Source organism: Clostridioides sp. ZZV14-6154 (assembly GCF_020657785.1).
Lineage (GTDB): Bacteria > Bacillota > Clostridia > Peptostreptococcales > Peptostreptococcaceae > Clostridioides.
The window spans coordinates 173,015-229,683 of record NZ_JAGWCY010000006.1 but is presented as its reverse complement, the minus strand read 5'-3'; the positions used below and the strand labels follow the sequence as shown (position 1 = coordinate 229,683).

The 56,669-nt window shown below is 27.5% G+C and carries 52 protein-coding genes; 42 read left to right on the top strand and 10 right to left on the bottom strand.

Annotated elements, in window-relative coordinates:
• The 3 genes from KGF45_RS14045 to KGF45_RS14035 form a co-directional block, all read left to right on the top strand.
• Positions 1–299, top strand: a 299-nt coding sequence (locus KGF45_RS14045) for a transposase (protein WP_227842767.1), incomplete at its 5' end; no start/stop codon positions are given.
• Positions 300–687: 388 nt separating this feature from the next.
• On the top strand, positions 688–3,810 hold the full coding sequence (locus tag KGF45_RS14040) for a bifunctional diguanylate cyclase/phosphodiesterase (RefSeq protein ID WP_227842766.1): 3,123 nt from the start codon (positions 688–690) through the stop codon (positions 3,808–3,810).
• A gap of 283 nt (positions 3,811–4,093) precedes the next feature.
• Entirely contained in the window at positions 4,094–5,380 is a 1,287-nt protein-coding gene (locus KGF45_RS14035) for a transcriptional regulator (protein WP_227830007.1), read from the top strand.
• Positions 5,381–5,665: 285 nt separating this feature from the next.
• Here the strand turns inward: KGF45_RS14035 and KGF45_RS14030 are convergent, their stop codons facing one another.
• Positions 5,666–6,772, bottom strand: a complete 1,107-nt coding sequence (locus KGF45_RS14030; RefSeq protein WP_227842765.1) for a M20/M25/M40 family metallo-hydrolase — start codon at positions 6,770–6,772, stop codon at positions 5,666–5,668.
• 35 nt (positions 6,773–6,807) lie between these two features.
• On the bottom strand, positions 6,808–8,349 hold the full coding sequence (locus KGF45_RS14025; RefSeq protein ID WP_227839684.1) for an AbgT family transporter: 1,542 nt from the start codon (positions 8,347–8,349) through the stop codon (positions 6,808–6,810).
• Positions 8,350–9,200: 851 nt separating this feature from the next.
• On the opposite strand from KGF45_RS14025, the gene KGF45_RS14020 reads away from it, so the two are divergent.
• Positions 9,201–10,262 (top strand): GGDEF domain-containing protein, encoded by a 1,062-nt coding sequence (locus KGF45_RS14020; protein WP_227842764.1) that lies wholly within the window; start codon positions 9,201–9,203, stop codon positions 10,260–10,262.
• Here KGF45_RS14020 and KGF45_RS14015 read toward each other — a convergent pair.
• From KGF45_RS14015 to KGF45_RS14000, 4 genes are all read right to left on the bottom strand, one after another.
• Positions 10,247–10,435, bottom strand: coding sequence for a hypothetical protein (locus KGF45_RS14015; protein ID WP_227830003.1), 189 nt, complete (start codon positions 10,433–10,435; stop codon positions 10,247–10,249). The genes KGF45_RS14020 and KGF45_RS14015 overlap by 16 nt on opposite strands.
• Before the next feature lie 198 nt (positions 10,436–10,633).
• Complete coding sequence (locus KGF45_RS14010) at positions 10,634–11,944, bottom strand: M20 family metallopeptidase (RefSeq protein WP_227830002.1); 1,311 nt, start codon at positions 11,942–11,944, stop codon at positions 10,634–10,636.
• Positions 11,945–11,956: 12 nt separating this feature from the next.
• The gene (locus tag KGF45_RS14005; RefSeq protein ID WP_227842763.1) at positions 11,957–12,427 is read right to left on the bottom strand and encodes a hypothetical protein; all 471 of its coding nucleotides are present in this window, start codon (positions 12,425–12,427) and stop codon (positions 11,957–11,959) included.
• 3 nt (positions 12,428–12,430) lie between these two features.
• Entirely contained in the window at positions 12,431–13,282 is an 852-nt protein-coding gene (locus KGF45_RS14000) for a DUF3100 domain-containing protein (RefSeq protein ID WP_227830000.1), read from the bottom strand.
• Between the two features lie 414 nt (positions 13,283–13,696).
• On the opposite strand from KGF45_RS14000, the gene KGF45_RS13995 reads away from it, so the two are divergent.
• The 23 genes from KGF45_RS13995 (at position 13,697) to KGF45_RS13885 (ending at position 35,837) form a co-directional block, all read left to right on the top strand.
• Positions 13,697–14,608, top strand: a complete 912-nt coding sequence (locus tag KGF45_RS13995) for a helix-turn-helix transcriptional regulator (RefSeq protein WP_227839688.1) — start codon at positions 13,697–13,699, stop codon at positions 14,606–14,608.
• A gap of 127 nt (positions 14,609–14,735) precedes the next feature.
• Positions 14,736–15,236 carry a GyrI-like domain-containing protein gene (locus KGF45_RS13990; RefSeq protein ID WP_227842762.1) on the top strand — a complete coding sequence of 167 codons (501 nt, stop codon included), beginning with the start codon at positions 14,736–14,738 and terminating at the stop codon, positions 15,234–15,236.
• Positions 15,237–15,818: 582 nt separating this feature from the next.
• Complete coding sequence (locus KGF45_RS13985) at positions 15,819–16,181, top strand: response regulator (protein WP_227829997.1); 363 nt, start codon at positions 15,819–15,821, stop codon at positions 16,179–16,181.
• Positions 16,182–16,305: 124 nt separating this feature from the next.
• Positions 16,306–16,863, top strand: a complete 558-nt coding sequence (locus tag KGF45_RS20500; RefSeq protein WP_227830010.1) for a chemotaxis protein CheC — start codon at positions 16,306–16,308, stop codon at positions 16,861–16,863.
• Positions 16,860–17,345 (top strand): chemotaxis protein CheD, encoded by a 486-nt coding sequence (locus KGF45_RS13975; RefSeq protein WP_227842761.1) that lies wholly within the window; start codon positions 16,860–16,862, stop codon positions 17,343–17,345. The genes KGF45_RS20500 and KGF45_RS13975 overlap by 4 nt, the downstream gene beginning before the upstream one ends.
• 41 nt (positions 17,346–17,386) lie before the next feature.
• Positions 17,387–17,905: a chemotaxis protein CheW gene (locus KGF45_RS13970; protein WP_227842760.1), complete on the top strand. Its 519-nt coding sequence runs from the start codon at positions 17,387–17,389 to the stop codon at positions 17,903–17,905.
• Between the two features lie 135 nt (positions 17,906–18,040).
• Positions 18,041–19,000: a diguanylate cyclase gene (locus KGF45_RS13965; protein WP_227829994.1), complete on the top strand. Its 960-nt coding sequence runs from the start codon at positions 18,041–18,043 to the stop codon at positions 18,998–19,000.
• Positions 19,001–19,041: 41 nt separating this feature from the next.
• The gene (locus tag KGF45_RS13960) at positions 19,042–20,745 is read left to right on the top strand and encodes a methyl-accepting chemotaxis protein (protein WP_227829993.1); all 1,704 of its coding nucleotides are present in this window, start codon (positions 19,042–19,044) and stop codon (positions 20,743–20,745) included.
• 61 nt (positions 20,746–20,806) lie between these two features.
• Positions 20,807–22,933 (top strand): chemotaxis protein CheA, encoded by a 2,127-nt coding sequence (locus tag KGF45_RS13955; RefSeq protein WP_227829992.1) that lies wholly within the window; start codon positions 20,807–20,809, stop codon positions 22,931–22,933.
• Between the two features lie 12 nt (positions 22,934–22,945).
• Positions 22,946–23,386 carry a chemotaxis protein CheW gene (locus KGF45_RS13950; protein WP_227829991.1) on the top strand — a complete coding sequence of 147 codons (441 nt, stop codon included), beginning with the start codon at positions 22,946–22,948 and terminating at the stop codon, positions 23,384–23,386.
• Positions 23,387–23,421: 35 nt separating this feature from the next.
• On the top strand, positions 23,422–24,225 hold the full coding sequence (locus KGF45_RS13945) for a CheR family methyltransferase (RefSeq protein ID WP_227829990.1): 804 nt from the start codon (positions 23,422–23,424) through the stop codon (positions 24,223–24,225).
• A 39-nt stretch (positions 24,226–24,264) separates the two neighbouring features.
• Complete coding sequence (locus KGF45_RS13940; RefSeq protein ID WP_227829989.1) at positions 24,265–24,846, top strand: CheB methylesterase domain-containing protein; 582 nt, start codon at positions 24,265–24,267, stop codon at positions 24,844–24,846.
• Positions 24,847–24,965: 119 nt separating this feature from the next.
• Complete coding sequence (locus tag KGF45_RS13935) at positions 24,966–25,829, top strand: DUF3298 and DUF4163 domain-containing protein (protein WP_227842759.1); 864 nt, start codon at positions 24,966–24,968, stop codon at positions 25,827–25,829.
• A gap of 107 nt (positions 25,830–25,936) precedes the next feature.
• A complete protein-coding gene (locus KGF45_RS13930; protein ID WP_227842758.1) occupies positions 25,937–26,926 on the top strand; it encodes an ornithine cyclodeaminase family protein in 990 nt (329 codons plus the stop codon).
• Between the two features lie 92 nt (positions 26,927–27,018).
• Entirely contained in the window at positions 27,019–27,630 is a 612-nt protein-coding gene (locus KGF45_RS13925; RefSeq protein WP_227829986.1) for a hypothetical protein, read from the top strand.
• A 286-nt stretch (positions 27,631–27,916) separates the two neighbouring features.
• The gene (locus KGF45_RS13920; RefSeq protein WP_227842757.1) at positions 27,917–28,696 is read left to right on the top strand and encodes a DUF975 family protein; all 780 of its coding nucleotides are present in this window, start codon (positions 27,917–27,919) and stop codon (positions 28,694–28,696) included.
• 204 nt (positions 28,697–28,900) lie between these two features.
• Positions 28,901–29,260: a BlaI/MecI/CopY family transcriptional regulator gene (locus tag KGF45_RS13915; RefSeq protein ID WP_227829984.1), complete on the top strand. Its 360-nt coding sequence runs from the start codon at positions 28,901–28,903 to the stop codon at positions 29,258–29,260.
• Between the two features lie 10 nt (positions 29,261–29,270).
• Entirely contained in the window at positions 29,271–30,593 is a 1,323-nt protein-coding gene (locus tag KGF45_RS13910) for a M56 family metallopeptidase (RefSeq protein ID WP_227829983.1), read from the top strand.
• A gap of 213 nt (positions 30,594–30,806) precedes the next feature.
• Complete coding sequence (locus tag KGF45_RS13905; RefSeq protein WP_227829982.1) at positions 30,807–31,223, top strand: hypothetical protein; 417 nt, start codon at positions 30,807–30,809, stop codon at positions 31,221–31,223.
• Positions 31,224–31,634: 411 nt separating this feature from the next.
• Positions 31,635–32,030, top strand: a complete 396-nt coding sequence (locus KGF45_RS13900; protein WP_227829981.1) for a hypothetical protein — start codon at positions 31,635–31,637, stop codon at positions 32,028–32,030.
• 425 nt (positions 32,031–32,455) lie between these two features.
• Positions 32,456–34,237: an indolepyruvate ferredoxin oxidoreductase subunit alpha gene (gene iorA, locus KGF45_RS13895; RefSeq protein WP_227842756.1), complete on the top strand. Its 1,782-nt coding sequence runs from the start codon at positions 32,456–32,458 to the stop codon at positions 34,235–34,237.
• Positions 34,237–34,812: an indolepyruvate oxidoreductase subunit beta gene (locus tag KGF45_RS13890; protein WP_227842755.1), complete on the top strand. Its 576-nt coding sequence runs from the start codon at positions 34,237–34,239 to the stop codon at positions 34,810–34,812. Before iorA ends, KGF45_RS13890 begins: the two co-directional genes overlap by 1 nt.
• A 368-nt stretch (positions 34,813–35,180) precedes the next feature.
• Positions 35,181–35,837, top strand: a complete 657-nt coding sequence (locus tag KGF45_RS13885; RefSeq protein WP_227829978.1) for a hypothetical protein — start codon at positions 35,181–35,183, stop codon at positions 35,835–35,837.
• 215 nt (positions 35,838–36,052) lie between these two features.
• On the opposite strand, the gene sleC is transcribed toward KGF45_RS13885, so the two are convergent.
• Entirely contained in the window at positions 36,053–37,324 is a 1,272-nt protein-coding gene (sleC, locus tag KGF45_RS13880) for a spore cortex-lytic germination protein SleC (protein ID WP_227829977.1), read from the bottom strand.
• 304 nt (positions 37,325–37,628) lie between these two features.
• Here sleC and KGF45_RS13875 point away from each other — a divergent pair, with 304 nt between their 5' ends.
• The 12 genes from KGF45_RS13875 (at position 37,629) to KGF45_RS20160 (ending at position 48,851) form a co-directional block, all read left to right on the top strand.
• Complete coding sequence (locus tag KGF45_RS13875; RefSeq protein ID WP_227829976.1) at positions 37,629–38,345, top strand: PrsW family intramembrane metalloprotease; 717 nt, start codon at positions 37,629–37,631, stop codon at positions 38,343–38,345.
• Between the two features lie 41 nt (positions 38,346–38,386).
• Positions 38,387–39,697: an RsmF rRNA methyltransferase first C-terminal domain-containing protein gene (locus KGF45_RS13870; RefSeq protein ID WP_227829975.1), complete on the top strand. Its 1,311-nt coding sequence runs from the start codon at positions 38,387–38,389 to the stop codon at positions 39,695–39,697.
• 100 nt (positions 39,698–39,797) lie between these two features.
• Positions 39,798–40,334, top strand: coding sequence for a signal peptidase I (gene lepB / locus KGF45_RS13865; RefSeq protein WP_227829974.1), 537 nt, complete (start codon positions 39,798–39,800; stop codon positions 40,332–40,334).
• Between the two features lie 213 nt (positions 40,335–40,547).
• Positions 40,548–41,084, top strand: a complete 537-nt coding sequence (gene lepB, locus KGF45_RS13860) for a signal peptidase I (RefSeq protein ID WP_227829973.1) — start codon at positions 40,548–40,550, stop codon at positions 41,082–41,084.
• Between the two features lie 9 nt (positions 41,085–41,093).
• The gene (locus KGF45_RS13855) at positions 41,094–41,849 is read left to right on the top strand and encodes a sugar phosphate isomerase/epimerase family protein (protein WP_227829972.1); all 756 of its coding nucleotides are present in this window, start codon (positions 41,094–41,096) and stop codon (positions 41,847–41,849) included.
• A gap of 73 nt (positions 41,850–41,922) precedes the next feature.
• Positions 41,923–43,590 carry a nucleoside kinase gene (locus tag KGF45_RS13850; protein WP_227842754.1) on the top strand — a complete coding sequence of 556 codons (1,668 nt, stop codon included), beginning with the start codon at positions 41,923–41,925 and terminating at the stop codon, positions 43,588–43,590.
• A 345-nt stretch (positions 43,591–43,935) separates the two neighbouring features.
• Positions 43,936–44,865, top strand: coding sequence for a glutaminase A (glsA, locus tag KGF45_RS13845; protein ID WP_227840910.1), 930 nt, complete (start codon positions 43,936–43,938; stop codon positions 44,863–44,865).
• Positions 44,866–44,962: 97 nt separating this feature from the next.
• The gene (locus KGF45_RS13840) at positions 44,963–45,526 is read left to right on the top strand and encodes an ArsR/SmtB family transcription factor (RefSeq protein WP_227433610.1); all 564 of its coding nucleotides are present in this window, start codon (positions 44,963–44,965) and stop codon (positions 45,524–45,526) included.
• Positions 45,527–45,825: 299 nt separating this feature from the next.
• A complete protein-coding gene (locus tag KGF45_RS13835; RefSeq protein ID WP_227842753.1) occupies positions 45,826–46,662 on the top strand; it encodes a deoxyribonuclease IV in 837 nt (278 codons plus the stop codon).
• A 300-nt stretch (positions 46,663–46,962) separates the two neighbouring features.
• Positions 46,963–47,958 carry an aldo/keto reductase gene (locus KGF45_RS13830; RefSeq protein WP_227842752.1) on the top strand — a complete coding sequence of 332 codons (996 nt, stop codon included), beginning with the start codon at positions 46,963–46,965 and terminating at the stop codon, positions 47,956–47,958.
• Positions 47,959–48,249: 291 nt separating this feature from the next.
• Positions 48,250–48,414 carry a transposase gene (locus KGF45_RS20165; protein WP_304521572.1) on the top strand — a complete coding sequence of 55 codons (165 nt, stop codon included), beginning with the start codon at positions 48,250–48,252 and terminating at the stop codon, positions 48,412–48,414.
• A gap of 113 nt (positions 48,415–48,527) precedes the next feature.
• Complete coding sequence (locus KGF45_RS20160) at positions 48,528–48,851, top strand: transposase (protein WP_255287876.1); 324 nt, start codon at positions 48,528–48,530, stop codon at positions 48,849–48,851.
• A 744-nt stretch (positions 48,852–49,595) separates the two neighbouring features.
• Here the strand turns inward: KGF45_RS20160 and KGF45_RS13820 are convergent.
• From KGF45_RS13820 to KGF45_RS13810, 3 genes are all read right to left on the bottom strand, one after another.
• Positions 49,596–49,763, bottom strand: coding sequence for a hypothetical protein (locus tag KGF45_RS13820; protein ID WP_227829967.1), 168 nt, complete (start codon positions 49,761–49,763; stop codon positions 49,596–49,598).
• Between the two features lie 570 nt (positions 49,764–50,333).
• On the bottom strand, positions 50,334–50,540 hold the full coding sequence (locus tag KGF45_RS13815; RefSeq protein ID WP_227829966.1) for a helix-turn-helix transcriptional regulator: 207 nt from the start codon (positions 50,538–50,540) through the stop codon (positions 50,334–50,336).
• A gap of 4 nt (positions 50,541–50,544) precedes the next feature.
• Positions 50,545–50,856, bottom strand: coding sequence for a DUF6442 family protein (locus KGF45_RS13810; RefSeq protein WP_227829965.1), 312 nt, complete (start codon positions 50,854–50,856; stop codon positions 50,545–50,547).
• Between the two features lie 619 nt (positions 50,857–51,475).
• Here KGF45_RS13810 and KGF45_RS13805 point away from each other — a divergent pair.
• The 3 genes from KGF45_RS13805 (at position 51,476) to KGF45_RS13795 (ending at position 56,580) form a co-directional block, all read left to right on the top strand.
• Positions 51,476–53,254 (top strand): ABC transporter ATP-binding protein, encoded by a 1,779-nt coding sequence (locus tag KGF45_RS13805; RefSeq protein ID WP_227842751.1) that lies wholly within the window; start codon positions 51,476–51,478, stop codon positions 53,252–53,254.
• Positions 53,232–56,306 (top strand): lantibiotic dehydratase, encoded by a 3,075-nt coding sequence (locus KGF45_RS13800; protein ID WP_227842750.1) that lies wholly within the window; start codon positions 53,232–53,234, stop codon positions 56,304–56,306. The genes KGF45_RS13805 and KGF45_RS13800 overlap by 23 nt, the downstream gene beginning before the upstream one ends.
• Positions 56,307–56,370: 64 nt before the next feature.
• A complete protein-coding gene (locus KGF45_RS13795; RefSeq protein WP_227830321.1) occupies positions 56,371–56,580 on the top strand; it encodes a hypothetical protein in 210 nt (69 codons plus the stop codon).
• Positions 56,581–56,669: the final 89 nt, after the last annotated feature.

Sequence of the window (56,669 nt, the reverse complement as noted above, 5' to 3'; positions counted from 1 at the left end):
ATAAATTAGCAGGTGCAATAAGTGAAGTTAGTTGGTATGAATTTAGAAGGTTACTTGAGTATAAAGCTACTTGGTATGGGAGATTAATTTCTGTAATAGGAAATACATATCCATCAAGTCAGTTATGTAGTGTATGTGCTCATAGAAATAAAGATGTAAAGAACTTATCCCTTAGAAAGTGGGTTTGTCAAAAGTGCAATACACAGCATGACAGAGATATAAATGCTAGTGTAAATATACTAAAAGAAGGATTAAGATTAGTGGGGATGGAACAGTCCTTAGAGCCTATGAATGCTTAGTACAAAAGTACTATCGAATAGGAATCTCCACCTTCAAACGTTATCGAAGGTAGTTAAGGTGGAGTAGTTCAATTATATATTGGATGAAGATATGAGCATAAAATATGATTCTTATAATATAAAACTTGCTTAGGACTAAGTTAAGGGACAAATAATAAGAATTATATGAAGATTAAAAAAATAGTATGTACAGCAAAAGATATTTATGATAATTTAAGTTTTAGAGAGCTTAGGTGAGTGATATAATGATGAGCTCTATTTGTCAAAAAAGATGATGCTATTGTATTCTTTTTTTTTATAAAAAAGTACAATAGCATCATCAAAGGTATAGCAAAACTTGACATAGTTTCAAGAATTTAAAAAATTGGATAAAAGGAGTTATACATAAATGAGTGTGAGAAATTTAGTAGATGAATTAGATGAAATTATATATGTTTCCTCCTTGGATACATATGAACTTTTATATATTAATAAAAATGGGAAAAGGGTGCTAGGACTTGATGATATTTCTCATAGAAAATGTTATGAAGCATTACAAGGGAGAGATTCTCCTTGTGAATTTTGTACTAACTCTTTTTTGAAAGATGATGAATATTACATATGGGAAAATACAAACACTGAAATAGATAGACATTTTATATTAAAAGATAAATTAATTAAGTGGGAAGGTAAAGCTGCACGACTGGAAATAGCTCTTGATATTACTGATAAGGAAAATATAAGTAAGTCGATAGAGGAAAAATTGGAAATAAAAGAATTACTAGTTGGGTGTATTAAACATCTTATAACAGAAACTAATTTTTCAAATGCTATAAATCTTGTATTAAGCAGTATTGGGAAATTTCATAAGGCTGATAGAGCATATATTTTTGAAGTGTCCACAGATGGTAAAAAGATAAATAATACATATGAATGGTGCAATCAAGGCGTTGAGGGACAAAAACAATTCCTTGAAGATATTGATATTGAAGCATTAAAAAATTGGTTTTCATTATTTTATGAAAAAGGTTTTATAATATTAGATAATATAGAAAATATAAAAGAAACACAACCAATTGAGTATGAAATTTTAAAACCTCAAAATATTGAAAGTTTAATAGCATCTTCATTAAAGCAAGATGACAAAATTATTGGATTTATTGGAGTTGATAATCCAAAGAGAGCTGTTAAAGATACATCTCTTTTGACTTCTCTATCTTATTTTTTATTGACTGAAATGAAAAAGAGAGAGGTAGAAAATAAATTGAATCATATGAGTTATTATGACTTTTTGACTGGGGTTTACAATAGAAATAAATATATTAAATACATAGATAATTTTTACAGCAATAAAGCTAAATCTATAGGTGTTGTGTTTATAGATATAAATGGATTAAAAGATATTAATGATAACTTCGGACATGCTAGTGGCGACTCTGCTATTGTGTCAACCTGTGTAATTATAAAAAAATACTTTCATTCCTATAATATTTATCGTATTGGTGGAGATGAGTTTGTTGTATTATGTGAGGAAATTTCAAAACAACTATTTGAAGAAAAGGTTACTTGGTTAAGTGAAGAGTTTAAAGATACTAAGGTATATAGTGTAGCAATAGGAAGTATTTGGAGTGAAGATAGTATAAATATACATAGCTTGGCTAAAATTGCTGATGAGAGAATGTATCAAGATAAGCAAAGATATTATGAAAAAAATAAACTAAAGAGCAATAAAGTAGAGGGGATAAACAATTTAACTGGTTCAGAAAAAAGAATTTTATCTACATATGAAAGTTTAGAGACGGAAGAACCTTTTGACAGTATAACAAGTGATGGATATTCTAAAACTTATGAAAAACTAGTTTATAATACATATGATATTATCTTAGATATTTGCTTAGAGAAAAATTTAATTACTCCAATCCATCAATCAGAAAACAATATTTTTAAAATTTCTGTAAAAGAGAATATACAAAAAACATTTTTATACATTAGAAATTATATAGTTCATCCTGATGATAGAGCTATATTTTACTCTAATCTTTATTCAAAGTTTCTTGATGATTCAAAAAATAACAAGCAAGAGGACTTAAAGTTGAGTTTTGAATGTAGATGTTTAGGAGAGGATAAAAGGTACTATTGGACATCCATGTGTATCCTAAATGTTATCAGTAAAAATAAATTTGGTGAAAATCAGACACATATTTTGCTTTCTATTAAAAATATAGACCATATTATGCAAATACGTAAAAGACAAAGAGATATATTGACAGGGCTATATAATTACGAAGACTTTTGTCAACAAGCAAACTTATTACTTAAAAAACATCCTGATAAACATTATGTTGCTATAATGATGGATATAGATAAGTTCAAGGTAATTAATGATATTTATGGTATTCAAGAGGGAGATAGAGCATTAATATATATTGCAGAACTGATTAAAAAAAATATTACTTCTAAGGGAATCTGTTGTCGTATGTATGCAGATGTGTTTTGCATTTTTTATGAGTGCTATCAGGATAAAGATGTAGATAAATTAATTTATAAAATTACAAAAAATTTAAGTACAAAGCAATTTGAGTATATGTTAATACCATGCTTTGGAATTTATAGGATTCTGGATAATAATATATCAGTTACAAATGCCTGTGAAATGGCAGGATATGCACATAAAAATGTAAAGAAGCAGAGCATAAATCATCATATGTTTTATGATGAAGCTATGAGAAATGATGCAATTGAAGAAAAACAGATGGAAAGAGAAATGGAATATGCATTGGAAAATGGACAGTTTCATGTATACTTACAACCTAAATATAATCTTGAAATAAATAAAATTATAGGAGCAGAGGCTTTAGTTAGATGGATACATCCAGAAAAAGGTATAATACCTCCAAATAAATTTATATCACTATTTGAGAAGAATGGATTTATCATTAAACTAGATATGTATATATGGGAGCAAGTATGTTCTTTGATAAGAAAATGGATAAACTTAGGTCAGAATCCAGTACCTATTTCCGTAAATGTATCAAGATTACACTTGTATAATCCTCAATTTAGATATATTGTTTTAGGTCTAATAAATAGATATAATATACCAAAATCATTTTTTGAATTAGAACTTACAGAAAGCTTATTTATTAAAAATATAAAGTTATTTGCCAAGATAATAGCAGAGCTTAGAACAGATGGTATTATTTTAAATATGGATGATTTTGGTTCAGCATATTCTTCATTAAATATGTTAAAAAATATAAATATTGACACATTAAAGATAGATTGTGGATTTTTTAATGAAAAAGAAATTACAGAAAGAGAAAAAATTGTTTTAAAGCATACTATAGCAATGGCTAAGGACTTAAAAATGGATGTAGTTGCAGAAGGTGTAGAAACAAAAGAGCAAGCAGAGTTTTTGGCCAGTTTAAATTGCGTGGTAATTCAAGGATATTACTATTGTAAGCCTATTCCAAGTAGGGATTTTGAAAGTTTACTTTATAATCATCAAGATAGTAAACTAATAACTACTTAAAATAATATGCTTCATTTAAATATAATATATTCTGTGATAGGTTGTCTAAATTAAATGTAAGATAGTCTGTATATATTCAATCAATTAATAATTCAAGATTGAATATATATAGGCTTTATAGTATTTAAAATTTATTTTTCAGACATTTTTACCCTAAACGCTTGTATAGAGGTTCTTTACCGTAAATATAGAATGTGAGATAATAAATTAAATAAAAAATAAAAAGTAATGACATTATAATTTTTTTAGCAAGTACAATATTGATGGATTAGGAGCGAAGTTTATGATAGTGGGTATTATAGGTCCTTCAGACTCTGGCTTTAAGATAAAGGAAGACTTAAAACAGATAGACAGCAATTTAGAAACTAAAATATATGTAAGAGAAAAAGTAGTAGATACAGTAGAAGTTATTTCGAAATGTGAAGATGAATGTGATGCCATTATATTTACAGGGTGTGGAGTCTATGAGTTTATAAAATCTAGATATGAAATAAGTAAACCACATTCATTCGTTCCAAGAAGTGGGACAAGTATAATGAAAGCATTTTGGGCAATAAAGAGTGCAAATATAAAGCTAGATAAATTTAGTATAGATGTAGTTGATAGATATGTTGTAGAAGATGCACTTAAAGAGTTTGATATTGAAGCTACAAGTATATTTTGTAGGCCATTTTCTGTAGAAGTAGGAGAATCTGAACTTGCAAAGTGGCATATACAATTGTTTGAAGAAAATAAGACTGAGATAATGATAACCGGTTTTGGAGCAGTGTACAATGAGTTAAAGCAAAGAGGTTATCCTGTATTTCGCCTACAAGCAACTATACAATTAATCAAAGAAAGTTATGAAAAAGTGAAGAGTGAATATGCTCTAAGCGAGGCTAGATTTTCTCAAATTGCAGTAGAAATATTGAGTTTAATAGATTATAAAGAGAAGATAGAAAACTATTATTCTGATATGATAAAAAAATCAGATATGGATAAGCTTGTAGTAAACTATGCAAGAAGTATTCAAGGTTCTTTATTTTCGTTTGGAAGAAATGATTATGTAGTATTTGTTCATAAAGGTGTAGCTGATAATGAGTACAATTATGATAAATTATTTAAGCTAAAAAGAGATATAAAAGACATGGGATTTTCTCTTAGTATAGGGATTGGTACTGGAGTAACTGCATATCAAGCTGAAAATAATGCACATAAAGCATTAAGACATTCAATAGATTCAAAAGAGATTGGTATATATTTAGTAGATGAAGATGAAAATATAAGAGGTCCTTTAGCCTCAGAAAATGAATTAAATTACTCCCTAGTATTGGCTGATGAAAAAATAATAGAAATATCTAAAAAAACTGGGATGAGTTGCGAATCAGTAGCAAAAATCATAGCTATAAGTGAAAATAGAAAAAGTAAGATTTACGATTCAAAAGAATTGGCAGAATATCTAAATGTAAGTGAAAGAAGTGCAAGGCGTATACTGAATAAAATAGTAAGTGCAAATCTAGGTAGAATATGTGCTAAAGAAACTAGTATTGGTGGAGGAAGACCAAAGAATATTACTGAGATATTGTTTTAAAATATTATATAAGATTGTATTAAGTGTCATATAAAACACTAAAACCTATGTAAATCAACTTTTTAAGATAGTACTTATAGAGTTGAAAATACATAGGTTTTTAATTATGAGATTTAAAGAGTAATATTGTATAAAAGTATTTATATGAGTGATAGCACTCTAATTTATCATTAATTTTTTATAATTTATTATTTAACTTAATCATATGATAGACTGATTTAAAAGTAAAATCTAATATCTATAATCTAGACATATGATATGCTAATTTAGAAGAATATATAATAATTATAATTTAATCATATGATAAACTATTTTAGCAGTATCATATAATTCATCTATATTTACATATTCATTAACTGTGTGTACATCATACATCCCTAAACTTAATATAGCACAGTTATATCCAAGATTAGCTAGTATATTTGCATCACTACCACCACCAATTACCATTGGATTTGGAACAACACCAACTTGTCTTATTGCTTCCTCACTTAATTTAAAAACATGACTGTCTCTACTAAGTTCAAAACTTGGATAAGACATATTATGTTCAAAAGTGTAAGTAGTATTAAATTTAGATGCAGCATCTAAACAACATTTTTCCATATGATTAAGTTCATATTCTAAAGTTTCAGGGATATGAGACCTGATTTCAGCAGTCAATGTAACCTTATCAGTTACTATATTTGTAGCTCCACCACCTTCTATTTTACCTATGTTTGAAGTTGTCAGAGAATCTATTCTACCTATATGCATATTGCTTATTGCATGAGAGGCAACCAATATAGCATTTATACCTTTTTCAGGTTCTATACCAGCATGTGCTTTTTTACCATAAAAAGAGATTTTTATAGATTCCTGTGCAGGAGCCTTATATGCTATAGAACCAATAGCCCCACCAGAATCTAAAATCACCATATCCTTGCAAGGTAAGTTATCAGGGTTAAAGTTTTTAACACCATGCATACCAGCTTCTTCACAAATTGTAAAACATAGATATATATCTCTATGTGGTATTTTTTCTGTAATAACATGTTCTAGAGCTTCAAGGATAGCGGCTATACCAGCTTTGTCATCTGCACCAAGTGTGGTAGTCCCATCACTTCTAACTATGTTACCATCTAGTATTGGATTTACACCTAAACAAGGTTGAACTTGGTCCATATGAGCACATAAACAAAGAGGTCTACTTCCTTCTTCGCCTTTTATATATGCGATGACATTTCCCGTATTACCACCATATTTTTCACCAGCATCATCTATAATAGCGTCTATATTTCTTTCTTTTAGATAGTTTACTATCCACTTGGACATTTCCAATTCTTGATTAGATGGACTGTCAATTCTAACCATATCCATAAAATTATTTATAAGTCTATTTTTACTTAACATAAATCATTTCTCCTTTTAGAAAAAAATTAAATAAATTACATACTATAAGAAGGGAATATTCCAGGTCCTAATGGAATATTAAACACCATAAATAGTATCAATAGTATAGTCCATACTATCAAGAATGATATAGAGTATGGTAACATATTAGCTATTACAGTCCCCATACCCGCATCCTTATCATACTTTCTTGTAAATGCTAGTATAATAGGGAAGTATGGGAATAATGGGCTAAGTGGATTTGTTATACAGTCACCTATACGATAAGCCATTTGTGTAAGTGCTGGATTGTATCCAACCATCATAAACATTGGTACGAATATTGGTGCAAGTATAGCCCACTTTGCAGATGCACTTCCTATAAATAAATTTATAAAGCACGATAATATAATAAATCCTATCAATAATAAAGGACCATTTATTCCTGCTGATTTCAAAAACTCTCCACCTTTTACAGCTAGTATTAAACCTAAATTACTGTTTGTAAATAATTGCAAAAACTGTGAAGCAGCAAATGCTAGTATTATATATCCGCCCATATCACTCATTGCACCAGCCATTATAGAGACAACATCTTTATCCTTTTTTATTTTACCTATAGTTTTTCCATATACAACACCAGGTATAAAAAAGGCTAAAGCTATTATAGGTACCATACCTTTCATAAGAGGAGCATTATTTGATAATAAATCTCCTGTTTCTGGGTCTGCTAAGAATGGTTTTTGACCAATTACACTAAGTGCTATTATAATTGCTGCATATATTAATATACTTATACCAGCTTTTTTAAGTCCTTTTTTTTCTACATCGCTAAGACTACCATCAACATCTAACTCTGCATTTCCCTCGTATTTACCAAATCTAGGAGCTACAATTTTTTCTGTTACCCAAGTTGCCAATAATATTAATACAAAAGTTGATGCTATCATAAAAAATAAGTTCATTGTTGCATTAGCTTCAAATCCAGAATCAATCATCTGAGCTGCTGGTACTGTAAAGCTTGCAGCAAGTATATCGTTAACACTTATCATGATGTTTGCTGCAAATCCTAGACAGACTGCGGCATATCCAGAAAATAAACCTATAAGTGGATGTCTTCCAACACCAAGATATACAAGTGCAGCCAATGGTGGGAATAGTATTGTACCAGCATCTGATGCAATATTTGCAAGCATACCTATAGTCATTACGACAAGAGTTACTTTTGTTTCAGGAATTTTGCTTACTGATGCCTTTATTGTTGCTGTCATAAGTCCAGTTTTATCACAAACACCAGCACCTATCATAGTAACTAAAACTAGACCTAAAGGTGCAAAGCCTTGAAAATTACTAACAATATTTCCTAATAAAATCTGAAGTTGTTCTACAGTTAATAAATTTACAGCAGTTATAGTCTCACCAGTACCAGGATGAACTACTGATATACCCATAGAACCGATTATGCTAGATAGTATAAGTAAAAGTACACATAATCCTAAAAATATTGTAACTGGGTCTGGTAGTTTGTTACCAACAATTTCTATTCTGTTCAATGTTCTGTCAAAAAAGTTCTTCTTTTTAACTACGTTATCATTCATAATATCCTCCCTATGTTTTTAAAATATAATATTGAAAATGAGTATTGTGGTCAAATTTATGATGTAAATTATGACTGTCAATTTAAGACGTGTCCACAATGTGTCCTAAAAAAAGTATAAAATAAACTTTTTCCTATGTCAATGTAATTTTCTGAATTTTCTGGATGAGTGGTGTTAATTAAATATGCTTTAAGTAGATTGATACCGAATTATGTCTAAGTTATCTACATTATATATACGCTTTAAAATTAATTTTAAAACAAAGTTTTATAAAAATCTAGTGGAATATTAAGTTAGTAAAAGAATAAATTAATAAAATACAAAACTTTATAACAGCTAAAGTGGAGTATTTGGGTTAGAATTAAAAAATAATATGTAAGAGGATAAATTGTCATAAGAATATATGAAAAATATAAAAGATTAAAGAATGGTAGAGAAATAGTAAAATACACAAGTTTATATTATGATGAATATAACCTATGTAGGAGCTCTTTTTTAATGACTTTTGTATATGAGAATGCTATAATATATTCGATAATAAGTAAAGAGATATTAAAATAAAATTAAAAATATTAAGCTATTTATATGTTTTTGTAAACTAGATAGTAATATTATTATATTTTTATAAAAAATATATTGGAAATATAATCAATTTATATAATTGGAAATTATTGGATTGTTTTTAATATCGAAATAAAAAAATATGAGTAATAGTACTATATGATAGTTAAATCACTTTTTAAATTAATAAATAATGTGAGAGTTTATTTATAAGTGTATCAACAGTAGTTGAACTGTAGAAGCATTAAATAATTCGTGAATGAGAGTGTGTAATGTACAAGGGGGGTATGATGTTAGAAACAATATTAAAGAATTTTAAAGCAAAGAAGATGAATTTGTATAAATCTGAAATTAGATTGAGAAATTATCGAAGTTTCTGTGGTTTATCATTATTAGGACTCACTATTTCAGCTATGGTGTTTGTATTTGGATTGATTTTATCAGAAGTTGTTACTTTTAATATAGAGTTTTTTATTATACTTGGATACTTTTTTATTCTTTATATTATTTCTAAATTTTACTTAAAAAAACATTCTCAGTATATAACACTTATCTTTTATTTGGCATTAACTCCAGCTATGATAATGGGTATTTTGATGGGAACTTTTCTAGATAAAACAGAACCATCAATCACGATTATGGTCTTTATATGTGTACTTCCTTTATTCATATTGGATAAACCGTGGAGAATTATTCTCTACATAACAGGAACTGCTATAATCTATGGTATTTGTTGCTTTATAGCAAAGGATATAAATATGTTTATGGCGGATTTAGTTGATTTAGTTATTTTTTATTTTTTATCTGTAGGTGTCAACTTTTTTATTCTAAATGACCGTATCGAAAGTGTAGAAAACTACATTAAATATAGAACTAAATCAGAAATTGATTTATTGACAGGTATATATAATCGAGGTGCTGGTGTTGAAATGATTGAACAGCTTATGGACGAAAAAAAGTATGGAGCCTTTATTCTTATCGATATAGATGATTTTAAATATATCAATGATTCTTATGGTCATATTGTAGGTGACCGTTATTTACAAGCTGTAGCTGATAATATAAAGAATATTTTTTATGATAGTGTAGTTTTAAGATTAGGTGGTGATGAATTTGCCATCTACGCTAAGGATTTAAATAATGAGGAGAAGTGTAGAATGCACTTTGAGAAATTATTTGATGCGTTAAATAATATGGAAGATTTATCACAGAATAATTATGTATTTCATATTAGTTTAGGATGTTCAATCTGTGATAAAAATATTACTAATTTTGAAGATTTATATAGTAAGGCAGATGAAGCTCTTTATGTAGCAAAGGAAGCAGGAAAAGGGTGTTATCGAATAAACTGATTTAATATTTTATCAGGATTTCTATCTATATCGAGTAGAAGTGAAATTGAATCAGAGGTATGTCCTGGTGTATCTATGATTTTTCCACATAGCTCTGCTTCAATTTCTTTACGATTATCATCAGATATAAGAAAACATCTCTTTTCAAATTCCTGTTTTAGTGGGGGAAACAAGTTTCTATTTTATTAAAAAAACATACCACACTTACAATTATACTTCAACATAACTTTATAAATTTTGCAATTAGTACCTATTTGCAAAAAAACAAGACAATAATTATATGCTATAAAAAAATGAAATACAAGAAAAGATGGTAGAGCCTCTATGACATATACCACCTTTTATATTATATAAATCAATCTTTAACAGACCTATAAAGTTTTGTCGTGTTTTTCTAAGAATGTTAAGTATTCTTCTTTAGTCATAACTGGAGTAAAGGCATCCAGTATATCTTTAGTCTCCTTAGCATTATCAAAAAGAAGGTCTACAACTGTAAGTGCCATAGCCTTAGCAGGAACTATGTAAGCTAAGTCTTCATCAACTATTTCAAAATCTCTCGTATGAAGAGCACCTTTTACACCACCAATCATAGGGTGAAGGGTAGGCATTATATGAGATACATCTCCAAAATCAAATGAACCAGTGAAATCTCCACCATCGATAATCTTTCCTTTTAAACCTAAATCTTCAAGGTTATTTTTAAATAGGTTATCAAGGTTTTTGTATCTTAATATTGGTAGATACCCAGGAATTTCAGTTATCTCAACATCAGCTCCAACCGCCATTCCACCAGCCATTAATGCTTTATTTATTCTTTTATTAGCATCTATCATGCCATTTATAGTTCTGGCTCTTACATATGATTCCATATGAACATCAGCAGGAACAACATTTACTATATCTCCACCTTTTGTGATGATAGGATGAAATCTAACTCTTTCAGATTCTTTAAAAGTCTCTCTAAGTGCATTTACATTATTTATAGCAAGCATTGCTGCATTTAAAGCATTTATTCCATCATGTGGAGCAGAACCAGCATGAGATTCTTTTCCTATAAATTTAACCTTTTTGCCGACAAAGCCATTACTTTCAGGGCCAACTAAAGCCTTATCCTCTCCTAAATCTGAAGAGTGAAACATCATAGATATATCTATATCATCAAAATAACCTCTTTTTATTAGTTCTTGTTTTCCACCAAAGTAAGTTATTTTTCCTTCTTTTTTCAATTGTTCTCTGTATTCTAATTCAATAAATTCTTCAGCAGGAGTAGCCATAAAAGATATTTTACCATCTAAATGTTCTAAAACTCCACTTTTTACTAAACCAACAGCAGCACCTAACATTCCAGCTATTTGTATATTATGTCCACAAGTATGAGATGCACCTATTTCATTAGAATCTTTATGTTCTTTGCATGATATACCATCTAATTCTCCAAGTATAGATATATGAGGACCTTCTTTACCAGAATTTGTATCTGCCTTACATCCTGTAACAGCTATATTTTTTTCGACAGATAAGTTTAGTTCTTGTTCAAAAAAGTTTGAAACAGCTTCTGTAGTTTTATACTCTTTATATCCATATTCTGGATTCTTGTAGATTCCATGACCTATTTCTAATATCTTTTCTTTATTTTCATCTATAGTCTTTATTACTAGAGATTTTAATTGTTCTTTATTCATAATAAGTTCCTCCTATATTTTACCTTGAATACTTAAAACTATATGAGCTATACTTGCACATGCAAAGAATATAGTTGTAAAAACAATAAGTGATATTATAACTATTTTCCATGACATTTCCTTTAAAGCTTCTATTTTGTTTCCAACAGAAATTCCTGCAAAAGCTAGTAGAGGAGTAGTTATAGCCATAAAATTAATATTATTAGTGCTAGTTAAGAATACTTCAGATGTTGGACTATATGGCATACTAAGTAAAAGACCTATTATAGTTGCAAATCCAAAAGCAGGAAATATTGATTTAGGAAATAAATCCTTTATAATCATAGCAGCCATAGCAGCTAATATTAACATTACCATTCCAGGAAAAGCTGTTACTATAGATGTACCAACACTAATTCTTTGCCCTATAAGAATTATAACTCCAATAATAGACATAACCAATAATTGATATGAACTTTTCTTTAAATCTAAATTAGCAAACATTTATTAGCACTCTCCTTTTGTAGTTTTTGTTTCTTCAGCCTTTTTACTTCTTGAAAATTTAGGTTCTAAAATTTTGTACATAAAGTTAGTAAATGGTAAAGATACAAAGACCAAGAATATAATTCCTGTTATACTAGACATCATATTACTTGTTGCTGCATAGGCAAGTATTGTATCTGCCATTTCTGGAGGTACCATGGTAGAAAGTGAACCAGCAGCTGCGGTCATCATACTTCCACTACCAACACCACAAGCCATTCCTAAAGCATATGGATGAAGGCCACTATAAATTGACACTGAGCCTAACACACTAAAATATATAGTACCAAGAACTGTACCCATTAAATATGTACCAAGTACGCCACTACCTTCTGGAGAATTTATTCCATATTTTTCAGATATAACTCCTAAAGAAGGTTCACGGCTTATACTTGCAGTAGCTCCAATAGCTTCTCTTTTCATACCAAACATTAATGCAAGAGGTAATGCAACTATTGGTGCAAGTATGTGACCAAATTCTTGAGCAAGAAATGCAGGTCCAGCTTGAATTATCTTATCGATGTTTGGACCAACAGTAGTCCCATATTTTATACCAAGCATTACTAGTGCAATTCCAACAACTTCACCAGCAATATTGATTTCTTTTTCTCCAATAACTTTTTTAAGTGCTTTAATTTTTTTTCCCAATAAGTCAGGTGTTATTATAAGTCCGATTATAACTGCATAAAGCATTGGAAATAGTATTATAGAAGCTGAACCAATAGCTAAGGTTCTTTGTCCTATAAATTCACATATTACTACTAAGATTAAGCAAGTTAAAAAGACTTGAATAAAGTGTTTTTTATTAATTTCCATGATTGCCTCCCTAAAAAATAAATATTGTACTTATTTGAATTTGAAATAGAAAATACGCTTTCTTAAATATAATACGTTTTCCTAAGTTACATAGAATTATATAATAAAACTAAATTACATAGAATTATATAGTAAAATTGTTTTTCAAATAAGTTTCAGAAATGTCAATAACATGTCCTTAATTAAGGATAAATCAAAAATTTAACATTGTCAACGAAAAAATATCTAAAATATTACATAACTTCAAAATATTAGCATATAAATTTATTTATTAAAAATTTGCTTAAATATTGTAGGAATAAAATATAAAAAGCTTTAAAATATATAATATAATAGTAAAATTAATAACTTATAAAGTATACGAGAAAAAAGCAATTTAATATAATATATAATAATTTTAGTGGGTGATAATAGGTGAAAATAAATAGATTAACAGAAATAATAGTAATACTATTAAATAAAAAATTAGTTACTGCTAAAGCGTTGGCTGAGAGGTTTGAAGTTTCTACAAGAACTATATATAGAGATATAGAAACTCTGTCTATGTCAGGGGTACCAGTATATATGACTAAAGGCAAAGGAGGAGGAATATCTTTAATAGAAGAATATTCTATAGACAAAACTATATTGTCAAAGGAAGATAAGGAGAGTCTAATAATAGCACTTCAAACATTGCAAGCAACAAAGTATCCAGAAATAAATTCAGTAGTAGATAAAATTGGTTCAATATTTGGAGAAAGTAATTTTGCAAACTGGATTGAAATAGATTTTACTGAATGGGGAAGTAATTTTAATGAGGATGATAAATTTACAAAAATAAAAAATGCTATTTTAAGACGTAACACTATAAATTTTGATTATGTAAATAGTTTTTCAAGTCAGACAAATAGAACTGTTGAACCTATGAAGCTAATGTATAAAAGTAAGACTTGGTATTTGTATGGGTTTTGCAAATTAAAGGACGATTTTAGAATATTTAGAATCAGTAGAATGAAAAACTTAGTAGTAAAAGAAGACTTATTTTCAAGAAAGATGATTGAAGAGGCATGTTTAGATGACTCTAAAATAATTAAAGAACATATTGTAACTCTAAGGCTAAGATTTAAAGAAAAGATGCTCTATAGAGTTTTTGATGATTTTAACAATGATTTAATAACTAAAAATGAAGATAATACATATGATGTAATTGCAGAATTCCCAATTGGAGAGTGGATTTATGGATATATCTTATCTTTTGGAGATAGTGTTGAAGTACTTGAACCTAAATTCATTAGAGATAATGTAATAAATAGGTTGAGAGAGATGTTTAATATGTATTCCTTATAAGTTACTATTACTAAATTTAATTATATTAAAATATATGACATATAGATGTCGTATTTTATAAATTATAATTAAATCAAATAAACATATAATCAAAAGCAATCAATAAAGCTAAAGTGAGGTATAAAGTATGGATTATGAAATAGTACATATAAGTGAAAAAATAGTAGTAGGTGTATCAAAAGAAACTACAAATAACAATGGGCAAGCAGTAAAAGACATAGGTGAATTATGGAAAAACTTTATGGGGAAAGGTATCTATAATGCTATAAAAGGTAAAAAAAATGATAAAACAATAGGTTTATATACAGACTATCAAGGTGATTTTACAAATCCATATAACTTTGTAGCATGTTGTGAAGTAAATAGTGAAGATGGTAAGGATAACAATCTAAGTGAATTTAATGAAAAAGATATTTGTGGAGAGTTTGTTATAAGTAAAGTTATACCAGGTGGTAAATATGCAAAATTCACTATAACAGGAGATATACAAAAGTCAGTAGGAGAATTCTGGTTTGAGTTTTGGAAAATGGATTTTGATAGAACTTATATAAGTGATTTTGAAGAATATCAAAATAATACATATGATATGAATAAGCAAGAAGTTCATATTTACATTGGAATAAGATAAATTCATTGATAAATTTTAATAGATAAAACTTATTATAGGGATAAATAAGTTGATAATCATGAGGGAGTGTATTATACACTCCCAATTTTTATTTTATCTTTAAAAGTGATAATATTATATTTTCTTTAATTACATAATTTTTGAGTAGTTCACAAAGTTCTCTATCATCATCTTTAATCAATATTTTGTTCATAATTTAAATCTACCTTTAGCAATATGTAAGAATTTATTAATTATAATAGGCTATAAATTTAATTATAATTCAGCCGATAATACATGTATATTATACAAATATTTTTAATTTATTATATTTCTATATAATTGGTTTTTTGACAACTTTTTACGTTTTTATATGATTATGTTTTTAATAACTCGTCAAAATGCCAAACATATATTACAATAGAGATATAAGTTTTTTAATTGATAAACTGTATTAATAAAGTTGAATATAATATAGCATGAATATGTACTTTTATTTATAGATGAAATGTATTTATTATGTAGGGAAAGTAAGTCAGTAAGTATAGACAATGACTGAAAAATAATAGCATTTATTGTTACAAGTATGGAGGAGTTAGTTTTATGGAAAATAAAATTTTAATAGTAGATGATGCTATTTTTATGAGAATGATGATTAAAGAAGCTCTGAGTAAAAGTGGTTACGATAATTTAGTAGAAGCAAGTGATGGAGAAGAAGCTTATAATATGTTTAAAGATGAAATGCCTGATTTGACACTACTTGATATTACAATGCCTAAAAAAGATGGTCTAGAGGTATTAAAGGAAATAAAAATGTTGGATTCAAATGCTAAAGTGGTGATGTGTTCTGCAATAGGGCAAGAAAATATGATTGTGGAAGCTGTAAAGCTTGGAGCATTAGATTTTATAGTAAAGCCATTTAAAACAGAAACATTGATTAAAGTTGTAAATAATGCCTTAAAATAAAGGCTGTAAATACACCTTTATATAGTAAAAATACATAAATGTAACAATAGAGGGAGGGGTTTATATTATAAATTATTCACAACTTGATGATGTCCATATAGATGCTCTTAGAGAAATTGGTAATATAGGCTCTGGGAATGCAATTACTGCACTTGCATCCATGATAAATAGTAAGATAGAAGTATTAATACCTATGGTCAAGATACTTGAATATAGTGAAGCTACAAATTTACTTGGAGGTCCAGAAAACAAGGTTGTATGCATTTTACTTGATATGAAGGGCGATATTAATGGGATGTTTATGTTTTTGCTGGATGAATCAATCACTCAACTTATGCTTAACTCTCTTTTTAATAAAGATGAAGCTTTCTTAGACGAAATTACAGGTATTGAAATTTCTGCAATCAAAGAAATAGGAAATATTATGGCAAGTTCTTATGTAAATGCTATTGCATCTATGCTAAATATGAACATAAGTATTTCAGTTCCAGATATGTGTATTGATATGGTTGGAGCTGTGTTAAATGTACCTATGATAAGATTTTCTGATGTTGGGGACAAAATTTTATTTATAGAAAATAAATTTAAAAATAGCGATAATTATTTTATTAGCCACATATTGATGATTCCAGAAATGGACTCGCTTAAAGAAATATTAGTAAGATTGGGATTAGCAGTATGAGTAGAGAGATAATAGTAAATATTGCAGATATGAAAATAGTGTATAAACCAAATGTTTTGGTTACTTATGCACTTGGCTCTTGTGTAGGAGTATGCTTGATAGATAAAATAGCGGGAATTGGTGGAATGTTACATGTTATGTTGCCATATAGTAAAGATGCTATTCATATTGAAAATAAATGTAAATTTGCTGACACAGGAATAAATGAACTTATTAAGTCTATGGAGCATATAGGTGCAAATAGGACATATATAAAAGCAAAAATAGCTGGAGGAGCCCAGATGTTTTTAGGAAATAGTAATTCATCAATTGCAAGCATAGGCTATAGGAATGTTGAAGCAGTAAAAAAAACTCTTTTAAGCTTAAACATTCCTATAATAGCAGAAGATACAGGAATGAATTATGGAAGAACAATACGCTTTTATACTGAGACAGGGGATTTAATTGTAGACTCAATAAATAAAGGAAAAAAGAAAATATAGCTATATTTTTATGTAGAATATGTTTAAGGGGGAGGTATTAAATGAGATTTCTAGATGACCCATATTTAGGTTATGAGTTAGTCGATGAGGGGATTAAGTACCTAAAATTTAAAGTAGATGAACAGAACTTTGGGATTGAACTTGAAAAAGTCATAGAGATTGTTGGGAATCAGGAAATCATATTTATTCCAGAACTCCCAACCCATTCAAAAGGAATAATAAATTTAAGGGGAAAAATTATCCCAATAATAGATATGCATTTAAGACTGAGGAAAAATAATTTAAATACTACTGATTATGTATATATAGTAATAGTTGAGCTGGAAAGTTTAGTAGTTGGATTTGTAGTTGATAAAGTTGAGGAGATAATAGGTTTAGAAGAAAATCAAATATCACCTCCACCAAGGGTTACTCTTGAATATTCAGATTATTTTGTAAGCGGTATTGGAGAGATAGACAATCAAATAATTGCCTTGTTAGATTTGGAGAAGCTTTTGACAGATGAAGAAGAACTTTTAATAGATGAATTGCTTTGTAAATACAATTGCACTATCATGTAACACATATATATAATTATAGTGGCATTGTAATTATATTATAATGGGAACATTTGGAACTATAGTGGTATAATTATTAAGTATAAGAATTTTAAATTATAAGAATTTGAATATATTATGTTTAAGAGAGGTTTGGATATGGAAAATAAGCAACAAGGAACAATTTTAGTCGTTGATGATAGTGTTCTAATGTGCGATTTAATAGATAAAACACTTACAAAAGATAATTTTAAAGTCATAAAAGCCTTTAATGCAATAGAAGCAAAAGAGTGTATTAAAGAGTTTACACCAGATATTATTCTGCTTGATATAATTTTACCAGACAACTCTGGATTTGAATTATGTAGAGAAATGAAATCTAATATTCGTACAGAAGACATACCTATAGTTTTTATAACTTCAAAAAATACAGACACAGATATAGTAAAGGGTTTTGGAGTAGGAGCGATAGACTATATGGTAAAACCTTTTAGTATGACAGAACTAAAAGCTCGTGTTATGGCTCACATTGAAGTTAAAAAATCTAAAGATAAATTAAGAAAAATAAATGATGAGCTGGAATCTTCTCTTGAAAAATTAAATAGATTAGTTGTAAGAGATTATCTTACAGGTCTTTATAATAGACGTCATATAATTAATCAGCTTATGGAACAAAGAAAAATTAATAGATATAGTCATGAAACAGTGTCTCTTATTCTTGGAGATATTGACGATTTTAAAGTTATTAATGATACTTATGGTCATGAAGCAGGAGATTTTGTGCTAACAGTAATCTCAAGTATAATTAAAAAGAATTGTAGACAAATTGATACTGTATCAAGATGGGGTGGAGAAGAATTTTTGATAATGCTCACTAATACTTCAATAGAAGGAGCAAAAATGCTTTCAGAGAGAATTCGCAAAGAAATAAAGGAATTTGAATTTAACTATAAAGGAAATGAAATAAAATGTACTATTACATTAGGAGTAGTAGAGGTAAACTCAACTATATCATTAGAAGAAAATATATCCCTAGCAGATAAGGCAATGTATGAGGGTAAAAATCTAGGAAAAGATTGCAGTGTAGTAAGTACAATGAATGGACTACAGAAGATATAGATTGATATCTTGATAAACTTACTTTATAAAGGAGTATAGATATGAAAAGAGAAGTAAAGCTTTCCAAATTGGCAATAGTATTGCTAATTGTTATAGTACTAGCCGTTATGGCAGGAATTTTTTCTTCAATTTCATCTTATAGAGCATTTGAGAAAGTGGAAAAAAGTATCAATGACATGAACAATTTGAGAAATCAAAGTCAGTATATAAAAGACACAACTGGAGAAGTTTGTGACATGTTAAGAAGATACGTTTTTACAGGTGAAAAAAAGAATAAGGATGTCTATGAAAAAGAGCTATATGGAAAAACAAGAGAATCCGCTTTAAATAAACTTGAAAAAATTGGTCTTACAAAGACTGAGTCAAATAAAATTTTGGAAGCTAAAGAGATATCTGATTCTTTGGTACCAAAAGAACAAAGTGCTATAAATGCAGTTGAAAGTAATGACAAGAGCTTAGCTCAAAGCATAATTTTTAGTAGGGAATATGTAGAATCTCAAGAAAAAATGGATTCTTTAATAGATGAATTTCAAGAGGATGTAGTTACTCGTTCAAATGCTGAAATTGTGGAAGTCAAAAAAGAATTACAAAGTTTGATACTAAGAACGATATTTATACTCTCACTATTAATCATATTAACAATGATAGAATATACAGTAATAAAACTAAAGATAGTAATTCCTATTAATAAAGTAGAAAAACACTTTTCAAGAATTGCATCTGGTGATTTAAGAACAAGCATAGATGTTGAAGAAAGTAAATCTGAAATAGGAATGTTAGTAAGTTCTGTTAAAAAGATGCAAGATATGTTGTTAAATTATATAGACCTTATAGATAGTACATTGACTAGTATCGCAAAAGGGGATTTAAGAATAGACATAGAACAAGAATTTATAGGAGATTTTAAATCAATCAAAACATCATTAGAAAGTATAATAAATTCTTTTAATGATGATTTCTATGAAATAAATCTATCAGCTGAGCAAGTTGCAAGTGCATCAGAACAAGTATCAGCAGGCGCACAAGCTCTTTCACAGGGTGCTACTGAACAAGCTAGTTCAGTAGAAGAATTAGCCTCTACAATTAATGAAATATCTGATGGAATTAAGCAATGTGCAGATAGTGCTAGTCTTGCATGTGAAGTATCTGACCAATCAGCACTACAAGTTGGTTTTGGAAGTAGATGTATGGATGATATGATGACATCAATGGGGGAAATAAGTGAAAAATCAAATGAAATATCAAAGATAATCAAAACTATAGATGAGATAGCTTTTCAAACTAATATTCTTGCATTAAACGCAGCTGTTGAAGCAGCAAGAGCAGGTCAATATGGTAGAGGATTTGCAGTTGTTGCAGATGAAGTTAGGTCTTTGGCTGGAAAAAGTGCTAAAGCAGCTCAAAACACAGCAATTCTTATAGAAGAAGCTATTAAAACAGTGGAAAATGGTGTCAAAATTGCAGAAGAAACTGCAAAAGCATTAGACTTAGTTGTAAATGATGTAGAAAAAACTACTAATTATATTAATGGAATTTCTTCATCTGTACATAGTCAAGAGATAGCAATTACACAGATTTTATCTGGAATAGAGCAAATTTCAATAGTAGTTCAAATGAACTCTGCAACAGCAGAGGAAAGTGCTGCAGCTTCAGAAGAAATGTCTGCTCAGGCGCAAATTTTAAAAGAATTAGTAGAAAAATTTCATCTAAAAGAAAGTGAGATAAGAAAATCATCGTGGATTTAGATTATAGAATATTATATATAATGAAAAATAGAAATTTATTTGTCGACTGTAGGTGATAAATATGAATTATATTGAACCAAGTATGAGACCAATGTTAGATATGTTTATCTTTGAGACAAGTCTATTACTCGAGCAATTAGATGAAATTATGATTCAGACAGAAAAAGAAAGAGTATTTAGCAACAGTAATATTAATGAAACTTTTAGAATTATGCATACAATAAAAGGCTCAGCTTCTATGATGGGTCTAGACAATATGTCTGCTTTAGCACACAGTGTAGAAGACCTATTTTATATTATACGTGAAAGAAAAATAGAGATTATAGATAATGATTTATTGTTTGATTTAGTTTTTCAAGCATTAGATTTTATAAAATCTGATGTTGGGAAACTACAATCAGGAGATTGTATAACTTCTGATTGCTCTAGCTTTATAAAAGATATTGAAGATTATGTAAGTACTCTAGAACTATCAAGTTCTACAAATTTACAAGATAAGTTGAACTTAGAAGACACATACGAAAAAGAAATAACTAATTTAAATTTTTCATATAAAGAAGGCTCAGACATAGTTAAAATAGTTTTTGAACAAGATTGTATGATGGAAAATGTAAGAGCCTTTATGCTTACATTTGAATTGCAAGATTACTGTGAATTTTTAGCATTTTATCCTGAGGATGTAGAAAAAAATACGGATACAGCAGAATATATTAAAAAATATGGATTTTATATACAATTTATCGATAAAGATGATAAGAACATAATTTATAAAACAATAAAAGATAATCTATATGTAAAAGAGTATTCAAATGTTGATAAAGATGATATATATACAAGTGAAAAACAGGATAATATGTTGGCGAAAAAGTTAAAAACTAATTTGGAGATAAATTCCAAAGATGAAAATAATTTTGTAAAAGAAAAAAGTGAATTACAAGAAAGTGTTTTAAATGAGGAAATTGATTTAGAGCAAGATGGTTTAATTGAAGAAAATGAGCATCTGCCAATAAGTAAACAAAATATTATGACTGTAAATTTAGAAAAACTAGATTTGCTTCAAAATATAGTTGGAGAAATTGTAATTATGGAATCAATGGTTGTAAATAGTGTAGATTCTAAAGGTGTTGATATAGATAATTTCAATAAAGCAACAAGACAATTACATAAGCTTACAGATGAATTGCAGGATATAGTAATGTCAATGCGTATGGTTAAAATTGCAGGCGTATTTCAAAAAATGCATAGAATTGTACGAGATATGAATAAAAAATTAGAAAAAAATGTTGAACTAATAACTATAGGAAATGAAACAGAAGTAGATAAAAATGTAATGGATAATTTAGCAGAACCATTTATGCATATTATAAGGAATGCTATGGACCATGCAATAGAGCCTGCTGCTGAACGTATATCTAAAGGTAAAAAAGAAATAGGAACTATAATTTTATCTGCTGAAAATTTAGGTGGAGAAGCTGTCATAAGTATTTCAGATGATGGGAGAGGCCTCATGAAAGATAAGATTTTGGAAAAAGCTAAAGAACAAGGTCTTCTTAAACATCAAATTAATGAATATACTGATGATGAAATTAATTCTTTAATTATGACTCCAGGATTTTCTACAAAGGAATCTATAACTGAATTTTCTGGTAGAGGAGTAGGGATGGATATTGTTCGTAAAAGTATTGAAAAAGTCGGCGGTTCAATTGGTGTAAAAAGTACAAAAGATGAAGGAACAACATTTACTATAAAAATACCACTGACACTTTCTATAGTAGAAGGTATGGAGTTCAAAGTTGGAAATTCGATGTTTACTTTGCCAATATCATCAATAAGAAGTACATTTAAACTTGCAGATTTAAGCCAAGTAATTAAAGATGGCAGTAAAACAGAATTAATTACAATATATGGAGCATGTATTCCTATTATAAGATTACATAAAATATATGATATTCATACAGATATAACTGAATTAGTAAATGGGAATATGATAATCATAGAAAATGAGCATAAAGCAGTATGTATTTTTGTGGATGAAATAATAGGAACTCAACAGGTTGTAGTAAAGCCATTTCCAGTTTATTTTAACAGGTTTAATATGAAAAACAATGGTTTTTCAGGATGCACAATACTTGGTGATGGAAGTATAAGTCTGATTATAGATGCAGATAACATTATGGAAATATATTAGGGGATTTAAAGTATGTCTACAGATGAGATTATAAAACAAGTATTAACATTTTATGTTAATGATGTTATTTATGGAATAGAATTAGAAAATGTAATTGAGACTATAAGGTTTCAACCAATAACATATGTACCACGTCTTCCAAATTATATAAATGGAGTTATTAATTTGAGAGGAAGAATTATACCAGTTATTGATATGCATATTAGATACAATCTTCCTGAAGTTGATTATAATGAGAGAACATGTATAATAATTATAAAAATTGATGAGTATCAAGTTGGAATTATTGTAGATAAAATTGTTGATGTTGTTCTTATAGATAACTTAAACTTACTAGAGACAACTATTTCTAACAACGTAAATATAAATAAAGTTATAAAAGAGATTGTAAAAGTTGGAGATAATTCTATACTAATTTTAGATATTCGAAAGTTTCTAATTGGCAGCATGTAATTAGATTTGACAAATTAGCAGGAGGAAGTTTTTGTATGATAAAACTTACTGATGAAGAATTTAAAATTCTTGTAAACTATATAAAAAAAGAGTATGGAATTGATTTAAGCAAAAAAAGGGTATTAATTGAAGGACGACTATATAATACAATGCGAGAGAGAAAGTTTAGTTCTTTTAGTCAATATATGAACCTATTATTTAAGGATAAGACAGGAAATGAAGCTATAAACTTAATAAATAGGTTGAGCACAAATCATACATTTTTTATGAGAGAACATCAGCATTTTGAGTATATGTATAATAATGTACTTCCTTTTTGGGAAGAAAATAATAAACTCAGAAACTTAAATATATGGAGTGCAGGTTGCTCCAGCGGAGAAGAAGCATATTCAATAGCTATGATTTTAGATGATTATTTTGGAAGTAAGAAAGATTTGTGGAATATTAAAATTATAGCCACAGATATTTCAATGAATTCACTTGAAAAAGCTAAAAGAGCTATATACACAGAAGCAAATGTTGATAATGTTCCAAAATTATGGAAGAAGAAATACTTCATAGATAATAAAGATGGTACATTTAAAGTTTGTGATAAGATTAGAAAAAGTGTATTTTTTAAAACATTCAATTTAATTGAAGATTTCTCACATCAATTTTTTGATTTGATTTTTTGTAGAAATGTTATGATTTATTTCGATTTAAAAACAAAAGAAGAGCTTATAAGTAAATTTTATGATGTAACTAAAAAAGATGGCTTTTTATTTGTAGGTCATGCAGAGATAGTAAATAGAAGAAATACAGAATACAACTATGTAAAACCTGCTGTTTATAAAAAATAGAAGAATATTTTGGGTATATGATTTTGTGGGGGCGGTAATGTGGAAAATATTAATAACATGGTCATTGCTATAGGCGCATCTATAGGTGGTACAGAAGCAATACTTGAGATTATAAAAGACTTACCAAAATCTACACCAGGGGTTGTTGTGGCTCAACATATGCCAGCTATATTTACTGAGATGTATGCACAACGACTTGATAAGCAGTGTATTATGAATGTAAGAGAAGCTAAAAATAATGATAGAGTAGAGCAAGGAAATGTACTTATTGCACCTGGTGGATATCAAATGAAATTACATTTAGATAAAGATGGGTATTATGTAACTTGTGAAGAAGGTAAAAGAATAAGTGGACATTGTCCATCTGTAGATGTTTTGTTTGACTCAGTAGCACAAGTAGCAGGTAAAAACTCAATAGGGATAATACTTACAGGAATGGGTTCAGATGGAGCAACTGGACTTTTGAAAATGAGAGAAAAAGGTTCATTTACAATTGGGCAAGATAAAAATTCTTGCATTGTATACGGAATGCCAATGATAGCGTTTGATAGAGGTTCTGTTGTAATCCAATTACCACTTGATAAAATTTCAAGTTGTCTGATAAGTCATCTTAATATTTGAAAAGCAAAAGATTAATTTTTATAAATAAAAATTAATCTTTTATTAAAATATATGGATAAAAAACCCTAGAAACTCCAAATATAATAAGAGAGATTTATATTTAGGAGGAAAATGATAAGATGAAATTTTTTAAAGTAAATACGAAAGCTAGAGTTTTAAGATATGTGTTTGTTTTATCCTTGACTATAATAGCTGTTTTAGCAATTAAACATGACTATAGATATAATAATTTAGGGAAAGATGCTTTACTTAATCTAAATAAAGATAAAGAAGCTGTAAGCGTTATGAGCAATCAATCATTGCCAAAAGATATTACAAATAGTAAACAAACTTTATCAGTAAGTACAATAGGAAGTAAAACAATAGTTAAAAATGATGAATATATAGAAAGCACTATAAATATGCCTATAATAACAAATTCAAATAAGATTGTTGAAAGGTCTACAAATGATAGAATAAAAAATGATATATTTGAATTTTATAACAAATCGTATAAAGAGGCAAAACAATACCTTAAAGATAATCCTGATGAAGAAAATAAATTTGTTGCAAATGTAGACTTTGAACTTAAAAAGAATACTGATTCTACTCTTAGTATAAAGGTAAGATATTATACTTATAGTGGTGGAGCACATGGATATTATCAAGATATAGCTTATAATGTAGATATGAGAACAGGTAAGTTTTTAGAATTAATGGACTTATTTAAAGATAATGCTAAATATAAAGAAGTTATAGATGAGGAAATTAAACAACAAATAACTGATTTGGAAAAGAAAGATAAAGAAAATGTAGGAATATATAATTTTAAGGGGATAAAAGAAAATCAAAATTTTTATTTGCAAGATGATAACTTAGTTATATATTTTGATTTATACGATATAACTCCATATGCAGCGGGAATACCAGAATTTTCAATAAATAAAAAACTAATAAGCTACATGTTAAAATCGGAGTATGTAGATTTGTTTAATATGAAATAGGATTGTTTAATATGAAATATATTTATTTAATATGAAATAGAATTTGTATTAAAATGTTATGTTATAATATCTAGCATAGAAACTTATTAAAATTGGGGGTATGTAAAATGCTACTTTTAAAAAAAGATGACATAAAAAAAGTATTTACTATGAGAGATGCAATTGAGGCTGATAAAGAAGCTTTTAAAATTTATTGCGAAGGGAAAAGTGTAACTCCTTTGAGAACTAATATACCAGTTCCAAGTCAGGATGCTAGTATGTTATTTATGCCAGGATATGTAGAGGACTTAGGGTGTGCAGGAATAAAAATTGTATCTGTATTCCCTAAAAATGCTCAAAAAGGCAAACCAGTAATTCCAGCAACAGTATTATTATTAGATGGCGAAACTGGAGAAGTATGTGCTGCTTTAGATGGTACTTATATAACTCAAGTTCGTACTGGTGCAGCATCTGGTGCAGCTATAGATGTTTTGGCTAAAAAAGATTCTAAGATAGGGGCTTTAATAGGCTTAGGAGGACAAGGTGAGTCACAACTTGAGGCTATGTTAGAAGCTAGAAATTTAGATGAAGTAAGAGTTTTCAGTAGAAATAAAGAAAGTAGAGAAAAATTTGCAAAAGAGATGAACTTAAAGCTAAGCAAATATAACACTAAAATAGTTGCAGTTGAGTCATCTGATGAAGCCATAGATAATGCTGATGTAATAGTTTTAGCAACTACATCAAAAAAACCAGTATTTGATGGAAATTTAGTGAAAAAGGGAGCATTAGTAAGTGCTGTAGGTTCATACTTACCAGATATGCAAGAGATGTGCCCAACTTGTTTAATTAGAGCATCTAAGATATTTTTTGAATCAACAGATGCAGTTTTATCAGAATCAGGAGATATATTGATTCCTTTAGAAGAAGGTAAAATAAGTAAAGCTGATTTTAGTGGTGATTTAGGAAATGTTATAAACGGAACTATTTCTGGAAGAGAAAATGATGATGAAATAATTGTGTTTAAAAGTGTCGGAATAGGTGTACAAGATGTCGTAACAGCAAAAAGAATATATGATAAAGCAAAAGATAGAGGGATTGGAACAGACTGGAAGTGGTAAAATTTTCAAAATAAAGTTATAATTAGACAAAATTATGCTATAATATCAATAAATAAATTTTTTTATTCAATTAACTGAGGGAGGATATTTGTATGAAAATGGTAAAAAAATTAATCTTATCTGCTATTATGGCTTTAGTTTTAGTTCTAACTATAGGCTGTTCTAATGCAGAAGAAAAAGTAAAATCGAATTTTGAAGCTAATTTAGCAGCACTAGAAATGTATAAATACGATGAAAAAGGTATTTCTGAAGCTTTGACAGAAGCTGAATATAAACGAATTCAAACTTATAACAACGTAGATAAAGTTTCAATGCTTAATCAATTAACACCTCTTTATGGAAAAGAGAATGCTGAAAAGATATACAGCACAATTGTTAAATTAATACAAGGTGTTGAAAAGACAGTAACAGTAGATTCTTCTAGTAAGGATAAGATAACTCTAAAAGTTGTAAGTAAAGCATTGGATACTAGTAAAGTAATGTCTGAGGCAAATGATTTAGTAAAATCATATGTAACTGATAAAAATAATTACAACAAAGCAGAAAAAGAAGTTCAAGACGATATGGCAAAAATGATTATCGACCTTTACAACAAAAAGCCAACTAAGGATGTTACAACTTCAATTACATATACTAAAAAAGATGGTAAATGGCAACCACCTAGCAATATACAAAAATTATGTGAAGGAATATATACAATTTAATTTATTTTAAAGACACTAAAACTATCTTTTAAACATATAATAAACTGTTTGGAAGATAGTTTATTTTATTATTTATTGAACACTACCTTTCAAATTTATTTGATATACTTGGCAGTTTTGACTATATAAAACTTTCAATACAATTATGTTATATCTTGATAAAACATGGTGAATAATTGTATGTTATATAGTCGAAAATATGATATATTAATATTATATTATATGATAAAAGTTTATTTATATGCTTTTAGGGAGATTTTTTATATAAAATGAAAGGGGTGTTTTTATGTTATCAAGGAAAGAATTAAAAAGAGTATCAAAAGCTCAGTTATCTGGAAACTGGGGAATATGTGCAATTAATATGGCAATATATATTGCGTTGATATTAGTTATATCATTTATAGGATTACCTTTTGAGCCTTTAACTACTATCATAGTAGCTATAATAGGTTTTTTAGTTGCAGCAGGATTTACATGCATGTTTTTAAAGATTACTAAAGATAAAAAAGTCAAGATGGGAGATATCTTCGTAAATGGAAGAATTTATTTAAGAAGTTTTGGACTTTATATATTAGAATCAATTGCTGTTTATATTTATTCTTTTATAATTACAATTATAGGAGCATTTTTATCATTTGGAGTTTTACTTACTAGTGGAGCAATTGAATATCTATCAAGTAATAACGTTGGAGTAGGAACTGTAATTTCTACTGCTATAACTCTAGTTATTATAGTAATTGTGTTGATGTTGCCAGTTTATATATTGCTATTATACATTTCTCAAGCTGCTTTTTTAATATGTGAAGACAAAGATAATCTGGGTGTATTTAAAGCAATGGGTGCTAGTTTAGATATGATGAAGGGAAATGTACTTAAACTATTTATATTAAATCTTAGCTTTATAGGATGGTATATATTGACTATATTCACTTTAGGAATAGGTTTGTTATGGTTAATTCCATATATAGGAGTTACTAATTGTAATTTCTATAGAGAATTATTAAAAGATAATCCAGATGTAGAAAATATATTGCTAGATAAGGAAAAATCTTATTCTATGTATTAAGATAGTTTTATAGTTAAATAAAATAAAGCTTTATTTAGATATTAAAGTATAAGAATGACAAGACTGTCTTTTACAAGAACTATTTCTTTAAAGGACAGTTTTTGTTATTAAAAAAATAAATGGTTGACATCACATAGACTACTGTGATAGTTTTAAATTATAATATTGACTATTGTGATAACCATATTTGAGGAGCGATTTTATATGGAAATAAAATTATTTGATTCAGAACTTAAAGTGATGGAAGTTCTATGGGAGATAGGAGAAAGTAAAGCAGGGGAATTAGTAAAAATTTTAAAGGAAGAGACCGGATGGAATAGAAACACTACGTATACAGTTATAAAAAAATTAGTATCAAAAGGTGCAATAGAAAGAATTGAACCAAACTTTGTTTGTAAACCTTTAATAAGCAAAGAAGAAGTTCAAAAGCATGAAACAGAAAGCTTAATTAATAAAATGTTTGGAGGGTCTTCAGAAAAATTTCTTTCAGCTTTTATTAATAAAGAAAATCTCTCAAGTGATGAGATTACAAAACTTAAACAGATTGTTGAGAAATTAAAGTGAGGTAAGATTAATGTTCACTAAATTATTAGAAATGAGTGTTACTTCTGGAGTTTTAATTTTAATTGTTATTTTTATAAGAGCATGTTTGTTTAAAAAATTGCCTAAAAAGGTATTTGTATTATTATGGCTAGTTGTTCTGTTTAAACTTTTAGTACCAGTAAGTTTAAACTCTAGTTTTAGTATTTATAGCATTATTGAGTCAAATTTTGATGCCCAATTGGGAAATACATCAGCTGTAAATTATTCAATTAAGAAAAATAATAATTTTATAAGCAAGAATAATTTTGGAGAGTCTAAGGCTTTATTTAATCTTGAGAATTTTACAGCATTTGAAATCTCAAGTATTTTAACGTTTGGAATTTCTATTATTTTTATTATGTTTTTATGCTTTAAGTATATCAGGACGATTAATCTTTTTAAAACTTCGATACATATAAAAAATCATGAATTTATCAAAAAGTGGGCATATGATAATAGGCGTCTTAGAAAATTTTTTGTTTGTATATCTGAATTTACTAAAACACCACTTACGACTGGTATTTTAAAACCAAATATCATTTTGCCAAAACAAATGGACTATAGTAATGACCAAACTTTAAACTTTGTTTTAACTCATGAATTAGTTCATATTAATAGGTTTGACAATATGTTGAAGTTTTTTATGCTTGTAGCCCTTGCTATTCATTGGTTTAATCCTTTAGTTTGGGTAATGCTTTTTTTATTAAATAAAGATATAGAATTTAGTTGTGATGAAAAGGTAATGAGTATAGTTGGTGAAGAATATAGAGCTGATTATGCAACTGCACTTATAAGTTTGGCAGAGGAACATAATACATTTCCAATGACACTTTATAATGGATTTGGAAAGACAAAGATAGAAGAAAGAATAGTCAATGTTATGAAGTTTAAAAAATCAACCTATATTACTTTTTTGGTTTCAGCTGTGTTAATTTGTGGAACTAGTGTTGTTTTCGCAACTGGGAATAAAGAAATTGATGAAGTTGAATCTTTTAATCTAATGGAAAGTGAGCAAAGTAATGAAAATGACTTTTCAATAGGAGGTCAGCCATTAAAAATAGAATCTAAGATAAGTAGCACAAATACTTCTATAGGGTTATCAGATGAAAGTAATGGAAGTATTGACTTAAGTACATCAGAAACATATAAAAATCAGAAAATTAGTTCAAAGGTTGATGGCGAAGAAGTATATTCTGATGTGTTAAAGTATTCAGTTGTACCAGTTGATAATGTTTCTAAGAATATATCTGTAACAAAAAGTATGAAGACTTTAACAAATAATAAAGTGCAATATAAAGCTTCTGAAAGTAACTAGGTATATGACAAATAAAGATGGATTGAGAATTAGGGATACTATCTTAAAATAATTAAATTTATTTTGAGATAGTATTTTTTATTAAAAAATTTTATAGAAATACTTGACACAGTAATGACTATTGTGATAGTCTGAAAGTGTAGTTAATAACTATTGCAATAGTCGCTATGAACTACACTACCCAAATAAATCTCTAAGAAAGGAAGATGAGTTATGAAAATAAAAAAATCCCTTATAAGTGCAATGATGGTATCTGCTATGGTACTAGGAGGAACAGGAGCAGTATTTGCAAGTGGAAATGACGATGTATCTAATATTGAGTTATCCAAGTTTAAATCTCTAGTAGAATCAGGGGTAACTGAGCCTGCTGACTTAGAAAAACATGGAGTTGAGTATTATACTTATGAAGAGTATGCTAAGCATATTGAAGAGTTAAAAGCATATGCTAAAGACCCTTCAGCAGTTAAAGATGTAAGTTCAAAAGACCTTGAAGATACAATTAAGACTATGGAAAAAGATTTAGAAAAGATAAAAACTGAAGGCTTAAAGATTATGAAACCTATCGTAATAGATAATGAAGATGGAACTCAATTGGCAGTTTCTTTATCTAGAGCTGATATAGCTGAATAATTAATATTAAGTTTTTTAGTGATAAGTATCAAAAGTAGTTAAAAAACTAAATAAGCGTAATTAAACATAGCAAACAAGAATAAAAAAAGCAATAAATAAACAATAACAAAAGACTTAAAGTCTACATGAAGATAGAGAAGTAAAAAATAAACAAATTAAATAATATAAAAGTAAATCTAGTCAAAGTAAAAGTATTAAACCCAATTTGTAATGTTAACATTTTTTATATGTATTAAGAAATGTTAACATTACTTTTTTTATTTAGAATAGGGATTTTTACTAAAAAACTTTATAGAAATACTTGATATAAAAGTGACTATTATGATAGTCTAAAGGTGTGGTTTATAACTATTGTAATAGTCATTAGAAACTACACTACCCAAATAAATCTCTAAGAAAGGAAGATGAGTTATGAAAATAAAAAAATCCCTTATAAGTACAATGATGGCATCTGCTATAGTATTAGGAGGAACAGGAGCAGTATTTGCTGATGAAAGTAGTGATGTATCTAATATTACATTAGAGAAGTTTGATTCTCTAATAAAATCAGGAATAACTGAGCCTGCTGACTTAGAAAAATATGGAGTTGAGTATTACACTTATGAAGAGTATGCTAAGCGTATTGAAGAGTTAAAAGCATATGCTAAAGACACCACACAAGTTAAAGATTTAAGTTCACAAGACCTTGAAAATACAATTAAGAGTATGGAAAAAGATTTAGAAAAGATAAAAAATGAAGGTTTAAAGATTATGAAACCTATGAGAATAGATAATGGAAATGGATTGATAGGTTTCTATGGTCGTTAAATAATTAAATGATACAAAAGTAAATTTAGTCAAAGTAAGAAGTATTAATTCAGCTTGTAATGTTAACTTTTTTTAATGTATGTTAAGAAATGTTAACATTACTTTTTTTTGTTTGAAATAATATTGAAAATATTATGAAAATTCTAAAGAAAGTTAAATGCTAGTTATTAGATTCATTAAAATTTAAAGAAAATATCCAAATGGGTATTTTAAAAGCTGGTTTTAAAAAACTGAGGTTATTGGCATGACAATTGCTTAGTAAATAAAATAAGAACAATATTATAAATTTATGGATTCATAGTATTATTTACTATCAATATTTAAACTTTATTGATAATAAATATATAGTTGATAGCTTCTAAAATGTATCACTAACAAATACACTAAGTTATCAAAAAGGTATTATTTCTAAGGAGGGGAAAGGCATGAAACAATTGCTTACAGGAAATGAGGCAGTAGCACGTGGTGCTTATGAAGCAGGTATATCTTATGCAGCTGCTTATCCAGGAACACCAAGTACTGAAATATTGGAAAATATAGCACTATATAAAGATGACATAATTGCAGAGTGGGCACCAAATGAGAAAGTAGCAGTAGAGTCAGCAATAGGAGCGTCTATTGCAGGAGGTAGGGCTATCGCAGCTATGAAGCATGTTGGAGTAAATGTTGCTGCAGACCCAATATTTACATATGCATATATGGGAGTAAATGGTGCGATGATTATTGTATCTGGAGATGACCCTGGAATGCACTCATCACAAAACGAACAAGATAATAGACATTATGCTAAATTTGCAAAGATAGCTATGATAGAACCAAGTAACAGCCAAGAATGCAAGGATATGATAAAGGCTGCTGTTGAGATAAGTGAAAAATATGATACAACAGTTTTATTTAGAATGGTGACGAGAATATGTCATAGTAAAGGACTTGTCGAGTTAGGAGAAAAAGAAGAAACAGTTGTAAAAAAATATGAAAGAAATCTTTCTAAGTTTGATGCTATTCCGGCAACTTCAAGAGCATTGAGAATTAAACTTGAAGATAGATTAAAAAAGCTTGAAGAGTTTTCTAATGAAACTGACTTAAACTTTATAGAATGGAATGATAAGAAAATAGGCGTGATAACTTCAGGAGCTTCTTATGAGTATGCTAAAGATGTGTTTGGAGATACTGTATCATATTTAAAATTAGGATTTACATATCCTCTTCCAACAAAGAAGATAAGAGATTTTGCAGAACAAGTAGAAACTGTTTATGTAATTGAAGAATTAGAACCTTATATAGAAGAACATCTTAAAGAAAATAACATACCATGTATTGGAAAAGAAAAGATACCTAATATAGGTGAGTTAAATCCAGATATTATAGCGCAATCAATTTTAGGAGAAAAAAGAAAACTAATAGAATATAGCCAAGAAAAAATAGTTGGTAGGCCTCCAACATTATGTGCAGGATGTCCACACAGAGGATTTTTCTATGAACTAGGAAAGGTTAAAAATGTACTTATAAGTGGAGATATAGGATGTTATGGTTTAGGAGGAGCAGAGCCTTTAAATGCTAAAGATACTTGTATATGTATGGGAGGAGGGCCAGGTGTAGCTCATGGAGCACAAAAGATATTTACTAAAAATAATATTAACATGAGAACTATATCTACAATAGGAGATTCAACATTCTTCCATACAGGAATAAATGGTCTAATAGATATAATCTACAACAAAAGTAATACTGTAACATGTATTCTTGATAATAGAATTACTGGAATGACTGGTCATCAAGAAAATCCTGGAACTGGATTTTCATTACAAGGTGATGTTACTGAAATGATGGACATTGAGACTATAGTAAAAGCTTTGGGTTGTAAAAACGTAAAAATAGTTAATCCTAACATGTTGAATGAAGTTAAAGAAGCGTTAAATTGGGCTTTGTCAATTGATGAACCTTCAGTAATAATCACTAGATGGCCATGTGCATTAAAAAAATTTACAGAAGATGATAAGAAAAGATTTGACCTTACACCATCAATTTGTAGCGTAGATGATGAGAAGTGTATTGGATGTAAGAAATGTCTTACAACGGGATGTCCTGCTTTGAGATTTGATAAATCTAAAAAGAAATCAAGTATAAATCAAGCTCAATGTGTAGGTTGTAAAGTATGTGCACAAGTATGTCCAGTAAATGCTATAAAAAAGGTTGGTGAAAAATAATGAAAAAGGTTAAAAATGTATTGTTATCAGGAGTAGGAGGTCAAGGTACTGTTTTAGCAAGTAAAATACTTTCTGCAGGGCTTATAGATGCTGGATATGATGTTAAGATGTCGGAAGTTCATGGTATGGCTCAAAGGGGTGGAAGCGTAACAACACAAGTTAGATATGGAGAAAAAGTACATTCTCCTATACTTGGAAAAGGAGATGTTGATGTATTAGTTTCATTTGAGACTATGGAGGCTTTAAGATATCTTGATTTCCTTAAACCTGATGGTAAATTAGTAGTAAATGATTATGAAATGCCTTCAGCACCAATTTTAACAGGAAGAGTGGATTATCCTGAAAATATAATAGACGATATTAAAGAAAAAGTGGATGTAACAGTGATAAAGGCAGTTGATATTGCCAGAGGTCTTGGAAATGAGAAGGTTATGAATGTAGTACTTTTAGGAGCATTGATTAAGGCTTTACAGCTAGAAAATGACATAGATTGGGAAAAAATAGTGTCACAACAGGTTAAGCCTAGATTTATAGAAATTAATATAAAAGCTTTAAGAGAAGGAATGAATGTTTAGAAAATAAAAATTACAGATAAAAAACTATATTATATAAAGAGTTAGAAAAAATAATTATATATAATATACAAAAGGTTAGGAAAGATTAATTATAGATATAATACACAAGGGATTAGGAAAGATTAATTAAAAATATAATATATAAAGGGTTAAAAAATAATTATAAAATAAAATTATATGTAATAGTTATTTAATGCAATAGCTATTTACTGAGATAGTTATTTAAAAACGAAATTTTATTAATTTAAATATGGAAAATGAATACCTAAATAAGCAATATTTAATAAATATATTTATATAGAGATAACAATAAAATAAATACTTGAAAGGAAGGAGAGCTATTTAGATTATTAAATAGTATTTATAATATGAAAAAAGGCGATTTTATATGGAGTGGAGTTCTTATTTGTCTTATTGCTATTTTAGTGATACCAAGTAGTAGAGCGGTATTTATGGAAGCAACAGGTGCACATCCATATATTGGAGGTTTTTTCAAGTTTGCTGTGTTAGCAACAATGGGAGACTTACTTGGTGCTAGAATTTTGCATAAAGACTGGAAAATACCAGTAGGAATTTTTTACAGGGCTGTAGTTTGGGGAATTATAGGTGTAGTTACAACATATGCTATGTCAATTTACTCAGCAGGTGTAGGGCAAGCACAAGTAGATGGTATGCTTCCATTTGAAGGAATAGCTTTTGCAAATGCTCTATTTAAAAGTGCAACTATGAATATATTAATGTCACCGACTATATTTTTATTCCATAAGGTTATGGATTGTCTTATAGATAAAAAATACGAAGTTGGAAAGGGCGTTAAGGTAGCTCTTAAAGATGTAGTAAATGTTGTAGACTGGAATGCCTATCTTGGTTTTAGTGTTTTGAAAACTATACCATTTTTCTGGATACCATGTCATACAATTGTATTCTTATTCCCTGCTGAATATAGAGTAATTGCCTCTGCTTTTGCATCTATAGCTCTAGGATTAATTTTAGCATTAGCCAATAAATCTAAAGCTGTAAATTAATATTATTAATAAAGTTAGAGTTGTTAAGTTAAAATTATTGATTGCTATTTTTTAAGAAGCTTAAAATCCCCCATTTAAGAGTTTTAAGGTTCTAAAATAATAAGTTATAACTACAAAAAATGGCTGTTGGGACTATTATGATTATAGGTTAAAAAACTTATAACATATATTAGTTTATAACAGCCATTTTTTATGTTAAGTTAGTAAGTTAAAATCTAAATTAGAGGATTTAAAGAAGCTATTCTAGTTGTAGCTACATAAAGCCTAGATATTTCATACCATGTTTTAAAATCTACTACTCCACTTTGAGGTAAACCAAAAATTCCTTGGAATATTTTAACGGCATTTTCTGTATCTGTTCCATATATACCATCTTCTCTAACCTTTGGAATAGCTGGATAAGAGTTAGATATAGCATTTAACTGATTTTGTATAGTTCTAACATATTGTCCAGAAGAACCAACTTGTAGCGTAGTTCCAGGAAATGATACTGGTACACCACTAACGATAGGAGCTTTTTCAAATACTATTTCATCTCCATAGAAATATCTTAGGATTGCCTCATAATCGTATCCTTGGTCACCTAGGTCTTTACTACCCCATTGAGTCATTTGATCAGGACATTGAGATTTTTGACCATCACAATATTGAGCTAATAATGGCTGTCTTGCGGTAGGAGGTCTTTTTATAAATGTATTAAATATAGCATCTACAGCCACATTAATTGGTTCAAATAGGTTTCTATTATTTATAAATTTATGATCATATGCTGTTGATGAGGTTATTGTAAAATTATATCCTTTGTTTCTATACCATTCAGTAAAGACTCTATTTAAAGTAAATGATATTATCGCTATTACATTTGCATAAATTGTCTGCTCAGGCCAAGTTGAATATATTTCAGATGAAGCTATGTTTTTAATGTACTCTTTAAATGGAATCCAATAATTTGCAGCTGATGTATTTTCTGGCAGACCATCATGAACTACTATAAATTCAGGTACTACAGGGTTATCTAATACAACGAAGCCAGTAGGTGGTGGCAATGGTTTTAAGTTACTTTCTGGAATTTTAGGAGGATAAGTACCATATAAAGTATGTTCTCCTATATCAAAAATCAACTCACTTTGTCTTGAGAAGGAACGCTTACTTCTTGTTCTAGGAAACATGGGAACTCCTTGTCTAGCTTCAATTGTAGCTAGTAATTGTGTCCCTTCTATGACAACTGTCTCATATCCATCTGCTATGGCTTCTACTATATACTGGCTATAAGGCCTAACATCAGATGGTTGTAGAGAGTAATCTACATCTGGTGCTGGTAATACTAATCCAGTCACTTGACCAGATTCATTGCTTATTAGGTTCTGGTATAAAGTTGATGAACTTTGGCTACCATTAGACATTGAATATATGTTTACTGTTGCATTTTGAATGGGTCTATTGTTAGTAGCATCAATTATACTTACTGTTAAGAAACCATCTTGCATCAAATCACCCTTTCTTTAAATGAATTTAGTTCCCTTATATTTCAAGATATGAATATAGCTTGAGATTTGTTAAATAATATAGATATAAATTTAAATTTTTTTGAGTGTTTTTAACTTATTTAATGGTAAAGAGTTTGATATATAAATTTGAATGTAGAAAAATTTAAAATAAAAGCTTAGAGAAAATAGAAATATAGAAAAAAATAAATTAAAAGTAAGTGTATATTTAAAACACAAATAAACTAAAAATAAGAAGTAATTATAAAACATAAATGAATTAAAAACTTTGAAAGGAAAATTACCTATGAAGCTGGATTTATTTTTATTGGCAGTAGTACCTATATTAATAGGTATGTTTTGGATAAGATCTAAAGATAAATATTGTAGAGAACCGTTAATCCATTTAATTAAATTTTTTATGATAGGTGCTTTTTTAAGTGTTATAATTATTCTTTTAGAAAATCTATTAATGAAATTTAATGTATTTGAAGGATATTCAGAATTATTATATGTATCATTTATAGTTGCAGGTCTTGTGGAAGAAGGTGTAAAAGCTTTAATACTAATCCCTTCATTGATTAAAGAAAAGCATTTTACTGAAAAACTAGATGGTATTATTTATTCTGTATTTTTATCTTTAGGATTTGCAACAATTGAAAATATAGTTTATATTTTCTCTGAAAGTAGAAATTTAGCACTACAGGTTGGTATTAATAGAGCAGTTATCTCCATTCCAGCACATGTAATGTTTGCTATTACTATGGGATATTATATTTCTAAGTATAAGTTTGAGGGGAATGAAAGTAAGAAACGTGAATACTTATTTATGGCTGTATTAATTCCGATTTTATTACATGGAGTTTTTGATTTTATATTGATGATAGAATATAGATGGGCTATTATATTATTTATAGTTTATGTAATAATTTTGTGGAAGATAAATCTCGATAAACTTGAAAAATATATGAATAACTCTAAAAAAGTGTTTTTTGGAAACTTAAAGAAAAAGAAAAGAAAATAAATGACGAACAAGCAAAGCAGATAAAAAGGGGGATTATAAATTTGGCAAATTTACCAAAAGAATTTTTAGAAGATATTAGAGAAATACTACAAGATGAATATGATGATTTTATAAAAAGTTATGATGAAGAAAAGACTACTGGTCTTAGAATAAATACATTAAAAATTGACAAAGAAAAATTATTGAATTTAGATTTATTTGATTTATATCAGATACCATGGGCAGATGAAGGTTTTTATTATGATGATAAAATTAATAGACCTGGTAGAAATCCATTACATGAGTCTGGAGCATATTATTTGCAAGAGCCTTCTGCAATGAGTGTAATACCAAAAGCAGATATTAAAGAAGGAGATAAGGTACTTGATATGTGTGCCGCACCTGGTGGCAAATCTACATATATATTATCTAAATTAAAAAACACAGGTTTATTGGTTTCTAATGAGATTAATGCGAGTAGAATTAAAGCTCTAGGAGAAAATTTAGAACGATTTGGGGCAAGAAATTGTATTATAACAAATACTGATTCTAATAGCTTAAGAAAGGCATTTAATGGGTATTTTGATAAGGTGATTATAGATGCACCTTGTTCTGGTCAAGGAATGTTTAGAAAAGATGAAGTGGCCATCTTAGATTGGAGTCATGCAAAAGTACTTGAATGCCAATCTATTCAAAAAGAGATTATAAGAGATGGATATAAAATGTTAAAGAAAGATGGTATTTTAATTTACTCAACATGTACTTTTTCAAAAGAGGAAAATGAACATGTTATAAATGAGTTTATCAGTGAACATCCACATGCAGAACTTGTTGAGATGGAAAGGCTATGGCCTCATAAAATAAAGGGAGAAGGTCATTTTGTAGCCAAGATAAAAAAATTAGAAGAAGAAGAAAGTAATGTAAAAGAATTAAAAATAAAAAATTTAGATAAAGAAATAAAGGATTATAGGGAGTTTGAAAAGAAATTTTTAAAGACTGATTTTTATAGCAATAAAAAAAATAAATTTTATTTAAGAGGGGAAAACTTGTACCTACTTCCTGAAATATATCCAGATACAAAAAAACTAAAAGTATTGAGATACGGTTTGCATTTAGGGGTTTTAAAGAAGAATAGATTTGAGCCTTCTCATGCATTATCTCATTACTTAAAAGTTGAAGATGTAAAAAACGTTGAAAACTTTAGTGTACAAAGCGAATCAATTCTTAAATATTTAAAAGGGGATGTTATAAATTCTAATGAAAGTAGAGGGTGGGTTTTGGTCTCGGTTGAAGATATACCTTTAGGTTGGGGAAAAGAATCTGCTGGAGTAATTAAGAATCATTACCCTAAAGGTCTTAGAAAAGTATTTTAAACTATTAGAAAAAAGAAGTATAATATTTATATTGTAAGTTTATGGTAGATTAGTTTTGCTGTAGATTGACTTAATATTGAACACAGAGGAGACGATTTTAGTGGGTGAAGCAGTTAAAAAAGAAGTTGTAGAGTGGATAAAAGTGATTGTCATAGCTCTTGTTTTGGCATTTGCAATAACGCGTTTTATAGTGCCAACAATAGTTAAAGGAGAATCAATGTATCCTACGCTTGTAGAACGCGATTATTTGATAGTCAATAGAATTGCGTACAAAGTAGGAGAGCCAAAATACAAAGATATAATAGTATTCAAAACCGACTTAACAGAAGAAAATGGAAAGAAAAAAGATTTAGTAAAAAGAGTTATCGGGGTTCCTGGTGACCATGTAAAGATAAAAGACTCCAAGGTATATGTAAATGATAAATTGTTAGATGAGGCTTCCTATATACATAATAATCGTACTGATGGAGATATTGATATTGTAGTTCCAGAAGGAAAATTATTTGCGATGGGAGACAATAGAGAAAGAAGTTTAGATAGTAGATACGATGAGGTTGGATTGGTCGACGAGCACACCGTTTTAGGAAAAGTTCTAGTCAGATTGTATCCATTTTCTAAGATAGGGACTATTGACTAAACATTATAAATATAAAATTTGGAGCAATCGCTGATTAACTGAAATCACCAGACCATACACAATAGTTGTCTATATTATGATTTGTATAAAAGTATTTACTAAAAAATTTATATACAAATAGACAACACCTTATTTAGTAGACTTATCTAAAAGATAGTGTTTAAAAGTAGCATTATCAATAAAGATAATATAACTATAAAGGAGAATTTGTGAATGAATGAAACTATTAAAGAAGAGATTGTAGAGTGGATAAAAATAATTATTACTGCACTTTTTTTGGCATTTATTATAACTCGCTTTATAAAACCAACATTAGTAAATGGAGAATCAATGTACCCAACACTTAAACCACACGATTACTTAGTGGCAAATAGAATGACATATAAATTATCAGAACCAAAATGTGGAGATATAATGATATTTAAGACTGATTTGTTACAAGATAATGGAAGAAAAAAAGAGCTAGTAAAAAGGGTTATAGGTGTACCAGGTGACCATTTAAAAATTAAAGATTCTAAGGTTTATATAAATGGTAAGTTATTAAATGAAGTTTCATATATACATGATAATTATACTGAAGGCGATATTGATATGGTGATTCCTCAAGGTAAAGTATTTGCTATGGGAGATAATAGAGAAGTAAGTTTAGATAGTAGGTATAAAGAAGTGGGATTAGTGGATGAACAGAATATTAAAGGAAAAGTTATTGTAAGAGTGTTTCCTTTTACACAAATAGGTATTTTTGAGTAGGTGATTTGTATGGCAGTTGGTGTGGCATCTTTATTGTTTAATATTGAAGATGCTTTAAAGCTTTGTGAAAGTACAAAGGAAATAACTCATTTGGAAATTGGTATTGATAATATATCTGAATGTAGTGAGTTATGTAAATATAAGCAGAGAATTTCTAAACTAGGGTTGTCTATAGGAATACACTTACCTATGGAATTAAACACTTGTGAAAATATAGAATATATACGAGCTTCGTGGATAAGTTTTATTGAGAAGATAGAATTAGAGCTAAAAGGATTTGATATAAGGTACTTTAATCTTCATTTGGGTTATATTATGACAAATAGACTTAAAAAGAATAGGGACAAGTATTTAGATAATAGTGTGGATTTTTTAAATAAGATAAATACAGATTCATATATTTGTATAGAGAATACTTATTCAAAAGGTGGCGATTTTTCAAATATTGGAAATATATCCTATGATTTTGAATATATATTTAAGAGGATTAAAAATTCTAAGATTTGTTTTTGTTACGATACTGGACACTGTTTAATTGATGAGGATGATTATTTAAATAACTTGAAAGATAAGATAAAATTGATACACTTAAGTGATAATGATGGTATCAATGATATACATGTTGGTATAGGAAGAGGTATTTTATCTGAAGAGAGTGTTAAAGAGGTTTTAAAATTAGATGCAGAATATTTAGTATTAGAAATAAATTATGAAGACATTGAAGATACTATAAGTAAATTGAATCATATTGTAGGAGAGGGTTAAATACCTCTCTTTATCTTGTTGATATGCCTCGTTGATTAAAATGTATATTCATCAAAAGGAAGGAGATGTTGAAGTGAAGAAAATAAATTTAAAAATAGACGGAAGAAATAAGGAGTATTCATTAGACGAAAATTCTTTGGGAATTAGACTAGGAGATATAGCAAAAGAGTTTTGCGATGAACATAAAGGATATATAACACTTGCAGTTGTAGATAATAAACTGAAAGAGCTAAATTGTAGAGTGAATAAGGATTGTGAGATAGAGTTTTTAGATACTACAAATGAAGATGGAGAAAGAGTTTACTTTAGAGTCATGTCATTTGTGTTTGTGATGGCTTGCAGAGAGATATTTTGGGACAGCAGAGTTACAATAGAACATTCACTATCTGGTGGACTATATTGTGAAGTTCATATAGAGAGAAAACTTAAAGAAGTTGATATTGAAAATATAAAAAATAAAATGCAAGAGATAATAAATAATGACTACATTATAGAAAAAATAGAAGTTACGAGGGATGAAGCTATTTCTATATTTGAAAATAATGAGATGTATGAAAAAGCAGAGCTTTTGAAATACAAGGAATATGATAGCGCTAAAGTATATAAATGTAGAAACTATATAGACCATTTTTATGGATATATGTTGCCATCAACTGGTTATATAAAATCGTTTGATATCATACTTTACAATGGAGGCATTATAATTTTAGGGCCTAGTGAAGAAGATAAGACTCTTCCTATGAAATTTATACCTCAACCTAAGCTATCAAATGTATATTATGAAGCAGAAGAATGGTCAAGACTCATGGGAATTGATAAGGTAGTATCACTTAACAGAATAATAGAAAATAATGAATATGGAGATATAATAAGAACATTTGAAGCATTACATGAAAAGAAACTATCTCAAATAGCAGATATGATAAAAGATAACAATAAGAGAGTAGTTTTAATAGCAGCTCCATCCTCATCTGGAAAAACAAGCTTTGCTCATAGACTATCAATACATCTTAGAGTAAATAACTTAAATCCGATTTCAATATCTTTAGATGATTATTTTATAGATAGAAAACATACTCCTTTAGATGAATATGGAAACTATGATTTTGAGTCAATTTATGCTATAGATTTAGAGAGATTCAACTTAGATTTAAATAAACTTTTAGCAGGTGAAGAAATTGAGGATATAAGGTTTAACTTTAAAGCTGGAGCAAGGGAGTATACTGGCAAAAAGATAAAGATAGACTCAAATCAACCAATTATATTAGAAGGTATACATGGGTTAAATCCTATTTTAACAGCATCTATACCAGATGAAGATAAATTTAAGATATACATAAGTGCCCTTACTCAAATAAATTTAGATGACCATAATAGAATTCCTACTGCTGATTTGAGAATGATAAGAAGAATTGTTAGAGATTATAATTTTAGAGGATATAGTGCTGATAATACTATTTTGCAATGGGCATCAGTTAGAAGAGGAGAAAAGAAAAACATATTCCCTTATCAAGATGAAGCAGATGCTATATTTAATTCCGCCTGTGTGTATGAATTAGCGGTTTTAAAGCGATTTGCTAAGCCTCTATTGGAAGAAATAGATGAAGATAATCCTGCTTATATTGAAGCGACTAGATTATTAAAGTTTTTACAGTACTTTGTTGAACTAGATGATATTTCTGATATACCAGGAACTTCAATCCTTAGGGAATTTATTGGAGGAAGTAAAATAGTTGATTAGCATGTATTATTGATTATTTTATTGTACTCATATTGAACTAAATATTTTCTTAGAGATACTGAATAATCTATGGTTTGTATTTTAAATAATATTGATGGAGTATTAAAGTGAAAATTCTATTTAGTTATCAAAAATTCTTTGTTTTGTGAGAATTAGTATAGATAATAAATACTGTTTAACTTTAATACTCCTTTTATAATATTATGATATTTTTTATAATATGCTTGAAAAATAAAGTTAAGTTTGCAAAAAATAGTTTTAAAGTATAATTTTTTTTAACACTGTTTTATTATAGTATAAACTTGTGCTAAAATAGAGTATATAACATAAGATGATGAGGTGCATATGAATACGTTAGATGAGACATTATTAAAAGAAATTATAAGTTCTAATAAAAAATATACAAATTATGGACAAGTTGCTAGTTACATACCAGAATTAAAAAATGCTCGTAGAAATGATTTAGGAATTTGTATTATAGATAGTGAAAATAACCTTTATAGTGCTGGAAATTGTAGCACGAAATTTACTATACAAAGCATTTCAAAACCAATTGTGCTTGCAATGGCACTTATGGACAATGACTGGGAAGACGTTTTTTCAAATGTTGGAATGGAGCCAAGTGGAGACCCATTTAATTCTATAATGAAACTTGAGATTAATGATACTAAAAAGCCTTGTAACCCAATGATAAATGCAGGAGCAATAGTTACCACTTCTCTTATAAATGGGAGCTGTTTGGAAGAAAAAGAAGAAAGAATGCTTAGTTTTTTTAGAAAGTTGGCAAAAAATGATAATATAGGAATAAATTATGATGTCTATAAGTCTGAAAAAATGACTGGAGATAGAAATAGAGCTATGGCTTATCTGTTAAAAAGTGATGGATTTATCAGAGGTAATGTAGAAGATGTTTTAGACCTTTATTTTAAACAATGCTCAATTGAAGTGGATTCTATAGATTTAGCGAGAATTGGTATAAATCTTGCTAATTATGGAGTAGACATAGAAAATGGAGAGCATTTAATGAGTGAAATGGTATCTAGAATTGTCAAAACCTTTATGATGACTTGTGGAATGTATGATGCTTCTGGGGAATTTGCTATTAAAGTTGGAATTCCTGCAAAATCTGGAGTTGGGGGTGGTATAATGGCTTCTGTGCCAGGACGTATGGGTATTGGTGTTTATGGACCTGCACTTGACAAAAAAGGTAACAGCGTCGCAGGAGTTAAAGTTTTAGAGGAGTTGTCAAATAAACTCAGATTAAATATTTTTTAAAATTTTAAGAAAGGATTTTTTTGACAACAACATATAATTTAATATATAATTAAATTGTAAAGAAATATGAATTAAATAAATTTTTTAGGAGGGGTCAATGAAAGAGGTATTGGTATTACGAGATTTGGAGTGCATAAAGGCTATTGCACATCCACGTAGAATAGATATTCTAAAAGCATTTGACAAATCGCCATTGTCAGCAAAACAATTATCTCAATTATTGGAAGAACCTCATGCAAAAATAAACTACCACATAAAAATGTTATACAAAGTTGGTATTTTAGAATTAGTTGAGGAAAAAATAAAGTCGGGGATTGTGGAAAAATATTATTATCCAAGTGCAAAAAATGTGGTTATAGGGAACAGGATACTTAATTTTTCTTTAGACAATGGGGAAGAAAAAGAAGAATTGTACATATCAAGATTTGAAAATATGAGTGAAGTTTTTTATAAAGCAGCAGAGGAAGATGTTTTAGAAAATGAAAATATAGTTGATTATCATGATATTTCTCTTACTCATGATGAATTAGTTGAACTTAATGACACTATGAAATCAAAGATAGATGAAATTTTAAATAAAAGACAAGACAGCGTTGAAGGTTCTAAGTATGATATAGCTATGGTTGTAGTTCCTACAGTTGAAGAAGAATGTCCTAATTAGAATCATTAATTATGTATTAATTATAAAACATAAGATTAGAGATTGAACATCAGAATTTACTTAATAATCAAAAAATACTTTTGAGCATGAGTAAAATAATGATTTTTAGTCTCTATTTTTTTATGCTATTAGAGTGAATAAATATGCTCTTTGAAATTTATCAAAATGGGTATAATTAAACTATAAATATTAAAATTTATAATTAATCTATACGAAATTAATTATAGTTATACTAAAATCAATACTTACTTATTAAAAGTTTAAAAATTAAAATTATATATAAATAAAAGGAGATTAATATGATTAAATTAGGAACACATATTTCAATAGCAAAAGGATTTGCAAAGGCAGCTGAAACAGCTGTGTATATTGGTGCAAATACATTTCAATTTTTTAGTAGAAACCCAAGAGGAGGAAATGCTAAAGCATTTGATGAAAAAGATATAGCTAAATTTCAAGAGATTAGAAAAGCAAACAATTTTGCACCATTACTTGCACATGCTCCATATACTATGAATCTAGGTGGAGTGAAGGATGATGTTTATGAATTCGCAACACGAGTAATAGATGAAGACATAAGAAGAATGGACTCACTAGGTATAGAATACATGTGTTTTCACCCTGGAAGTCATGTAGGCGGTGGAGTAGACTTTGGTATAGATAGAATAGTAAAAGGGCTAAACAATGCTATTAAAGGAGATGAAAATATAACGATACTCCTTGAAACAATGTCAGGAAAGGGAACTGAAATAGGATTTAGTTTTGAGCAGTTAAAGAGCATAATAGATAATATCGAACATAAAGAAAGAATAGGTGTGTGTCTTGATACATGTCATATTTTTTCAGCTGGTTATGATATAGTTAATGATTTGGATGGAGTTTTAGAGGAATTCGACAAGGTTATAGGTATAGATAGATTAAAAACTATACATCTAAATGATAGTATGATGCCATTTGGAGATAAAAAAGATAGACATGCTGCAATAGGTGAAGGTAAGATAGGACTAAAAGCTTTAACTGATTTTATGGAACATCCAAGCATTAAAGATTTGCCATTTTTCTTAGAAACACCTTTTGATGATGAAGGTCATAAGATAGAGATTAAGATGATTAAAGAAATTTTATCTAGTAAATAATATTTTAATGTGATGTAGATAGTATTTTGATTTGATATAAATAATATTTTGATGCTATGTAGATTAAATTTAGATTAGAAGTTAGTGAAATATAGATTGGTATATTATGAAGCATATTAAATGAAATCTTGATTTAATATAAAAGAGTATATTATAAACTATATAAATGAACTTGATAATATGTGTATATATTGTGAATAGTATATAAATAGATTGCAAAAATTCTCATAATTTGTTGTATAATTAAAAGTAACATATTGATAATGTGTAAAATTAATTAAAAGTTAGGTGGGGAAGGTTATGAGAAATTTAGGCAAAACTAGTATGAAGATAAAAAGAGTCGGTTTTGGGGGAATTCCAATACAAAGAATTACACAAGAAGATACTAATTTAGTTATAAATGAGCTAGAAAAACAAGGCATAAACTTTATTGATAGCGCGAGGGGATATACAATAAGTGAAGAAGCGATTGGAATTGCTATAGAAGGAAAAAGAGATAAATTTTTTCTAGCTACTAAAAGTATGTCTAGAGATTATGATTCAATGAAGAGAGATGTGGAAATAAGTTTAAATAACTTTAAAACTGATTTTATAGATTTATATCAATTCCACAATGTTAAAGAAGAAGAGTATGACAATCTTTTTAAAGGTAAAACAGCTTATAATGCTCTTTTAGAAGCAAAAGAACAAGGTAAGATAAAACATATTGGTATAACTAGTCATAACTTAAATACTATAGAAAAAGCTTTAGAAAGTGGCAAATTTGATACTATACAATTTCCTTACAATATAGTTGAAGGACAAGCAGACGAGGTATTTAAAAAAGCTCATGAAAAAGGAATTGGTATAATAGTAATGAAACCTTTAGCTGGTGGAGCTTTAGATAATGCTACATTGGCTATTAAATATATATTGTCTAAGGACTATATAGATGTGGTTATACCAGGAATGGATAGTGTTGAGCAAGTTAGACAAAATGTCGCTGTGCTTGAAAATCTTGTATTAGATGAGAATGATGAGAAAGCAATTGAAGAAATAAGAAATTCTCTAGGTAAAAAATTCTGTAGAAGATGTGAATATTGTATGCCTTGTGCTGTTGGAATAAATATACCTTTAAGCTTCTTATGTGAAGGATATTACACTAGATATGGATTAGAGGAGTGGGCTAAGGAAAAATACGAAGTTATGGATGTTAAACCTACTGAATGTATTGACTGCGGGCTTTGTGAGAGTCGATGTCCATATGAACTTCCAATAAGAGAAATGTTAAAGACTGTTGTTGAAAAGTTAGGATAGATTTTACTTATTGAAATCGGTGTAATGTAGAATAATTTGTGCTTCAAGATTAATAAAAAGCTTCTTTATGGCAATGATTTAAATATAATCAAATGTCATAAAGAAGCTTTTTTATGAATACTTTAGAAAACAATTAGTCAAATAAATTATACCAGATGGAGAATTTATAAAATCTAGAGATATATTACAAGAGATGTTAGAGCAAGAAATGGCATTAGAACTAGGTTATGAAAATGGTGACAACCATAATAAGAATACAAGTAACAGAAGAAATGGATATAGCAAAAAACTATAAAGTCACAATTTGGAGATTTACAACTAGATGTTCCAAGAGGCAGAGATAATGACTTTAATCTAATAGTCGTTCCTAAAAACATTAGAGATACCTCAGGAATCGAAGGAAAAATAATATCACTTTATGCAAGAGGTATGTCAACAAGAGATATACATGACTAAATATTAGATTTATGTGGTATAGAAATTTCAACTGATAATACAACAAATGTTGTAATTCAAGAACTAAAGAATGGCAAAATAGACCCCTTAAACAAGTTTATCCTTTTGTATTTATGGATGCAATTCATTATAAAGTAAGATATGATGGAAAAATAAAAAATAAAGCTGCATATGTGATTTTAGGAGTAAATAAGGATGGTTTCAAAGATATTTTAGGAATATGGATAGGTGAAAACGAAAAATCAAAGTTTTGGTATAGTGTTTTAACGGATTCAAAAAATAGAGAAGTTAAAGATGTACTGATTTTCAGTTTTGATGGATTAAATGGCTTTAAAGAGGCGATAGTTGCAAGTTATCCTAATTCTGTAATACAAAAATGTATAATCCATCAGATAAGAAACACTTTTAAATATATTTCATACAAAGATTCAAAATAATTAATAAGTGATTTTAAATCTGTATATAAGGCAGTTAATGAACAAGAAGCTTCGTCAACTTTAGATAAAATAGATGAAAAAGGTGGTAAGCAGTATCCTTAAGCAATTAAAATTTGGAGAAATAACTGGGATGGTATATACAATCAGTTATCCATATTTTTTGATAATAGAATATAATTTTTAAAAATCATATTCTAAAAATTTGCCATAATAGATATGGTTTCCAAAAATATTTAGGAATATCCAAATATATATATTTTACAATTTATTAAAATAAAATTCATATATTGGGAAACATTAATAGTAAATAAACAATTGTGCTATAAAGCGAAAATTATCTTTAGAAGCACAAATTAATTTACAATTTCGTTTAAAATCAGTGATTATTCAAAAGATCTTACATTTATATTTAAAAATGACGAAAATATTATTCAAAAAAATAATGAACTTGAAAGATAGTCAATTTTCTTATAAAATAAATAGGTACAGATTAAGAGAGTATACAGTATCTACTTTCTTAATCTGTATAAAAAAATATTTAGATATATAAAATAACTACTATTTTAGTGTTAATACTAATTAGACTTTATTTCATATTTTCGTTTTTATCCATATAAATGCTTACTATCCCACTCTTTATGTCTTGTTTAAAATTGTAAACTAAAGCTTTGAAAATTCGATCTCTAGAATAAAATCTTACTATATCATATTTCTTGTCAAGAGTTTCAGTATGTGAGGAATTTTTTATTGTAAAACTAACCTTTGCATCTTTTTTAAAAACCAATTTCCATTTTTATGCATATCTACATAGTATCCAATATCAGTGTATTTTCGAATATCTGAACGCTTACACTGTTTCGTAATAGTATCTGATGATTTATATTCTACAAAGTCAATCTCACATTTTTCCATACAAAATTCCTCATTTGTTATATTTTTTCAAGAATAGTCAAGAAATCTCCCTATTAAAGATACAGATTATTATTTTTGGTAGTTTATCACACTTGCAAAATAAAAATAGTTTATTTTACCATAATCCTGTGAACGCTTAATTTACAAAATACAAAATGAACAGATTGAAATTTAATAATATTACAGTTCGGAGAAAACAGTGTTTAACCATATATAAGATAGAGTGCATATGTGTAAAAATGGAGTATAGGTAATTAGATGCTATAGTTGCTTTTTACTTTAATCTTTTTTACTTCTTTAAATCTTTATACAATTCTTTGGCTAAGTTTTACATTATAGATTATAGAAGTTTTTATTCTTAAATAATTTAGAGAAAGATTTCATTTGTTCCATATAACAAGCTTAAGCAATTTTTTCAAATTCTTTATGGAATATATTATTCTCAAATATCTCATAATCATTCTTCACAGCCTATTTTTTATTATTCCTTATATATACAACTATATAACCTTTTTATTTAAATTACACATATTACATAGAATTTTTGGTAATAATATAACTTTACTATAATTAAAAATAGAATAATTTTTCAAATTTTTTATCTAAAGCTATACACAAAATAAGTGCTAGTCTTGCTGTTGGATTGAACTTTCCTGTTTCTATTGAACTAATAGTGTTCCTTGACACACCAACTAATTCAGCTAATTGGCTCTGAGATAAATTTATTTCTTCTCTAGCTGCTTTTAAGTTATTTTTTAATACTAATTCTTTTTTCATTTGACTACCTCAATGATAATAGTACAAAATTAATTAATGAAAAAATAGTACCGATTGTACCTATAATTCCAACAATAATATAAGATTTTTTATGTGTAAATGGATATTTTGAAATAGTCTCAGCAGCTAAAAATGCCCAAAATAATGAAGATGCAGCATAACTTTCTTGTCCTACATAAGCATTAAATAGAATGATAAAAACGTATATACAACAGAATACAAAATATCCTACAGATCTTCCTTTATTTTGTATATATTTTATACCTTCATCATTATTTGATTGGCGGCTCTTTTTTAAAATTTCCTCTTTATTCATTTAATAAACCTCCTTTTATATATGCCAAGTTTACTTGGTATTAATATTATTATAGCATGACAAGTTTTATTGTCAAGACTGAAAATAAATTAAAATATAGATTAAGACATTAAGTGTTTGAAGAAGAAAGGAATTAGTAGATAGACATCTATTTACTAGTACAATTTAATCAGAAGGTATAAAAATTATAGTATTTTACTAATTTATGTTAAATGATAAAATAAATTATATTAAAAAAATATTATAATTTTGCTATTTTAAATAACAAAATTATAAATTTAATAGCAATAATTTTTTGAAATATATATTAATAACATAAAATAATAAATTTTATTATAAATTTTATTGTAAAGTTTGTGTACTATTATGTATAAAAATAAGTGTTGAAATTAGGAAAAACACCTAATATACTAATAATAAATAGAAAATTAATAAAATATATATTATTCATAAACATAAATTAATCCCATATCACATTTGCAAATGTCAAAAAATCATTAATACTTTTTAAAAAGTAATCTACATGTATGATTTATCTCAATTATAATTCAACTTTATGTAACTGCAATTATTAATTAAAATGGAAGTGATAATTATTAAAAATAATAAAATCTTAAAAATGAAGCGAATAATAAAATTAATATTAGATACTGATAAAAAATTTATTTTTATCAGCTTGATTTCTTCAATAATACTATCAATTCTACCATTGTTATCTCTTAATTTAATGCAAGAAATTATAAATTCTTTGCAAATAAGTAATAAAAATATTGAAAAAATATTTGTTATTGTATTTTTATATTTATTTGTAAACTTTTTACTCTTAATAATAGAAACATTTATAGGTTATTATAAAAACAAATTTGAATTAGAGTTCAATTTATGTTTAGATAACTTAATTTTAGAGAAGGCATCTAATCTTTCTTTAAAAGATTTTGAGGATAGTGATGTGTATGATAGATTTAATAGAGCACAAGGAGATATCAATAATAAAATTATATTAATGATAAGCACAATTATTCAAATAATGACTTTACTAATAACCACTATTTTATACATTATAAAATTTATAGGTTTTAATATTTGGATGATACCTTTTATTATAATTATACCTATAATAAAATTTTTCGTTATAAATAAACTCAATATCAAGAAATATAACATCATTAGAAATAGGACAAGTGAGACTAGAAAATCATGGTATTACAGTTATTTAATTACTAATGGAGATGCTTTCAAAGAATTAAAAATTAACAATTTATTTTCATATTTTATAAAAAAATATAATATATACATAAATAAATTTAATAAACAAGACTTAACATTAGAGAAAGAAAGACTGACTAAAATATCACTATTAGATTTTTTAGAAGAATTTATTGATGGCATATTATTTGGAATAATAATATATTTTGGTATAGTTCAAGTTATATTAATAGGTGATGTTATTACATATACAAAACTGATAATGAATATAAAAGATAATATTAAAAATATTTTGAATTTATTTTCAATTTTAAAGCAAAACAGTTTATATATCAACATGTTATTTGAACTTTTAGATATGACAAATGAAGTTGAACTTCAAACAAAAAAGACATTAATAAAGGTAGATTCTATTGAAAAGATTGAATTTAGAAATGTATTTTTTAAGTATAAAAGTAGTCAAGATTATATACTTAAAAATATAAATTTAGTTATGAAAAAGGGTACTTCTTTTGCTATTGTAGGTTTAAATGGTAGTGGAAAAACTACTTTAGGTAAATTAATAATGGGTTACTATTTTGATTATGAAGGAGATATTTTAATCAATGGAGTTGATATCAAAAATATAGATATGGATTCATATAGAGAAAAGTTAGGATTTTTATTTCAAGATTTTTTAAGGTTTGAAGCAACACTTAGAGAAAATATTTATTATGGTAACCTTACTTTAATTAATGATGATATGAAATTAGAAAAAATAATAAATAAGTTTGATTTAAATAAAATTATAGAAGGTGAAATTAATAAATATGATATACAATTGGGATATTGGTTTGACTCTGGAAAACAAATTTCAATGGGACAGTGGCACAGAGTTGCCTTAGCAAGAACTTTTGTCAAAAATGCAGATGTATACCTTTTAGATGAACCTAATTCAAGCCTAGATCCATTTACAGAAAACAACTTATCAAACTTATATACAAAGGTTTTCGAAAATAAGATAGGTATAATAATAACCCATAGATTTATAAATATTGTAAAAAAAGTTGACGAAGTAATTGTTATAGAGAAAGGAAGTATTGTAGAGAAAGGAACACATGAATACTTATTTGAACAAGGAAAATTATATTCAAAACTTTATAAAATACAACTAGAAGGGGAGTTTATTGATGGAGAATGTGAACAGATATAAATGTCATGATATTTTTATGGTAAGAACACCATCTTTACCCATAAATATATATACAGCATTAGATGGATACTATAATGAAAATGTTGAAAATTTAATTCAAGAATACAATTTATATAATTTTTTTGAAGAAAATTTACTTGTATCAAGTAGAAATTTATATGACTCTTTTGAAAAGTATACTATAAAAAAAGAAGAAGGCAAAATAAAAAAAATAAAGAACTACAAAGAAAGTCTTTTGAAATATATAATAAGATCATCATCAAGACCAACACCATTTGGTGGTTTTAGTAAAGTAGGACTAGCACAATTTAGGAATAGTGATATTGGAATAAATATTTCTAAGGATTTAGTAACTAAAAAAGTTAATGTTGACAATTCTTGGCTTCATTTTATAATAAATTCTTTTGAAAATAATATAATAATTTTAAAGCAATTAAACTTAAAAATTAATCCCTTATGTTATAAATATGGAGATAGATTTAAAAATCCTTTTTGTTCTAATTTAGGTAATGAAAAAATTTCTTCAAATAAAAATAATATTAAATATTCAAACTTGATACAGTTAATTAAAGAAGAATTAAAAACGTTTAAAAGTTACGAAAAATTATGTTTAGCAATTGTATCTATGTATGAAGGAATTAATATAAATATTGTTAATGACACTATACTTAAGTTAATAAAAAGTGAGTTTATATTAACTGATTTAAGAATAAATTTATTAACTCATGAACCATTAAAAAAGCTAATATCAAAGCTTGAATTTCTAGAATTAGATGAAAAAAACAAAGAAATCTTATCAAAATTAAAAGAGTTAGATTCTTTAATATTTTTTTATAATAATTATAATTATGATGTTAATAATATTAAGAAAATCTCTTCTATTATGGAGAGTATCCATAAGTCAAATACATATTTAATGTTAAACACTGGTATAAAATTTAATAATAATTCAATTGATATTAATATAAAAAAAGACTTAGAAGAATTTGCAAATATTTTTAAAAATTTATTTATTGAGAAAAAATATGATAATGAATCTGTGGAAGATGATTTTATAGAAAAATATGGACTGAATATAGAAGTACCATTTGTTGACTTTATTGATCCTAATGGTTTTGATGCAATTAAAAGATTTAAACATGTGAATGAGCATAATAAATTAATATATGAAAGAGAGGATATGATCAAACGACTATTAGAGAAAAAGTTAACCTTATCTCAGATTAATCATAGTGACGAAATAATAATAGAGGAAAAAGATATAAAAGATGAAATTAAGCCTAAAACTGAACTGCCAATATCTTTTGATTTAAATGTTTTTATAACTAAAGATGAAATGAATAACTATAATTATTTCGTTGGACCTAATGTAGGAAGTGACGATGGTGGAACTACATTCCAAAGATTTGAAGAGGTATTAGATAAGAAGCTTTTCCAAGAGTATTTAGACATCTATGACAAAAAAAATAAATTAATAGATGATGACTATATAGTATCAGAAATAAGAGAGATAAGCTCAAATGGTAGAATTACTAATATATTTAATAAAACAACAAACTATAATAATTATATTAATTTTGGATTTCCTTCTAATGATAGTGTTGGAGAAATTAATGTGGAAGACTTATCAATAGGCTTAGATGACAACGCTCAATTTTATATTAAATATAAAAATAATAAAAAGATAAAATTTGTACTGGATAATATGTTGAATCCTAGCGTAATAAATGATGTAGCATATATTTTGTATCGTATTTCTAGTAATTACAATAAATGCTTGATACATAGAATATTTATGTTTAATGATATAAGTAGTGTTTATATCCCAAGAGTAAAAATTGGAAAGGTTACGGCTTTTCCAAAAACTTGGATATTAGATTCTGACGATTTTACAGTTAATGATAGCTCAAAATTTATTTTAGAATTAAAAAATTATATTAATAAATTTTCCATTGATAAATATGTTTACTTAAAGAGTGCTGATAATAGATTGTTAATTAATTTGGAAAAAGATGTGTATAGTAATTTGATATTAGCCTCATTAAAGAAATCTAGGTTTGTAGAGCTTTCTGAAGTTGAAACTAATTTAATTGATGGAAGTATGGTGGTAGATGAATGTAATAATAAATATATATCAGAATTTGTTTTTACTTTTATTATAGAAAACTATAAAAAAGCTATACAAATAAACAAAGGTAGAAAAATAATAAGTGAAAATAGATGCTTTAATTTATTTTCAGATGGTTGGGTATATATAAAAGTTTATGGTGTGGGAGATAGAAATTTAGATGTATTAAACTCTATAGAAAATGAGTTAAGGTTTAATCTAGATAAACATTTATTTTTTTTCATTAGATATTTAGACCATACAGGATATCATTTGAGAATAAGATTTAAATTTGAGAGTAAAGAAAGTTCAATAAAAAATATAGGAAAAATTAGTGAGTGGTTAGAAAAAATAGAAAATAGTAGAATGGTTAATAAAGTGATTTTTGATGTTTATGAAAGAGAAACAAATAGATATGGAGGTCTAAATCTTATAAGTAAAGCTGAAGAATTATTTGAATCTGATAGTGAGTTTGTCATATCACTGTTAAATTCTTATAATATCGAAAATAAAGAAGTGTTGGATGAGATATATTTATTTGGAGTTATTTCCATTTTAAAAACTTTAACTAAAGATTTAGATGAATTAAATGAAATATTAATGGATTTTGATAAGTTAGAATATAGGAAGGAATTTCATAAATCAAATAACAAATATGTTAGCTTTGTAGAGAATGTTTTAAAAGACAACTTTGAAGCCTTTGTAAAAGATAAAACTGTTTTAGAAAACTATTTATCTAGAAAAAATAAATTAACTGAATTTAAAGTATTAACTAATAATGAGAAGTCATGCAACAATACTGAAGATAATAAAAATTTATTTTTATCAATATCACACATGTTCTGTAATCGTTTACATGGTGATAGAAACTATGAAGAAAGAATATTATCCTTAGCTCATTTATCAGTCAAAACAATTATTAATCAGAGCAAATATAAACAATAACTTGGTAAGTAGCAAATGCTTTATAATAAAATGGTTACATAAAAAATTGAAAGGATGGTTAGTTATGGGAAAATTTGATGATTTTAATATTGATTTAAGAGAGAATAAAAATGATGCTTTAGTTGATTCAAAAGCAGTACCTCCATCTACTTGGGGATGTGTTATTACTACAGTACAAATATCAATACAAGTTTGTACAAATATTTATTGTGGAGGAAGTGATTCATGCAATTGCAATATGACGAAAATTAGTATATGTGGTAAAAAGAAGTAGTTAATTAAATAAATTTTATAAAGCATTTGTTATTAATATAAGAAATGAATTGATAAATCATAAGTTTTAATTAAAAAATTATACTGGTT

Excerpts from the sequence above, each read along its gene's own strand:
- KGF45_RS20160 (WP_255287876.1), top strand. The coding sequence starts at position 48,528 with ATGGATGCAATTCATTATAAAGTAAGATATGATGGAAAAATAAAAAAT.
- sleC (WP_227829977.1), bottom strand. The coding sequence starts at position 37,324 with ATGCAAGATGGTTTCTTAACAGTAAGTATAATTGATGCTACTAACAAT.
- KGF45_RS13910 (WP_227829983.1), top strand. The coding sequence starts at position 29,271 with ATGTTCACTAAATTATTAGAAATGAGTGTTACTTCTGGAGTTTTAATT.
- glsA (WP_227840910.1), top strand. The coding sequence starts at position 43,936 with ATGAATACGTTAGATGAGACATTATTAAAAGAAATTATAAGTTCTAAT.
- lepB (WP_227829973.1), top strand. The coding sequence starts at position 40,548 with ATGAATGAAACTATTAAAGAAGAGATTGTAGAGTGGATAAAAATAATT.
- KGF45_RS13930 (WP_227842758.1), top strand. The coding sequence starts at position 25,937 with ATGCTACTTTTAAAAAAAGATGACATAAAAAAAGTATTTACTATGAGA.
- KGF45_RS14005 (WP_227842763.1), bottom strand. The coding sequence starts at position 12,427 with ATGTTTGCTAATTTAGATTTAAAGAAAAGTTCATATCAATTATTGGTT.
- KGF45_RS13885 (WP_227829978.1), top strand. The coding sequence starts at position 35,181 with ATGAAAAAAGGCGATTTTATATGGAGTGGAGTTCTTATTTGTCTTATT.
- KGF45_RS13950 (WP_227829991.1), top strand. The coding sequence starts at position 22,946 with ATGTCTACAGATGAGATTATAAAACAAGTATTAACATTTTATGTTAAT.
- iorA (WP_227842756.1), top strand. The coding sequence starts at position 32,456 with ATGAAACAATTGCTTACAGGAAATGAGGCAGTAGCACGTGGTGCTTAT.
- KGF45_RS13945 (WP_227829990.1), top strand. The coding sequence starts at position 23,422 with ATGATAAAACTTACTGATGAAGAATTTAAAATTCTTGTAAACTATATA.
- KGF45_RS13925 (WP_227829986.1), top strand. The coding sequence starts at position 27,019 with ATGAAAATGGTAAAAAAATTAATCTTATCTGCTATTATGGCTTTAGTT.
- KGF45_RS14000 (WP_227830000.1), bottom strand. The coding sequence starts at position 13,282 with ATGGAAATTAATAAAAAACACTTTATTCAAGTCTTTTTAACTTGCTTA.
- KGF45_RS13935 (WP_227842759.1), top strand. The coding sequence starts at position 24,966 with ATGAAATTTTTTAAAGTAAATACGAAAGCTAGAGTTTTAAGATATGTG.
- KGF45_RS14030 (WP_227842765.1), bottom strand. The coding sequence starts at position 6,772 with ATGTTAAGTAAAAATAGACTTATAAATAATTTTATGGATATGGTTAGA.
- KGF45_RS13970 (WP_227842760.1), top strand. The coding sequence starts at position 17,387 with ATGAGATTTCTAGATGACCCATATTTAGGTTATGAGTTAGTCGATGAG.
- KGF45_RS13805 (WP_227842751.1), top strand. The coding sequence starts at position 51,476 with ATGAAGCGAATAATAAAATTAATATTAGATACTGATAAAAAATTTATT.
- KGF45_RS13975 (WP_227842761.1), top strand. The coding sequence starts at position 16,860 with ATGAGTAGAGAGATAATAGTAAATATTGCAGATATGAAAATAGTGTAT.
- KGF45_RS13960 (WP_227829993.1), top strand. The coding sequence starts at position 19,042 with ATGAAAAGAGAAGTAAAGCTTTCCAAATTGGCAATAGTATTGCTAATT.
- KGF45_RS13815 (WP_227829966.1), bottom strand. The coding sequence starts at position 50,540 with ATGAAAAAAGAATTAGTATTAAAAAATAACTTAAAAGCAGCTAGAGAA.
- KGF45_RS13855 (WP_227829972.1), top strand. The coding sequence starts at position 41,094 with ATGGCAGTTGGTGTGGCATCTTTATTGTTTAATATTGAAGATGCTTTA.
- KGF45_RS13915 (WP_227829984.1), top strand. The coding sequence starts at position 28,901 with ATGGAAATAAAATTATTTGATTCAGAACTTAAAGTGATGGAAGTTCTA.
- KGF45_RS13830 (WP_227842752.1), top strand. The coding sequence starts at position 46,963 with ATGAGAAATTTAGGCAAAACTAGTATGAAGATAAAAAGAGTCGGTTTT.
- KGF45_RS13965 (WP_227829994.1), top strand. The coding sequence starts at position 18,041 with ATGGAAAATAAGCAACAAGGAACAATTTTAGTCGTTGATGATAGTGTT.
- KGF45_RS13835 (WP_227842753.1), top strand. The coding sequence starts at position 45,826 with ATGATTAAATTAGGAACACATATTTCAATAGCAAAAGGATTTGCAAAG.
- KGF45_RS13810 (WP_227829965.1), bottom strand. The coding sequence starts at position 50,856 with ATGAATAAAGAGGAAATTTTAAAAAAGAGCCGCCAATCAAATAATGAT.
- KGF45_RS13875 (WP_227829976.1), top strand. The coding sequence starts at position 37,629 with ATGAAGCTGGATTTATTTTTATTGGCAGTAGTACCTATATTAATAGGT.
- KGF45_RS14040 (WP_227842766.1), top strand. The coding sequence starts at position 688 with ATGAGTGTGAGAAATTTAGTAGATGAATTAGATGAAATTATATATGTT.
- KGF45_RS13955 (WP_227829992.1), top strand. The coding sequence starts at position 20,807 with ATGAATTATATTGAACCAAGTATGAGACCAATGTTAGATATGTTTATC.
- KGF45_RS13795 (WP_227830321.1), top strand. The coding sequence starts at position 56,371 with ATGGGAAAATTTGATGATTTTAATATTGATTTAAGAGAGAATAAAAAT.
- KGF45_RS14035 (WP_227830007.1), top strand. The coding sequence starts at position 4,094 with ATGATAGTGGGTATTATAGGTCCTTCAGACTCTGGCTTTAAGATAAAG.
- KGF45_RS13800 (WP_227842750.1), top strand. The coding sequence starts at position 53,232 with ATGGAGAATGTGAACAGATATAAATGTCATGATATTTTTATGGTAAGA.
- KGF45_RS13905 (WP_227829982.1), top strand. The coding sequence starts at position 30,807 with ATGAAAATAAAAAAATCCCTTATAAGTGCAATGATGGTATCTGCTATG.
- KGF45_RS14010 (WP_227830002.1), bottom strand. The coding sequence starts at position 11,944 with ATGAATAAAGAACAATTAAAATCTCTAGTAATAAAGACTATAGATGAA.
- KGF45_RS13890 (WP_227842755.1), top strand. The coding sequence starts at position 34,237 with ATGAAAAAGGTTAAAAATGTATTGTTATCAGGAGTAGGAGGTCAAGGT.
- KGF45_RS13985 (WP_227829997.1), top strand. The coding sequence starts at position 15,819 with ATGGAAAATAAAATTTTAATAGTAGATGATGCTATTTTTATGAGAATG.
- KGF45_RS13920 (WP_227842757.1), top strand. The coding sequence starts at position 27,917 with ATGTTATCAAGGAAAGAATTAAAAAGAGTATCAAAAGCTCAGTTATCT.
- KGF45_RS14020 (WP_227842764.1), top strand. The coding sequence starts at position 9,201 with ATGTTAGAAACAATATTAAAGAATTTTAAAGCAAAGAAGATGAATTTG.
- KGF45_RS13900 (WP_227829981.1), top strand. The coding sequence starts at position 31,635 with ATGAAAATAAAAAAATCCCTTATAAGTACAATGATGGCATCTGCTATA.
- KGF45_RS13840 (WP_227433610.1), top strand. The coding sequence starts at position 44,963 with ATGAAAGAGGTATTGGTATTACGAGATTTGGAGTGCATAAAGGCTATT.
- KGF45_RS13820 (WP_227829967.1), bottom strand. The coding sequence starts at position 49,763 with ATGGAAAAATGTGAGATTGACTTTGTAGAATATAAATCATCAGATACT.
- KGF45_RS14025 (WP_227839684.1), bottom strand. The coding sequence starts at position 8,349 with ATGAATGATAACGTAGTTAAAAAGAAGAACTTTTTTGACAGAACATTG.
- KGF45_RS13990 (WP_227842762.1), top strand. The coding sequence starts at position 14,736 with ATGGATTATGAAATAGTACATATAAGTGAAAAAATAGTAGTAGGTGTA.